Annotated in this window: 40 protein-coding genes and 1 pseudogene; 8 read left to right on the top strand and 33 right to left on the bottom strand. The window is 33.4% G+C overall.

Going from position 1 to position 45,379, the window contains the following annotated elements:
* Window positions 1-789 (top strand): ATP-dependent Clp protease ATP-binding subunit ClpX (gene clpX, locus B2989_RS00665; RefSeq protein WP_292942598.1); only part of this gene is annotated, 789 nt, incomplete at its 5' end.
* A 220-nt stretch (window positions 790-1,009) separates the two neighbouring features.
* Here clpX and B2989_RS00660 read toward each other — a convergent pair.
* The gene (locus tag B2989_RS00660) at window positions 1,010-1,405 is read right to left on the bottom strand and encodes a hypothetical protein (RefSeq protein WP_292942595.1); all 396 of its coding nucleotides are present in this window, start codon (window positions 1,403-1,405) and stop codon (window positions 1,010-1,012) included.
* 291 nt (window positions 1,406-1,696) lie between these two features.
* A complete protein-coding gene (locus B2989_RS00655) occupies window positions 1,697-3,211 on the bottom strand; it encodes a GH3 auxin-responsive promoter family protein (protein WP_292942592.1) in 1,515 nt (504 codons plus the stop codon).
* Between the two features lie 42 nt (window positions 3,212-3,253).
* Here B2989_RS00655 and B2989_RS00650 point away from each other — a divergent pair, with 42 nt between their 5' ends.
* From B2989_RS00650 to B2989_RS00640, 3 genes are all read left to right on the top strand, one after another.
* Window positions 3,254-4,048 (top strand): DUF2797 domain-containing protein, encoded by a 795-nt coding sequence (locus B2989_RS00650; protein WP_292942590.1) that lies wholly within the window; start codon window positions 3,254-3,256, stop codon window positions 4,046-4,048.
* 71 nt (window positions 4,049-4,119) lie between these two features.
* Window positions 4,120-4,344 (top strand): hypothetical protein, encoded by a 225-nt coding sequence (locus B2989_RS00645; protein ID WP_145003533.1) that lies wholly within the window; start codon window positions 4,120-4,122, stop codon window positions 4,342-4,344.
* A gap of 30 nt (window positions 4,345-4,374) precedes the next feature.
* On the top strand, window positions 4,375-4,740 hold the full coding sequence (locus tag B2989_RS00640; protein ID WP_292942586.1) for a GTPase: 366 nt from the start codon (window positions 4,375-4,377) through the stop codon (window positions 4,738-4,740).
* Between the two features lie 87 nt (window positions 4,741-4,827).
* Here B2989_RS00640 and B2989_RS00635 read toward each other — a convergent pair whose 3' ends face one another.
* From B2989_RS00635 to B2989_RS00625, 3 genes are all read right to left on the bottom strand, one after another.
* Window positions 4,828-5,343: a gamma carbonic anhydrase family protein gene (locus B2989_RS00635; RefSeq protein ID WP_292942584.1), complete on the bottom strand. Its 516-nt coding sequence runs from the start codon at window positions 5,341-5,343 to the stop codon at window positions 4,828-4,830.
* A 62-nt stretch (window positions 5,344-5,405) separates the two neighbouring features.
* A complete protein-coding gene (locus B2989_RS00630) occupies window positions 5,406-6,140 on the bottom strand; it encodes a LytR/AlgR family response regulator transcription factor (protein ID WP_145003543.1) in 735 nt (244 codons plus the stop codon).
* A 2-nt stretch (window positions 6,141-6,142) separates the two neighbouring features.
* On the bottom strand, window positions 6,143-8,305 hold the full coding sequence (locus B2989_RS00625; RefSeq protein WP_292942581.1) for a tetratricopeptide repeat-containing sensor histidine kinase: 2,163 nt from the start codon (window positions 8,303-8,305) through the stop codon (window positions 6,143-6,145).
* A 207-nt stretch (window positions 8,306-8,512) separates the two neighbouring features.
* On the opposite strand from B2989_RS00625, the gene B2989_RS00620 reads away from it, so the two are divergent.
* Complete coding sequence (locus B2989_RS00620; RefSeq protein ID WP_292942579.1) at window positions 8,513-9,526, top strand: SIMPL domain-containing protein; 1,014 nt, start codon at window positions 8,513-8,515, stop codon at window positions 9,524-9,526.
* Window positions 9,527-9,588: 62 nt separating this feature from the next.
* Here the strand turns inward: B2989_RS00620 and B2989_RS00615 are convergent, their stop codons facing one another.
* Entirely contained in the window at window positions 9,589-10,599 is a 1,011-nt protein-coding gene (locus tag B2989_RS00615) for a PorP/SprF family type IX secretion system membrane protein (protein ID WP_292942577.1), read from the bottom strand.
* Between the two features lie 252 nt (window positions 10,600-10,851).
* Here B2989_RS00615 and B2989_RS00610 point away from each other — a divergent pair, with 252 nt between their 5' ends.
* The 3 genes from B2989_RS00610 to B2989_RS00600 all read left to right on the top strand — a co-directional run bounded on the left by B2989_RS00610 (window position 10,852) and on the right by B2989_RS00600 (window position 12,958).
* Window positions 10,852-11,754 carry a NifU family protein gene (locus tag B2989_RS00610; protein ID WP_145003560.1) on the top strand — a complete coding sequence of 301 codons (903 nt, stop codon included), beginning with the start codon at window positions 10,852-10,854 and terminating at the stop codon, window positions 11,752-11,754.
* A gap of 121 nt (window positions 11,755-11,875) precedes the next feature.
* Window positions 11,876-12,076: a dodecin family protein gene (locus B2989_RS00605; RefSeq protein WP_138432236.1), complete on the top strand. Its 201-nt coding sequence runs from the start codon at window positions 11,876-11,878 to the stop codon at window positions 12,074-12,076.
* A 69-nt stretch (window positions 12,077-12,145) separates the two neighbouring features.
* Window positions 12,146-12,958: a mechanosensitive ion channel family protein gene (locus tag B2989_RS00600; RefSeq protein ID WP_243473095.1), complete on the top strand. Its 813-nt coding sequence runs from the start codon at window positions 12,146-12,148 to the stop codon at window positions 12,956-12,958.
* On the opposite strand, the gene tsaB is transcribed toward B2989_RS00600, so the two are convergent.
* From tsaB to B2989_RS00465, 27 genes and pseudogenes are all read right to left on the bottom strand, one after another.
* Window positions 12,955-13,626, bottom strand: a complete 672-nt coding sequence (tsaB, locus tag B2989_RS00595) for a tRNA (adenosine(37)-N6)-threonylcarbamoyltransferase complex dimerization subunit type 1 TsaB (protein ID WP_292942561.1) — start codon at window positions 13,624-13,626, stop codon at window positions 12,955-12,957. The genes B2989_RS00600 and tsaB overlap by 4 nt on opposite strands.
* A 17-nt stretch (window positions 13,627-13,643) precedes the next feature.
* Entirely contained in the window at window positions 13,644-14,951 is a 1,308-nt protein-coding gene (locus tag B2989_RS00590) for an efflux RND transporter periplasmic adaptor subunit (RefSeq protein ID WP_292942558.1), read from the bottom strand.
* Between the two features lie 2 nt (window positions 14,952-14,953).
* Window positions 14,954-16,396, bottom strand: a complete 1,443-nt coding sequence (locus tag B2989_RS00585; RefSeq protein ID WP_292942556.1) for a TolC family protein — start codon at window positions 16,394-16,396, stop codon at window positions 14,954-14,956.
* 137 nt (window positions 16,397-16,533) lie between these two features.
* A complete protein-coding gene (locus B2989_RS00580) occupies window positions 16,534-17,694 on the bottom strand; it encodes an efflux RND transporter periplasmic adaptor subunit (RefSeq protein ID WP_243473099.1) in 1,161 nt (386 codons plus the stop codon).
* A gap of 45 nt (window positions 17,695-17,739) precedes the next feature.
* The gene (locus tag B2989_RS00575) at window positions 17,740-18,999 is read right to left on the bottom strand and encodes an ABC transporter permease (RefSeq protein ID WP_243473100.1); all 1,260 of its coding nucleotides are present in this window, start codon (window positions 18,997-18,999) and stop codon (window positions 17,740-17,742) included.
* A 1-nt stretch (window position 19,000) separates the two neighbouring features.
* Window positions 19,001-20,245 (bottom strand): ABC transporter permease, encoded by a 1,245-nt coding sequence (locus tag B2989_RS00570; protein WP_243473101.1) that lies wholly within the window; start codon window positions 20,243-20,245, stop codon window positions 19,001-19,003.
* On the bottom strand, window positions 20,238-20,939 hold the full coding sequence (locus tag B2989_RS00565; protein ID WP_243473102.1) for an ABC transporter ATP-binding protein: 702 nt from the start codon (window positions 20,937-20,939) through the stop codon (window positions 20,238-20,240). Before B2989_RS00565 ends, B2989_RS00570 begins: the two co-directional genes overlap by 8 nt.
* Before the next feature lie 121 nt (window positions 20,940-21,060).
* Window positions 21,061-21,294, bottom strand: a complete 234-nt coding sequence (locus B2989_RS00560) for a hypothetical protein (protein WP_292942552.1) — start codon at window positions 21,292-21,294, stop codon at window positions 21,061-21,063.
* A gap of 2 nt (window positions 21,295-21,296) precedes the next feature.
* Window positions 21,297-21,842, bottom strand: a complete 546-nt coding sequence (locus B2989_RS00555) for a DUF420 domain-containing protein (protein WP_292942550.1) — start codon at window positions 21,840-21,842, stop codon at window positions 21,297-21,299.
* Window position 21,843: 1 nt separating this feature from the next.
* Entirely contained in the window at window positions 21,844-22,593 is a 750-nt protein-coding gene (locus B2989_RS00550; RefSeq protein ID WP_243473105.1) for an SCO family protein, read from the bottom strand.
* Entirely contained in the window at window positions 22,586-23,296 is a 711-nt protein-coding gene (locus B2989_RS00545; protein WP_292942547.1) for a hypothetical protein, read from the bottom strand. The genes B2989_RS00550 and B2989_RS00545 overlap by 8 nt, the downstream gene beginning before the upstream one ends.
* A 68-nt stretch (window positions 23,297-23,364) precedes the next feature.
* Window positions 23,365-23,811, bottom strand: a complete 447-nt coding sequence (locus tag B2989_RS00540; protein WP_243473107.1) for a cytochrome C oxidase subunit IV family protein — start codon at window positions 23,809-23,811, stop codon at window positions 23,365-23,367.
* A 21-nt stretch (window positions 23,812-23,832) separates the two neighbouring features.
* A complete protein-coding gene (locus B2989_RS00535; RefSeq protein ID WP_292942544.1) occupies window positions 23,833-24,834 on the bottom strand; it encodes a cytochrome c oxidase subunit 3 in 1,002 nt (333 codons plus the stop codon).
* A 36-nt stretch (window positions 24,835-24,870) separates the two neighbouring features.
* The gene (locus B2989_RS00530) at window positions 24,871-25,470 is read right to left on the bottom strand and encodes a cytochrome c oxidase subunit 3 (RefSeq protein WP_292942542.1); all 600 of its coding nucleotides are present in this window, start codon (window positions 25,468-25,470) and stop codon (window positions 24,871-24,873) included.
* The gene (gene cyoE, locus B2989_RS00525; protein ID WP_292942540.1) at window positions 25,471-26,367 is read right to left on the bottom strand and encodes a heme o synthase; all 897 of its coding nucleotides are present in this window, start codon (window positions 26,365-26,367) and stop codon (window positions 25,471-25,473) included.
* 97 nt (window positions 26,368-26,464) lie between these two features.
* Window positions 26,465-28,582, bottom strand: a complete 2,118-nt coding sequence (locus tag B2989_RS00520) for a gliding motility protein RemB (protein ID WP_292942538.1) — start codon at window positions 28,580-28,582, stop codon at window positions 26,465-26,467.
* A gap of 113 nt (window positions 28,583-28,695) precedes the next feature.
* A complete protein-coding gene (locus B2989_RS00515) occupies window positions 28,696-29,331 on the bottom strand; it encodes an energy transducer TonB (RefSeq protein ID WP_292942535.1) in 636 nt (211 codons plus the stop codon).
* A gap of 276 nt (window positions 29,332-29,607) precedes the next feature.
* Window positions 29,608-30,336 carry an energy transducer TonB gene (locus tag B2989_RS00510; protein ID WP_243473112.1) on the bottom strand — a complete coding sequence of 243 codons (729 nt, stop codon included), beginning with the start codon at window positions 30,334-30,336 and terminating at the stop codon, window positions 29,608-29,610.
* A 65-nt stretch (window positions 30,337-30,401) separates the two neighbouring features.
* Complete coding sequence (locus B2989_RS00505) at window positions 30,402-30,764, bottom strand: VanZ family protein (protein WP_292942531.1); 363 nt, start codon at window positions 30,762-30,764, stop codon at window positions 30,402-30,404.
* Window positions 30,757-31,137, bottom strand: coding sequence for a glycine cleavage system protein GcvH (gcvH, locus tag B2989_RS00500; RefSeq protein ID WP_243473114.1), 381 nt, complete (start codon window positions 31,135-31,137; stop codon window positions 30,757-30,759). The genes B2989_RS00505 and gcvH overlap by 8 nt, the downstream gene beginning before the upstream one ends.
* A gap of 73 nt (window positions 31,138-31,210) precedes the next feature.
* Window positions 31,211-38,503, bottom strand: a complete 7,293-nt coding sequence (sprA, locus tag B2989_RS00495; RefSeq protein WP_292942527.1) for a cell surface protein SprA — start codon at window positions 38,501-38,503, stop codon at window positions 31,211-31,213.
* A 5-nt stretch (window positions 38,504-38,508) separates the two neighbouring features.
* Window positions 38,509-39,090, bottom strand: coding sequence for a Holliday junction branch migration protein RuvA (gene ruvA / locus B2989_RS00490; RefSeq protein ID WP_243473116.1), 582 nt, complete (start codon window positions 39,088-39,090; stop codon window positions 38,509-38,511).
* Window positions 39,091-39,161: 71 nt separating this feature from the next.
* Window positions 39,162-41,450 carry an NADP-dependent malic enzyme gene (locus B2989_RS00485; protein ID WP_292942522.1) on the bottom strand — a complete coding sequence of 763 codons (2,289 nt, stop codon included), beginning with the start codon at window positions 41,448-41,450 and terminating at the stop codon, window positions 39,162-39,164.
* A gap of 73 nt (window positions 41,451-41,523) precedes the next feature.
* Window positions 41,524-42,447 (bottom strand): tRNA epoxyqueuosine(34) reductase QueG, encoded by a 924-nt coding sequence (gene queG / locus B2989_RS00480; protein WP_292942519.1) that lies wholly within the window; start codon window positions 42,445-42,447, stop codon window positions 41,524-41,526.
* Window positions 42,447-43,781, bottom strand: coding sequence for a cytochrome P450 (locus tag B2989_RS00475; RefSeq protein WP_292942516.1), 1,335 nt, complete (start codon window positions 43,779-43,781; stop codon window positions 42,447-42,449). Before B2989_RS00475 ends, queG begins: the two co-directional genes overlap by 1 nt.
* Window positions 43,782-43,784: 3 nt before the next feature.
* A complete protein-coding gene (gene ruvB / locus B2989_RS00470; protein ID WP_292942514.1) occupies window positions 43,785-44,807 on the bottom strand; it encodes a Holliday junction branch migration DNA helicase RuvB in 1,023 nt (340 codons plus the stop codon).
* A 170-nt stretch (window positions 44,808-44,977) separates the two neighbouring features.
* Window positions 44,978-45,379, bottom strand: a pseudogene (locus B2989_RS00465) (cytochrome c oxidase subunit I); the annotation flags it as partial.

Raw genomic sequence — 45,379 nt, 5'->3', positions numbered from 1 at the left:
GTTGGTGAAGATGTAGAAAGTATTTTAACACGATTATTACAAGCTGCAGATTACAATTTAGATAAAGCACAAAAAGGCATTGTGTTTATAGACGAAATTGATAAAATAGCACGTAAAAGCGATAATCCATCAATAACCAGAGATGTCTCTGGTGAAGGTGTACAACAAGCTTTACTAAAACTTTTAGAAGGTACTGTAGTTAACGTTCCGCCAAAAGGTGGTCGTAAACATCCTGACCAAAAGTTTATTGAAGTAGATACCGAAAATATTTTATTTATTGCTGGTGGTGCTTTTGATGGTATTGAGCGTGTAATCTCAAAACGATTAAACATGCAAGCTGTAGGTTATAGTGCATCTATTAAAGAAGATGTTGTAGACCACAATAATTTATTACAATATATTATCCCTAAGGATTTAAAAGACTTTGGTTTAATACCAGAAATTATTGGACGTTTACCTGTTTTAACTTACATGGATCCACTTGACGGTAAAACGTTAAGAGCTATTTTAACAGAGCCTAAAAACGCCATTATCAAACAATATAAAAAGCTGTTTGAAATGGACGAAATAGAGCTAAGTTTAACCGATGGTGCTTTAGACTTTATTGTTGACAAAGCTATAGAGTATAAACTTGGTGCTCGTGGATTAAGAAGCTTATGCGAAGAAATCCTTACGGACGCCATGTTTGAACTTCCTGGAAGTGATACTAAAAAACTAAATGTAACAAAAGCTTACGCTGAACAAAAACTAAGTAAGACTACTATTAAAAAATTAAAAGCAGTCTCATAAATTATAGTTTACGCAATTTAAAAAAGCCACTTTAATCTAATGATTAAAGTGGCTTTTTATTTATTATTCTACCTGCTGTATTACATCTTCTTCAATAATAACAGTAACTGCTTTTGTCCAATTATTAGTAATTTCACAAATTGTAAGATTGTATTTAATATTTGACTTTATTGGGTTACGACCTATGAAACAGCCCAAACTATTAAATGTTTATGTATTCCTATTTTGTTGAATTACCTATTTTATAAAAAACACCATCTTTTTCTGCCACCTCAATTGCAGTCTTTAAGGTTTGGTCAACACTAGTTAATATTAATAAATAACTATTAAAAGCAGTAATGGACTTATCTCCTTCAACAAGTTTAAATTGATTGCTATATTCTGGATTATAGCCTTGAGATTTTGATTTTAACTTAAACTCAGCTTTTAATTGATTAGGATTAAAAATTTTTAAAGTCCCTTCTTCCATTCTAGCCACTTCTTCTCCAAAAACAACAGTATCTACTGCCTTATTTACATTAGAATTTTCTAGATTTTGATCGGCTTCAGTTTCTGATGAACAAGAAATAAACAAACTAATAAAAAATAAATAGCTGATTTTTTTAAATAATTTCATAATACTTTTAATTTATAATTAATTATATAAACTTAAACTTAAACAAATTTTTTATAATTTTATTTAACACCATGATATTAAAACAAATAAAAAAACCACTTTAGACATATGTTTAAAGTGGTTTTTTCTTGATTAAATTCAATATGACTTCCCTTAAAGCCAGATTAATAGCAAGACTAATATATGTTTTATTTGTTTGATAACCAAATAAATAGACTGTTTTATTTAAACTATGGTAATTATAAAAATAGACATTAGCTAAAAAGAACAGCACATAACGCCAACTATTACCTATGTATTTAAAAGTATTAGCTCGTCCATATATTGACGCGTATTAGATAGTCTTGGGACTTTGTGTTGGCCTCCAAGCTTATTATTTTGCTTTAACCAATCATAAAACAACTGCTCTCTAGCTATGTGTATTTTTGGTTTATTTAATGTCATATTATTATAACGTTTAGCTTCATAGTCTGAGTTTAGACTTTTAAGTGCATTATCAAACAGCTCATTAAAATAATTAATATCCTTTGGAGGCGTTTTAAACTCGATCAACCACTCATGCGCACCTTTTTCTTTACCTTCCATAAATATTGGAGCTGCTGTGTAATCTACAATTTCTGACTTCGTCTTTTTACATACTTTTTTTAAAGCATCTTCAGCGTTTTCAATAATCAACTCTTCGCCAAAAACATTAATATGGTGTTTTGTGCGTCCTGACACTTTTATACGATATGGACTGATAGACACAAACCTTACGGTATCACCTATCATATAACGCCAAAGCCCAGCATTAGTAGTAATTACAACTGCATAGTTTTTATTAAGTTGCACCTCACTTAATGGTATTACTTTTTGGTCTTTAGTCCCAAATGTATCCATTGGGATAAACTCGTAAAAAATACCATAGTCTAACATTAACAATAAATCGCCAGAGTAATTTTGATCTTGGATTGCAAAAAACCCTTCCGATGCATTATAAATTTCGTAATATTTAAAATCTTTTTTAGGTAATATATTTCGGTACTGTTCGATATACGGATTAAAGCTTACACCTCCATGAAAATACACTTCTAGGTTAGGCCAAACGTCAAATAAGCTTGTTTTATCGGTTTTATCTAAAACGTTATTAAGTAAAACTAACATCCAACTTGGTACACCAGCAAGACTGGTCACGTTTTCGTTTATAGTCTCGTTAACTATAGCAGCCATTTTGGTTTCCCAATCACTCATTAAACTAACCTTACTACTTGGCGTGCTACTAAACTCTGCCCAAAAAGGCATATTATCTATTAAAATAGCGCTTAAATCTCCAAATGCAGTTCCGTTTTCTTTGTATAGCTCTTTACTACCTCCTAATCTTAAGCTTTTACCAGTAAATAATTGCGAGTTTTCATTATTATTAAGGTACATGCATAATAGGTCTTTACTTGCTGCATAATGACAATCTTCTAGACTGTCAAAACTAACAGGAATAAACTTACTTTTAGCACTGGTTGTACCGCTAGATTTTGCAAACCATTTAATTGGCTTTGGCCAAAAAATATTATTTACACCTTGTCTTGAGCGTTCAATACTATCCTGTAAATCCTCGTAAGTAGATATAGGTACGCGATCTGCAAATGTTGCATAGTTTTTTATTGAAGCAAATCCGTGTGTTTTACCAACCTCAGTGTCTTTAGCTATGTCTAATAAATTAAACAACAGCTCTTGCTGCACCTCGTTTGGATACTTTAAAAACAACTCTATTTGATGAAAACGCTTCTTTAAAAACCATGAAGCAATAGAATTAACAAGAGGAATTGGCATAGTTATTTGTATCTTTAAGTTTTAAAAATAATACTTTTTTTTATGACCTACCAAGGTGTGTTGACAAAAATGCAAACCGAGTTTTCTAAACCTATAAATTACTATATGGTTTTTAAAAATGACTTTATTAATATTAACCAATTATTAGACAAAACCTTAACGTTTAGTTTTGTAAAATACGAGTGTCTAAATTGCCATTTAGATAAGCCTATTTACCGCCAAGGTTTTTGTAAAAGTTGCTTTTTTGAGATTCCGCAAGCAGCAGATTGGATCATGAAACCCGAGTTAAGTCAAGCCCATTTGGATATTGAAGAGCGCGATTTAGCCTATGAAAAACAAGTACAATTACAACCACACATTGTCTATTTGGCCAATTCTAGCAATGTAAAAGTTGGTGTTACCAGAAAAGGTCAAGTCCCAACACGTTGGATTGATCAAGGTGCACATGAAGCTATTGAGATTGTTGAAGTCCCTAACAGATATCTTGCTGGAATTACAGAGGTTGCTTTAAAGGATTATGTTGGTGATAAAACTAATTGGCGTACCATGCTTAAAAACGATATTAAGGATGAAAATTTAATTGAATGGCGTGATAAGCTAAAACAGTATATACCTGATGAAGCAAAACAATATTTTATTGAAGACAATCAGGAAACTAATATTGAATTTCCGGTATTACAATATCCAACAAAACCTAAGTCTTTAAATTTTACAAAGACACCACATTACACAGGTGTTTTAAAAGGTATCAAAGGACAATATTTAATTTTTGAAGATAATACCGTTTGTAACATTAGAAGTAATGAAGGTTTGGTTGTAAACATTAGTATTACTTAATTTTATAAATAAATTAACGAGTCACACAAAACATATCTCTCTAGTTTTTAGTAAATTGTAAATAAAAAACTATGAAAACGCCTGCAATGTTTTGGGTGGCTATTACCACCTTGTTATTAATTACTGTTACCATTATGGTAGCAATGAATATGTCTTTTAGTTGGGTCTTTTACCTAACTGTTATTGGTCAAGTATTTGTTGCTATTATGGTTTATAAGGTATTAAAAGATCATTATTTTACAGATAAAACATTTGAACATTTTTACGAAGACAAACCTTTTAATTACAGAAAGTAATTATTTTAATTGTTTTACGACTTAGTCTATATGACTACACTAGTATTTGTTTATAATGCCAAATCAGGTTTTAAAAACCTAGCACTTGACATTGCACATAAATTATTTAGCCCTAAAACTTATGCTTGTAATTTATGTGCTTTAACGTTTAATACTTTTACAGAAAATACAATTTGGAAAGATTTTAGAAACAGAACTCCTTTAGAAATTGAATTTTTACATAGTGATGCGTTTGAAGCAAAATTTAAAGCTAAAAATTTTAGTTATCCAATTATATTATCCAAAACCAACAACACGTTACAACCCTTTTTGTCAAGCAAAGCTATTGCGTCCTTAACATCTGTGGAAGAACTAATTCTTACTATTGAGTCCAAGTCTTGCGATAGGTTGCGTTAGCGGTAGTAATGACATCCTTTTTTTGCTGCCATATATGGCAAAAAAAGATATAATGGATGACGCGACCCTTGTGGTAACGCCCAAAAATTACTCTTTAAACCAGCCTGAGTATTTGACGTAATTATCGGCAATACGATTTATTTCGCCATGTATTAACTCTTTGCTAATGTCTTTCACTTTTTTTGCTGGCACACCTGCGTAAATGCTTCCTGATTGGACAATTGTATTTTGGGTTAGGACAGCTCCTGCTGCTACAATGCTGTTACTTTCTACTACGCAATTATCCATTACGATGCTTCCCATACCTATTAACACGTTGTCGTGGATTGTACATCCATGGACTATAGCATTGTGACCAATGGATACATTATTACCTATTATGGTTGGGTATTTTTGATAGGTACAATGCACGACTGCTCCATCTTGGACATTGACTTTGTCTCCTAATTTTATATAATTTACGTCACCACGTAGCACTGCATTAAACCAAATGCTGCATTGTTTGCCTATTTGGACATCGCCTACTATGGTAGCGTTTTCGGCTATGTAACAGTCTGCTGTAATTTGTGGTGCTTTACCGTTTACTGGTTTTATTATTGGCATGTGTTGATTGTTTTTTATATTTTTTGTTAGTTTCTCTAAAACATCCGAACAGAGGTATTGGATTATTTAAAGTAAGATAATAAATCTGATTTTTTTGAAGCAGACACCATAATTTCTTGACCGTTACTAAGTATAACACTTCCTCCTTTTCCTTTAACGTATTTAACGACTTCGCTTACATTAATTAGGTAGCTTTTGTGTACACGAGCAAATCCTGATGGTGTTAATGCGTCTTCAAAATATTTTAGTGTCTTACTGACTACTTTCTTTTTATTGTTGTTTAAATAGATCTCTGTATAATTATCATCTGCTTTACAATACAAAATATCTTTAGTATTTAACACCTCAAAACCGTCTTGCTGTGGTATGGTTATTTTACCTGCTACATTATTAGTTTTAGGTATTAATACTTGGTCTTGTAATGCGTCTTCTTTTAACTTAATTTCGGACACATAGTCAACTGCTTTAATCAGCTCGTCAATATCTATTGGTTTCATTAAATAATAAGATGCGTGTGCATTTAGGGCATCCATTGCGTAGTTATTATATGCGGTTACGAAAATGGTTTCGAAATCACGATCACCAACTTTGTCTAATAAATCAAATGCGTTACCATATGGCATCTCTACATCTAAAAACACTAAGTCTAAATCTAAGGTACGGATTAACTCTAAGGCTTCGTTTATGTTTTCTGCCTCGCCAATTATATTAACTTTTGGACAGTATTTAGTTAAGTAGTTTTTTAATATGGCTCTACTTTGCGCTTCGTCTTCTACTAATATTGCGTTTAGTTTCATTTTTAATCTTTTTTTATTGTCACTACTACTTTTGTCCCTACATCTCCTTCTGTTCCATTATCGTCTATAAACACATCAACTTTGTCTTTATACATTTGGTTTAAAATAGTAACACGTTTTTTAATATTTCCTAATCCTTTAGAGTTATGTTTTTGTTGATTTTGGGTCTTTAAACTTTTAGATTTTTTGCGTCCAATACCATTATCTGCAATTGTTATTGCTATCACTCCTTTTTGTTTTTTGGTTATTGAAATTTCTAACAATCCCATGTCATTTTTATAACGTAGTCCATGCCATACTGCATTTTCTATGTAAGGCTGTAGTAACATAGGCGGAATCTGATAGGCTTCGATATCTATAGTTTTGTCTATATTAATAGTGTATTCAAACTTATCTTTAAACCTAAAATGCTCTAATTTTGTGTATAATTCTATAAGTTCAATTTCTTTTTGAAGCGGAATAAAATCTTCTTCAGAGTTTTCCAAAACTGCACGCATTAATTTAGAAAAATCGGATAGGTATTTGTTTGCAGTCCTCTCGTCATTAGTCGCAATAAAACTGTTGACCGAGTTTAGTGCATTGAAAATAAAATGCGGATTCATTTGGCTACGTAAAGACTTTAAAGCTAATAAATTGTTTGCTAATTTTTGCTGTTTTATATATTTAAACATCAAATAAGCTGTTACTGCCAACAGGAATAAACCACCTATTAATGAGTATATTATTAGCTGTTGACTTTTATTTTTTTCTTCAGATAATTCAACTTGACTTAGCGTTAACTTTCGGTCTGTTTCTAGAGTTGTGATTCGGTTTTGCTTTTCGGCTATACTTTTATTAAATCGTGCTGCTTGCGATATTTCTTGCTCTTTTTTAATGTATAGCTGATCAACGGTTTTTACATACTCGTCAAACATTAATTTAGCTTCGCTAAAATTACCAGACTCGACATACACATCTGTTAGCTTTTTAGTCGCATCTTTTTTTACTATTAAATCTTCTTTTTTATCTGCTTCTTCAATACTTTTTTCTAAGTATGGAATGGCTTCTTTATATTCCTTTTGAAGGAAATACGCATTACCAATTTTATAGTTTTGTTTTTGCTTAGTTATGTTACTCTCGTTAGCTATTATGGAGTCTTTTTCAATAACAGCTATATCTTTAATAATCTCTTTTCTGGTTTTAATTTCTTGATCGTAAGATTGATTAACATTTTGAAAATCTGCAAACTTAATTTTTTGTTCTACCTCTCTTGTTTTATTTTCTTGAGCAGCAAGCGCTACAGAGTTTTCTAGTAAAACTTCGGCTTTAGCCTTTTTACCTTCTGAATTGTAAACCTCTCCTAGTTTAGAATTTAAGTCTGTAACTTTAGGCAAAATTTGATTAGTAGTCGCTACTTTTAATCCTTCTGTATAAGCTTGCGTTGCTTTACTGTTTTGATTGATTTGAGCATACACATCACCTAATCCTTCGTAACGTATTACGTTTTGCCAATTAGACAAATCGCTAGTTTTTAAACTATTATAAACAGCTAAACTCTCCTGGTGGTTTTTGTTTTTAAAATAGGCTTTAGCTAATTTTAAATTAACGTCTGTTGCATTTACATTATTTAAACTTATACGATAGTTTGTTACCGCTAAATCGTATTGTTTCCAATACATATAGACGTCTGCTAAGACCTCAAAAGCTTCGGCATTTTGCTTAACAGATGTGCTTTTTGGAATACTTTCAGTTATAAACTGTATACTTTTTTCTGCTGAAATTTTCTTATAAAAAACAGCTGAATCAATGGTGCTTTTAAATGTATTAGATTTGGTTTTTATCTTTTTAACATAGGCATCCTCGATTAAAGCATGGACTTCTACGGTTATATCGTCATCGGATTTTACGGTGTAATAAATAGTCTCAAAATCCTTGTGACTAATCATAATCTCATCTCCTATTTTTACATTAATTCTAAATTCGCCACTTAGACTAGTACTAGTGTAAGACCCTCCATTAACTTGGATGTTAACATCAACTATTGGATTATAAGTATCCACCTCTCTAACTAACCCTTTTACAGTAAAAGTAGCCTCTTCAGATTTATTTAACTGATGTTGCGCTTGCATGATTTGCTGTGCTGTTAGACACAACAAAATAGTTAGTAGTATGCGTAGGTTTTTCATTTATTAAATTATAGAATATAAACTTACGCACTTTAGCCCATTAAATAAAATGTACTTTTTTCAATTTGATAAGTAAAACAACTAAAATTATAGTCTTAACTCATTTATATACCAAACTGACTCATTTATATTGTTAGTTTACTCAATCTGGCTTTTGTTTTAAATATGTTGCTTATAGGTTTACCAAAAGTAAAACTTAAAGCAATCATGAAATATTCTAAACTATTTGCCCTATTCACTTTACTATCTATTAACATCCAAGCACAACACATGGGAAACCTTAATCAAGGCATTTCCAGACAAAATATTACTAGCGGAAATGCTATTACTTATGGCAACTCACCTAGACAACTTACACCTAATTTAAATCCTAACAGTACTATTATAATTGACGTTAGAGCGTTGCAAAATGTAAAAGCAACTACCTACACTGCTATTTTTAATGTTACTCAAATTGGCGAAACTGCTGAAATTACTAACACCCTTTTAAATGATCGTATTGCAAATATCAAAACAGAGTTATCGTCAATTGGAATTTTAGAAAAGGATATTGCTATTGACGTGATTTCGTTTGTTCCTGTTTATGAGGTAGAGGTCACTAAAAAGCTATTTAGCAAAACGTATACTGAAGTCCCTAAAGGATTTGAACTGCAACAAAACATACACATCCAATTTACTAAGACACAACAATTTGAAAAAATTCTTACTGCTTGTGCTAAAAACGAAATTTATAACTTGGTAAAAGTGGATTATTATATTGAAAACATTGCTGATGTGTACAAAAATCTACAAACTAAACTTTTAAATTTAATTACCGAAAAAAAAGAATATTACAATCTACTAGGTTTTAAATTAGAAAACTATAATGCTGTCATGGCTGATCAAAAATATTGTTACTTCCCTAAAGATTTTTATCAAAATTATCAGGCTTATAACAGCATATCTTTCCAAGCTTTAAAACAGGATAAAGGTGTTACTGAAGTAAAAAAACAAACCTCATATTATTACCAACCTTTGTCTTACGAGAACTACGATATTGTAATTAATCCTTCAATATTAGAGCCTGTTGTACAAATTGGCATGGAAATAAAATTACATTTTACACCTAAACCAGCTGAGCAAAAACAAGACCCTATTGTTAAAACAGAAATCAAACATAAATACTTTGTTATATCACCTGACGGAACCATTGACGTTAAAGAGTTAAATACTAACCATTAATTAAAACCATAAAAAAAAGCCTCATTAAAATGAGGCTTTTTTTATAAATTATATATTGACAATTAGTTAATTGCAGGACAATTACAACTGTATCTTTCTTTACCACAGTTAAAGTTAAACCCTAATGTTAATTGGTGGAATCCACCATTATTAAACACTACAGAGTTTGCTTGGTAGCTATAGTTGTAAGCAAACACAAAGTTGTTTACTTCCACACCTAATATTGGTGTAATATATTGTAATTTTTGGCTGCTAACTCCAGATCCATCTCTAAATTCTGCACCATCTAAAGATCGTCTGTAAGATAATCCTCCCCAAACCTTACCAAAGTCTACGGATTTGTATGCTTTAAGGTTAAGGTCAAAAGATGCTTCCTCAGTAGCATCTCTATACATAAACATAGCAGAAGGCTCAAAACTCCATTCGCTCCCATAGCTTCCAAAGGTATTTCCTACAGATACTAAGTAGGTTCTTAAATTGTCATAGCTTATACCTTGCTCATTAAAATTAATACCATCATTTTTTAATAAGTTTTTTACGGTTGCGTGTGCATAAAAATCATATAAGAAGTAAGAAAAACCAAAGTCTACATTAAAATTAGTAGCAGACTGCTCGATTCCAGCAATAATAGGATCAAATCCATCAGCTAAAAAGCTAGTTTCATCTAACTTATATTGTATAGCTCCAACACTTAAACCAAAAGATAATTGGTTTAGGTCAGTAGTACTTCTAGAAAACATTAAATGGTGTGCGTAAGTAAAATAAGCACCAGTTTGAGAGTGGTATCCATTTTTATCACTATATACAATAGCTCCAATACCAGATTGCGAGTCTCCAATTCTACCATTAACACTAGCAGTAATTAACTTTGGAGCGTCATCATCTCCAAACCACTGCTGTCTTCCTGTAACCCTAAGCTTAGCGCAATTTGCTGCACCAGCCATAGATGGGTGAATCAAGTAGTAATTATCCGTTAAGTAATCTGAGTAGATTGGTAATCCCTCTTGGGCTTTTGAAAATTGAGTGCCAAATAAAGCAACAATTGCTATTAAAAATATGTTTTTTAATCTCATAATCTCTTATTTCGAGGTAGACAGGTCTATAAAAATAGCTACGCTATTGGGTTTATAACTAACTTTTAACTTAAAATCAAAAGTGAGTCTCAAATATATAAATTTACTCTTTATAATTTCAATCCTAAAAGTTAAAGGTTCAAGATAAAAATGTTTTATTAAATAAACTTCAAAAATCGTTAAATTTTATAAAAATCAAATATAATAGATATCTATACTTTTCTTTAGTATTTTTGCAAAAAAAAAGTAACAATGAGTGATTTTAAAGTTTCAATACAAGAAACCTCTAACCCTACCATAATTAAATTCGAATTAAACCAATTTATAACCAAGCACCAAAGCTTTGAATTTAACAACATTGACGAGGCTAAAGACTCTCCTTTAGCACAACAATTATTTTATCTTCCTTTTGTAAAAAAAGTTTACATATCTAGCAATTTTATAGCTATTGAAAGATATAATATTGTAGAATGGAACGATGTTAAGACTGAAGTAGCAGAACAGATTGAATCCTATCTAAATGATGGTGGAATAGCTGTATCAGAAACTGCTGTAACAAAAAAGGTTGCTGTAACCGTTTACACGGAAAGCACGCCAAACCCATCGGTACTAAAATTTGTTTCTAACAAAAAACTAGTAACCTCTTCCTACGAGTTTACCTCAATCGAAACAGCTAAGCCATCACCTATGGCTACAGCGTTATTTCATTTTCCATTTGTTAAAAGCGTCTTTTTTGACGAAAACTATGTGTCAATCACAAAATATGATATCGCAGAATGGAATGACATTTCTTTTGAATTAAGAGAGTTTATAAAAAATTACATAGAGGATGCTAAAGAAATAGTATCACCTAATGCACCAGAAGTTGTAGAAAAATCTGTAGAAAAAGTAGAAGCACACTTTGAAACATTAGATGACACCTCTAAGCAAATTGTAAACATTCTAGAAGAATATATTAAGCCTGCTGTTGCAAGTGATGGAGGGAACATCCAATTTGAATCCTATGATGAAACTACTAAAACCGTAAAAGTAATTTTACAAGGTGCATGTAGTGGTTGTCCATCTTCAACATTTACATTAAAAAACGGAATTGAAAATATGCTTAAAGAGATGTTAGCAGGAAAAGTAGAATCTGTTGTAGCGCTAAATGGTTAATTTCAACCTATAAAACACGCTGTTTAACCCGACTACTATATTGTTAGAAGATTTAAATCATCAATTATTGTATTAAAATTTGTAATTTTAAGAAACAAACAATAATTAAAATTTAAATATTATGGCAGTATTAAAAGTAATCGAAGTATTATCAAACTCTGATAAAAGTTGGGAAGATGCAACTAAAAAAGCAGTAAAAGAAGCATCTAAAACTGTAAAGAACATTCGTTCTGTATATGTACAAGACCAAAGCGCTATTGTAAAAGGTGACGACGTTACAGAATTTAGAGTTAACTTAAAGTTGACATTCGAAGTTAAATAATTGTAAAACAATATTTTAAATTTACTCGGTTTTACTACCGAGTTTTTTTATTCAATAAAATTAATCAACATGGAGACACAAAAATGGATAGATAAAGGTTATGACTTAATTGTTGAGTTTGCACCAAAAATTTTAGCCGCTATTTTAATATGGATTATTGGTAGCTGGATTATTAAAATGCTGATGAAAGGCATTAAAAAAGCTATGACCAAAGCAAATTATGATGATAGCTTAAAAAAGTTCTTACTTAACCTACTCAGCTGGATTTTTAAAATTGTATTAATTCTTGTTGTTCTTGGCACTGTTGGCGTAGAAACCACGTCATTTGCTGCAATTTTAGCTGCTGCTGGTTTGGCTGTTGGTATGGCTTTACAAGGATCTCTCGGGAATTTTGCAGGAGGTGTTTTAATCATGACTTTTAAACCTTTTAAAATTGGAGACCTCATTGAAGCTCAAGGTGAAATTGGAGTTGTAAAAGAGATTGAAATTTTCACTACCAAATTAACAGGACTTTCTAATAGAGAGATTATCATTCCTAATGGTGCACTTTCTAATGGTAATATTATTAATTTCACTACAGAAGGAACAAGACGTGTAGATTTAGTTTTTGGAGTAAGCTATGATGCTGACATAAAGCAAACCAAAGAGGTTTTGATGAATGTGCTAACATCAAATCCTAAAGTATTAAATGAACCTGCACCAACAGTTACCGTATTAGAGTTGGCAGACAGTTCTGTTAATTTTGCTGTAAGACCATGGTGTAAAGCAGAACATTACTGGGATGTTTACTTTGAAGTTACAGAAAACACAAAAGAAGCGTTAGACGCAGCAGGTATAGAAATACCATACCCTCACTCTGTAGAAATACAAAAACAAGGCTAAGCTTTCTTTTTTATAGCAACAAAATCCTTTAAATAATAGGGTTCAAAATAGGCGACATCTTCGATGTCGCTTTTTTTATACTTCAACTCAGACAGCAAACTCATTTCGTTTGCAGAGGGTAATTTACCATCAATAAAAATGGCATTTGGATGATTGATTAGCTGCTTCGTTTTAGCAACACCGTTCCCTACAAAATAGACTTTGTTTTCTTTTAGCAAGTCAGCATAACTATCTTCAGTTAATATTTCTGCTTTAATTTCTCTAATCAACTCATGATTGTGATTAAAAATAGCCGAATACACTTCCATACGACGTGCATCTAGCATTGGTATAATTATACCTTCTTCAACTTTTACTTGGTGTGATAGACTTTCTAAAGTAGAAACCGAAATTAGCGGTTTGTTTAAGGCATAACACAACCCTTTAGCCGAAGACACACCAATACGCAAACCTGTATACGAACCAGGTCCTTTACTCACTGCTACAGCATCAATGTCTAAGGTGTTAATATTTGCAGCTTCAAAGACATCTTTAATAAACACATGCAAGGTTTCTGCATGAGAATACCCAGCACTATTATCTTCCTTTAAAACTAAAGTCTCTCCATCTTTAGACAGAGAGACTGAACAATTTGTTGTGGCTGTTTCTATATTTAGCACTAAGGCCATTAAATACGTTTTAAGTTTTATTCCTCTTTTTTATCTTCAGAGGTTTCTTCTTTTTTGTTCTTTTGCTCAATAAGGTCTCCTGGTTTTAATGTTTTTGAAACCATATTATAAGGACCTGTTATTATCTTATCATCTTTTGACAATCCTGATGTAATTTCGATATTAGAATCATCTTGAATACCTGTTTTTACAACTCTTAGTTTGGCTTTACCGTTATCATCTACAAACACACATTCAAACTTCTCTTCCTCCTTTTGTGTTTCTTCATCTTCAAAATCTTCTTTTATTTCATAAGGTTTTTTGGTAGACGTTGTATCGGTCTTAATAACAATAGCACTAATTGGCACAGCAACAACATCTTTTCTTGTTTTAGTAATAATATCTACTGTAGCTGTCATACCTGGTCTAAACGGCGAATAAGTTTCAGGTTTACCTTCTGTTAAATCTTTATACGATTCTTCTAAGATTCTAACCTTTACTTTAAAATTAGTTACTTGATCAGCTGTTAAGTTTCCTTCTGCAGAATTAGCAATTTCGGTAACAACACCTTTAAACTCTTTCTTTAAATAAGCATCTACCTCAACAATTGTAGAATCTCCAATACTTACCTTAACAATGTCATTTTCGTTAACATCTACCTCAACTTCCATATTATTAAGGTTTGCAACACGCAAAATTTCTGTACCTGCCATTTGTTGCGTCCCAACAACACGCTCACCTTCTTCTACATTTAACATAGAGATTGTACCGCTCATTGGCGCATAGATTGTTGTTCTGTTTAGGTTGTCTTTTGCTTCATTTACTGTTGCTGCTGCACTTTGCACATTATAATATGCAGAATTCTTTCCGGCTACTGCGGTTTCATATGCAGCAATAGATTTGTCCCAATCTGCTTTTGAAATTACACCTTTATCAAAAAGTGCCTTGCTTCTTTCGTAATCTGCTTTGGCTTGTTTAAGATTTGCCTCAGCTTGTTCTAAGCCAGCTCTTACATTTTGGTAGGATGCTTGTGAACGGTTTACAGCAGATTGAATTAAATCTGGATTAACCCTTACTAATAAATCTCCTTTTTTAACTTCTTGACCTTCCTTAAAAGGTAACTCTAAAATTTCGCCAGACACTTCGGATGAAATTTTCACTTCTACTTCTGGTTGAATTTTACCAGTTGCAGAAACGGTCTCTACGATATCTTTTAGAGTAGCTTCTTTTACTATAACTTCCTTGAAGTTTCCTTTTTTACCAAACCATCCCATTGATTTTCCTGCTACAAGGAGTACAAGTAACAAAACAACTACACCAATGATGATTTTTACAGTTTTATTCATAATTAAAATTTTAACTCTATTGCTGGAATACCAAAATATAATTCAAGAACTTTTAATTTGAAAATATAATCGTATTTAGCTCTATTTAATTCTATTCTTGAATTATCATATCGTAATTTTGATTGACTAAAATCAAAAGCATTGGTTAAACCTACATCATATCTTTCTTTCGCATAATTGTAAGCTAATTCTTGAGATTCTAAAGCCAACTGAGCTGCTTCATAAGATTTTAAAGCACCTTTTGCATCAACATATGCTTGGTAAACAGTCGACTCTAAATCTAACTCAGCCTGTTCTAATTGAAATTTTGAGCGTTCTAAACTCACTCTACTTCTTTGAACGCTGCCTTTTGTATTAAAACCATTTAAAATGGGAATGTTTAATTGCAACCCATAACCAATTCCATCATTTTGATATAACTGGTCAACTAATGGATCTGCAGCTACTTCTACAGGGAATGTATTTGGAAATGTTCCCACAACTGATTGTCCAGTAGCTTCAACCGTACCAATTTGCTGAGTTACAGTAGGATTGTTTGGATCTATTTGCTGAGTAAAGGATGTTGTATTTGCATATCTGGTGTTATAGCCAAAAAAAGCTGATAAGGTTGGCCAGTTAACTCCTTTTGCTATTTTCAAATCTATTTCTGCTAATTCAACGTTTTGTTCTGCAATTTTAATTTCAGACCTATTTTCCTTGGCAGCTGCAATTATTTCTGAAACATCTTTACCTGCAACACCATCATCAACAATGTTATAACCTTCATCTTCAATATCAAAAGTCTCATAATCTTTAATTAAGAGCAATTGAGCTAGACTTATTAAGGATATTTGCACATTATTTTCTGCATTGATAATTTGCTGTTGTTCACTTGCGTCTGTTGCCTTAATTTCCAATAAATCTCCTCTAGGTAGTGATCCTGCATCTACCAATTCTTGTGTTCTTTCAATTTGTTCTTTAGTAACCTCATTTTGAGATTTTAAAACTTCTAAATTGGCTTTATTTAAGATAACAGTTAAGTATCCGTTTGCAACGAAAAGCGAAATATCATCTTTCATCTTATCCAATCTATACTGACTAGCAAGTCTAGATATGTCAGCTCGCTGAAGCTGTCTAAAATTTCTTAAACCGTCAAATAGAGTATAGCCTACATTAATATTTCCTGAAGCTGATAAAAATGTCGTAGTTTGGGCGTTATTAGTAATTGGGTTAAAACTCAAACCTGTATTTTCCGAAATTCCTACTCCTGCATTTAAACTTGGAATAAAATTACCTTTAGCCGTAAGCTTTTCGACTTCAGAAAGTTCTACATCTAACTCACTTTGTTTAATGGAAATGTTATTTTCTAAGGCATACTGAACACATTCTTTAAGTGTCCACTTTTTATCCTGTGCCTGACCTAGAGCTACAAAAAGAAGTAGTATTACTATGATTGATTTTTTCATCTGTTGTTTATTGATTTTTTGATAGACAGATGGAATTTGCCATTAAATCTTCTAAAATATATTGAAATTTATCTTGACTCATTTCACAATGCCTATATGTCTGTATAAATTATAAAGTGTTACACAAAATGTTAAAATTATTGTTGTGCATACTTTGGAACACCTTGTACTTGATTCCAAACTTTTATCTTATCACTTTTAGTTATTCCGCTTTTCACCTCAACAAAAATACCGTCACTTATACCTAACTCAACCTCTTTTCTTTCGAATTTTTGGTCTCCTACTTCAACCTCTACAAAAGGTGCTTTAGTCTTTTCATCATATTGCACTAAAGCCTCTTTAATAGCTAATACATTTTCGGCTTTGTCTAAAATAATAGAAGCGTTAGCACTTAAACCTGCTCTTATAAATGTAGAATCTACAGTCTTAAGACTACCTTTAATTTCAAATTGAATGGCACCATTTTCTTCTACACCTTTAGGTGCGATGTAATCTAAAACCGCATCAAATTTATCGTCTTCAATAGCACCAACAGTAATTTCTAAAGGTAATCCTTCTTTAATTTTTCCCACTTCGCTTTCATCTACTTTACCTTCAAAAATCATTTTGGTAACATCTGCTAACGAGGCTATTGATGTTCCTTCATTAAAATTATTAGCTTCAATAACTTGATTTCCAGCTTTTACAGGAACATCTAAAACCATTCCTGAAACCGTTGCTCTAACTTGTGTTTGTGCTATATTACCCAAACCAGATGTGGTTCCTGTTTTTATAATATCGTAATTTTGGCGCGCCTGAGTTACATTTATCCTCGCCTGCTCTACTTGTTGTTTAGCTTGCAAATATGTGTTATTTACCTGATCAAAATCATTAGCAGAAATAACACCTTTATCAAATAATGCTTTTTGGCGATCGTAAATTGCTTTTTGCGTTTTAAAATTTATTTCAGCGGTTTGTAAAGATGTTTGATTAGACGAAATACTATTTTTAGCACTTGTTAAATTTGACACGTTAGGTATTACTCTTATCTGAGCTATTAAATCTCCTTGCTTTACGTATTCTCCAGCTTCAACAAAAACCTCATCTACTACACCAGATATATTTGGTTTTATTAATACTTCTTCTTTTGGGACTATACTACCTGTAGCTACAGTTTTAACCACAATGGTTTGTTCAACCGGACTTTCTGAAGTATACGTTATTGGATCTTCTTGATTTTTTTGCCACAAATAAAAAAGTGAAGCTCCAAATACTACTACTATTAAAATTAATACGATGACTGTTGTTGTTCTTTTCATCTCTGATTGATATATAATTTATTTATCGATAAACATCTTTTTATTTTATTCTATTCTAAGGGCATCAACTGGCTTCATTTTAGTTGCTCTATTAGCGGGAATTAACCCTGCCAAAAGACCAGAAACCACCAATATAAATAGTGCCGTAAACACCACCTGCATACCAACACTTGGATTTGCAAAATTTTCTACATCTCCTGCTTGATCTAATATGTAATTTAACACCCATATGACCAGGGCTGCAAAGGATACTCCTAACATTCCAGATAAAATTGTGAGTACTAAACTTTCTTGAAGAATCTGTCCTTTAATCATCCATGGTGTTGCACCTAAAGCACGCCTTACTCCAATCTCTTTTGTTCGCTCTTTAACAACAATAAGCATGATATTATTAATACCAATGATACCAGACATTAAAACTAATGCTCCAACAAAATATCCTACTATTGTTAATATTGAAAATAGACCGCTTATTCTTCCGAATTGCTCGGATAAATCAAAATGACCAATAGCCCTTTCGTCTGTAGGATCTACTTTGTGTCTAAATTTCATTAAATCAAAAACCTGCTGCTTAATTGAAGTTATAGGCACATCATCTACCGCAGTTATAGCCATCCAACCAACATTCTCACCTCTATTAAAAGCCTGAGCAAATGTTGTAAATGGAATATAAATAGTACTGGCATCTTGCTCATCATCTCCTTGGCTATTGCTCATTTTAAATGTACCAACAACCTTAAAATTAACACCGTTTATTTTAATGTATGTACCAAGAACATCTTCATCCTTGTCATACAACCCTTTAACAACACCTGTACCTATGACACAAATTTTTCGCTTTGTTTGAATATCTGAGTAACTTATAAAACGACCTTGAAGAATATCCATAGGTTGTTGTTTTATATACTCAGGATAGTCTCCATAAATTTCAAAAGCACCTGTTTTTGTACCTCTAATGACATTATTTGCACCTCTAAATCCTCCCAATTGGTTTCTAGGTGAGACATATTTAAGATTAGGGATTTCTGATTTTATAGCTTCAACGTCGTCTAACTTGTAATTAAAATAGCGCCCTTTAGGAAGTCCTTTGTAAGGTTTAGAAGTCCCTTGAGTCCACATAAACATAGAGTTTGTTGCGAAATTACCAAAATCAGCAGTTACACCATTTTTTAACCCATTAGTTAAGGCCAAAAGCAATACCAATATTGTAATTCCCCAAAAGACTCCAAATGCAGTTAAAATAGTTCTAAACTTATTTGCATTTAGTGCTTCTAATATTTCGTTCCAACGATCTCTGTTAAACATATTATTCGTCTCTTAATGCAATAATTGGTTTAATTTTTGCAGCTCTATAAGCTGGTATAAAACCAGCAAAAGCTCCTGCAATTACTAATATAAACACGGTTGTTAATGCTATATTGAAATCTACCTGCGGATATTTAATAAAATCGCTATCTATTTGTGGGCCTACCAATTCTAATAAGCCCAACCCAAAAATCAATCCGAATAAGCCAGCGAAAATAGTAACAAAAACCGCCTCTTGTAGAATCATACTTACAATAGACATCGGCAAAGCACCTAAAGCCTTTCTTATACCAATCTCTTTTGTTCGCTCTTTTACAATTATAAGCATGATGTTTCCTACACCAACTATACCTGCTATGATAGTTCCTATACCAACAAACCAAAATACAGCTTGTATGGTTGCTATTAGAGAATATATCTTTTGAGCTTCTTCTAAGGTATTATTTACACGTACCGCACTCTGATCATCAGGTGCAACGGTGTGAAGTTCTTTTATTTGAGCTTCAATACCCTGAGCAATTGCATTTGACTGTGCTACAGCCTCATCAAAATTATTTGCCATTTTTACAGTAAATGACATATTTCTGATATTATCACCAGCATTAAAAACTTGTTGGGCAGTTGTTACTGGTATATAAACCTGACTTTCTTCTCTATCACCACCTGGATCATAAAAAACACCGACAACTTTAAAATTAACTCCAAAAATTTGAATGTTTTTATCAATAGGATCTTCTTCTTTAAATAAATCCTTTTTCATTTTATTTCCGATAACAGCTACTTTCTTTTTATCATCTAAGTCTAATTGACTAACGAAGCGTCCATAACCTATATCTGCATTTTCAATGAACTGATTATCGGGTAAAGTACCTCTAACTCTATAATTTCCAGATTCATTTTTATAGGTAACCGTACCACCCCAAATCATGTAATCCTTACTTCTATATTCAAAATAGTCGTCGTATTTTCTTTCTACAGATTCGAAGCTTGAATTCTTAAGCTGTACATATCTACCAGGATTAAGCCCTTTGTATCCTTTAGTCGTTACCCCTGTCCAAACAGAAATCCTATTAGTTGCATCTTGTTCAAATTGCGATTTTACTCCATTTTCAATTCCTTTACTAAAGCCCAAAAGAATGACCAAAATGAATATTCCTGATGCTACTGAGAGCCCGGTTAAGAATGTACGAAGTTTGTTTTTTCGTAGCGTTTCGAATATTTCTTGCCAACGTTCTAAATCAAACATTTGCTGATGCTCTTACTTGTTCCACTATACTATCGTCTATAATTACACCATCCCTAAGATTAACGATACGTTTTGTCATGTGGGCTATATCATCTTCGTGAGTAACAATGAGGATTGTTTTGCCTTCATCATTAATACCTTGAATAAGCTCCATAACCTCATAAGAGGTTTTTGTATCTAAAGCTCCTGTAGGCTCATCTGCTAGTAACACTTTAGGGTCACTTGCTAACGCTCTAGCTATTGCAACTCTCTGTTTTTGTCCACCAGACAACTCACTCGGCAAATGGTGAGACCATTCTGCTAAACCCACCTTTTCAAGATAGTGCATTGCTTTATCTGTGCGTTCTTTTCGCTTTATACCTTTGTAATAAAGTGGCATAGAAACGTTATCTAAAGCACTCTTATAGTTAATAAGATTAAAGGATTGAAAAATAAATCCTAAAAACTCATTTCTATATTTTGCTGCTATTTTTTCGTTGAGATTTTTGATAGGAACACCGTCTAGAATGTATTGGCCAGAATCTGCTTCGTCTAACATGCCCAAAATATTCAGTAAAGTGGACTTGCCTGACCCTGAAGAACCCATAATTGAGACAAGTTCTCCTTCTTTTACATTAAAATTAATTCCTTTTAAAACATGAAGCGAATTGCTTCCCATGTGGTAAGACTTATGTAAATCTTTAATCTGAATCATAGCTGCTGGTTAACTCGTACAAGTTTAAGAAAATCTAGAAGGTTTTTGTGCCAACAAATTGTTAAGACTTAACTATATACCTTATGGTTTAGACTATAAAAACAAAGAATTGTTACAACTCTTAATCTGTTTTTTTAGACTTTTTAGAATTATTAAACGTCTTATACACAAAAAAGCCTATAACAGCCACTAGAATGTAGGGCACAGCCATTAAAAACATAATACCATCATTAATCCCTTCTGCAGCAGATTGATCATCACCACTTTCTAATACTGCCCTACACATAGCACATTGCGCATTTGTCTTTATAAAAAAGAACAACGAAAACATTAAAAAGACGGCTTTTTGTTTCATTTTTAAATATAATAAGGAGAAATCATAAAATATACCACAACACCTGTTACAGCAACATAAAGCCATAATGGAAACGTAATTTTAGCTATTTTCTTATGACGTTCTATATTATTTGTTATTGCTCTTACATACGTTATCAATACAAACGGAATAATAACAACAGATAGTAAAATGTGCGTTATGAGAATGAAGTAGTAGATGTATTTTATAGCGCCTTCACCTCCAAATTCTGTTGAATCGCTGGTCATATGATATGCTACATACATTACTAAAAACATAACAGATAATGCAATGGCAAATTTCATTAGGTTTTCGTGTAATTTTCTGTTTTTGTTTTTGATTGCAATTACCGCTACAATCAGGACTAATGCTGTTAAACCATTGATACCTGCATAAATGGGAGGAAGCATTGTTAATGGCTCTACATCAAAACCTAGCTCTCGAAGATTAATACCAAAGAGTGCTGCTACAGCAACAGGAATTACTACTGATAATACAACAATCCATTTGTTATATTTCTTTTCTTTTTCTAAATCAACAGTACTCATATTATTCTTTCAATAGTTTAGCAATATCTTCTTTTAAAATTGTTATCTCCTGAGGAATTCCATCATCATCAACTCCCTCAGATTCAGAAATTAAACCGTTATAAAATATCAACGGATTTCCGAAATTATCTCTTCTAGAGCGTATATAACCTTCTTTATCTATTAAAGCAAAATTACCAGAGTGCTCAAAACCTCCTTCAACAGTTTCGTCTTTTGCTGTATATAAATTAAAGCCTTCGTTAGCCAATTTATAAATAGCTTCTTCATTGCCTGTCATTAAATGCCAATTGGGATTTGTTATTCCGTAAGTTTCTGAGTAAGCTTTTAATACTTCAGGAGTATCAACTTCTGGATTTATAGTAAATGAAGCTACACCAAAATCTTTAAAATCTTTAAAGTGGTCTTGTACATTTACCAAGTTACGATTCATTATTGGACAAATTGTTGGGCATGTTGTAAAGAAAAATTCTATAACATACACTTTACCTAAATAATCTTCGTTGGTGATGGTATTTCCATTTTGGTCTGTAAAACTAAACGCTGGAATCTTTTTTGGCTCGTCACCTATTGTTAGATAAGCTAAATCACTTTTTGTTCCTTTTGTATTATTAGAAACATTTTCGCTTCGGCTTTCGTCTCTTGTAATATCGCCATTGGTTATTCTATTTATAATCTTTGGTATAAAAATGATACCAAAAACTAAAATGATAAATGCAATGCCTACGTATGAATAATTGGCTTTTTTACTCATTGTTTTGTTTTAAATCTTTACTTCTTCTTTGGCTAGAATCGTCAAAATTACCCTTACGTTTATCTCGGTATTCTTTAAACAGCACACGCATATCTTCTGCTGCCATTTTGTTTTTTAACTCTGCTACTTCTACACAGTCATAGCTGTATAGGCTATAAATGGGTTTATTCGATTCAATCTCCTTTTCTGTTCTGTCGTCTAGTCTACCTCGTTGGTTTAAATCTCTATCAATTATAAAAACCATACTTGTAGCAAGGTTATCATCTAACTTTACCTCAGGTTTTAAACTATTATATATTCTTTCAATATCGGACTCATCCATATATACCAAGTGCCAAAATCGTAAATCTTCATAAGATCTAATTTCCTTCAGCAGTGCTTCTGCCTCAGGTTTTGCACTATGCGGTAACAACACTGCTACTTGAAACGTTTTGAATCCCTTACTCTTATCATACACCAGCTCTTTAAGGTTGAAAGCCGTTGTGGAATTTTCCATAGGCTTCTTACCTAAAAACGAAAGAATTGTGATATGATCTTTTAGCTGAATGTTATCTTTATTAGCAGGTAACTCTAAAACACCTTCTTTAACTATATCTAAAGGATTATAATTATCCTTAGAAAGCAACATTACAAGTATAAATGCCACAGGCAAAAAGAATAAAATACTTAAAACTATGTTGCGTTTTCTACTGCTTAAATTCATAATGCAAAAATAAAAAAGGCGGTTTAGAAAAACCACCTTTTAATATCATTTAACTCAATATTTTGAGTTTAAAAATCTCTTGTAATTAAAGCATCATCTGCATTATATACACCAAACACATAACCACCTTCTTGAAGTAAGATGAATATTAAATAGCAGATTAAGAAAACAGCAGTCCACACTACCATACGTCTTAGTGCTTTTACTTCATCTCTCATGTGCATGAAGTCCCATGTAATATAATAAGCTTTTACAATGGTTAGAAGGATAAATATTAAGTTTAAAGGCTTAATAAAAACAAGTGGTGATAAAATAATATTACCAATAGTAGCAAAAAAACCACCTTCTAATGGACTAATCCAAGTATGCATTAAAAATTCTGGTTTGTATATACCAAGAATAACTTCTATAGCAGTTACAAATGTTAAGAATGCTAATACACCCCAAATTTTTTGTGTGTTAGATTTAAATTTCCAACGTCCTCTAAATATCTCTAATTTATGTTCGTGTGCCATAATTTATTATCTAATTCTGTTTTAAACTAAGTAGAAGAATGTGAATACAAATACCCAAACTAAATCGACAAAGTGCCAATAAAGACCTACTTTTTCTACCATTTCGTAGCTTCCTCTTCTTTCGTAAGTTCCTAAAACCACATTAAAGAAAATAATGATATTGATTACCACACCTGAAAAAACGTGGAATCCGTGAAAACCTGTAATGAAGAAGAAAAAGTCTGCGAAAAGCGACGTACCATATTCATTTACTTTTAGGTTTGCACCTTTTACTACTAATTTTCCGTTTTCTTTAATTTGCTTAAGAGACTCTTCTCTAGAAAGCACTGTTTTTTCTCCTTTATCATTTATCAACTGCGTTCTTACTAAAATATTTTCATTTGCAGCAAGACCGTTATAAATTTCATTTACCGAGTATGGAGGTAGTGATTCTTCAGTAACAAACCACAAGCCATTTTTACGCTCGTGTTGTGCTCTTGCTCCTGCTTCTACAGCAGCAAACTCATCAATAGAAATTCTTTTGAATTTTTCTTTTCCATCTACAGTTACATACTCACCAAATTGTAGAATATTACCACCATTAGTTTGTACTGCACCATAATCTCCTTGAATGAATGTTGCCCATTCCCAAGCTTGAGACCCAACGAATATTAAACCACCTATTATGGTTAGGAACATGTATAATGTTACCTTGGCTTTATTCATATGATGACCTGCATCTACGGCTAATACCATAGTTACAGAAGACATAATAAGGATGAACGTCATAAAGGCAACGTAAATCATTGGTAATTCTTGTCCGTGTAAGAAAGGAACGTGTGTGAACACCTCATCTGCAATTGGCCATTCTTTGATAAACTTAAATCTAGAAAAGCCATAAGCTGCTAAGAAACCTGAAAATGTTAATGCATCAGAAACGATAAAAAACCACATCATCATCTTACCATAACTTGCTTTTAGAGGTTTATTTCCTCCTTCCCAAGTTTTTCCTTCTGTGCCAGTACTTGCTACTGTAGAATCCATAGAAATTAATTAAATTTTAAGATTGGACAAAAATAATCAAATTATGTCTCTAAAAAAATATAAAAACAAAAACAGCACAAGCCAAAGCAGGTCTATGAAATGCCAGAAATTAGCCGCCAGTTCTAATCCCAACATATTGTTGGCATTGTACTTTTGTTTAAAATGATTATAAATAACAACAACTATACAAATTAAGCCAGCTATAACGTGCAATATATGCACCACAGCAATCAAATAGATATATGACATAGTGATATTACTCGTTGGCCCTGTAAAGTTATATCCTGTTTGTATAATTTGGTTAAATCCTTCTAGCTGACTAAAAATAAAAGCAATTCCTAAAGCCAATGTTACAAACAACCAAACGCTAGTCATCTGTCTGTTTTTTTGTTTTAAAGCCTTTTTTGCTAAAACAAAGGTTAAACTGCTCAACAATATAATGGCAACACTTATGTAAAATGCATTTGGCAAATCATAACTGTTTAACCAATCTTTATCTCTTCGCTGTTTAGAACTTACAATAAAAGCACTTATTAATGCCGAAAATGACATTATTAAAGAACCTATACCAAACCAAAGCATCATTTTTTTTGATCTGGCTGTTTTTTCCTGTAGTGTTCCTTCTGTTAAATCCATCTATCTTAAAAATTTATCTGCTACATATATAATTTGCAACATAGTGATATAAAAAACGCTAGACAGCATTAACTGTTTAGCAGCCTTCACGGTTCGTTGTTTAAAAAGTCTTAGTGCAAAAACCAGCATTACCATTCCTAATAAAAATACCAATACAGCACCAACGATTGATAATTTTAAATCTCCTGTAAATCCAAACACAGGGATTATAGACACCAAAACTGTCCAAACACTATACATAATAATCTGCACTGCTGTACCTTTATCTCTTTTTCCTGTTGGCAACATAAAGAAGCCACCTTTTTCGTAATCATCATACAAAAACCAACCGATAGACCAAAAATGAGGAAATTGCCAAAAGAACTGAATAGCGAATAACGTTCCTGGCTCAATACCAAACTCACCACGAGCCGCTACCCAACCCAACATAAAAGGGATGGCTCCAGGCAACGCACCTACAAAAACAGACAACGGTGTTTTGGTTTTTAAAGGAGTATAGACACTTGTATATAAAAAAATGGAGATTGCTCCCCACATTGCTGTTTTTGGATTGATATTATATAGCGTTATTATACCTAGAATGGTAAAAGTAGTCGCTATTATAAATGCTGTATTAACAGACATACGCCCAGCAGGAATAGGTCTGTTTTTTGTCCTATCCATTAAAGCATCTAGATCGCGCTCAATAATTTGGTTATATGCATTTGATGCACCTACCATAAAGTATCCTCCTAATGCCAAAAGAATAAGCGATGTATAATTTATAGTCTCAGCGCCCAATAAGTAACCCGCAAGCGCAGAAAACACCACACTTATGGATAATCCCATTTTTGTGATTTCCTTAAAATCTGTGATAGCAGAAGTTTTTGATACCGAAGATTTTGTACTACTACTCAATTCTTGATGATTGTCCTATTCTTAGTGAGCGCAAAGATACTTTGAAAAAAGGTTTCCACCAACGCAATAGAAAACTTTAATAAAAGCTAGGTTTTTTTTAAAAATCGTTATACCAATTAAAAAGATCTGTTCGTATCCCTAAGCTAAACCAAAGTGTATTTGAATCTGCGGTTGATGAAGTAATCGCTTCAGGATTAAAATCTCGATAAATAATATTTGCAAATACTTTTAAGTTGGTTTCAGGATTAAGCAGGTAACCCATTTGATGTTCCCACATAAAACTATTGGTTTTATTCCCTTGTCCAATAGTTATACCAGTATCCGAATTACGATCGTTGTAATCTCTATAAATATCGCCACCATATGAAAAGCTATCTTCTTCAATATTAAAATCAAAACCTCTTTGCCCAATGATTAACTTAGTGTCTGCAAACCAACGCTTATAATTATAACGACCTATTAGCACCAACTCTCTAAAATTAGCTCCCCAAAGATGTGCCATGGGTTGATTAAAATGTCCGTAATTTAAAATCTGAGTATTGTGAGAATAGGTATAAGGGCGCACCTGATTATATTCTGCTTGCAATAGTAAATTATCGACCTTAAACGCATTAAAATATTTAGCACCTAACTGAAAGCCGAACTTATTTTTCCAGCTTTTATTTCCACCTGTGACATCACTTAAAGAAAATTCATCTAGAATGAATTGCCCATAGAGATTCACCTTATTATTCCATTTGTATTTTGCACTAAGTCCCAAAATGGCATTTCCTGCACCTTGTCCTGTTTGAAATTCAATAGCTCTAAAGAAAATTATAGGATTTAGATAATTCACATCAAAACCTCTGCCATTTGTATCTGCCCACATTACAGACTCAAACAAACCTATATTAAGTCTCTTTGACACATTCCAACTCAAATAATGATTTGCCATATACTTGGTTAAAAAAGCATCATCAACTACTACTTCTGGTCTTACATCCTTAAGCCACATCCATGTACTTGTGTATTTTATCTTCCAAAAGCTGGTATTCAATTTTAAAAAAGGATAAGGGCTTGCCACATCACTTTGAAATAACGAACGGTAACCATCACCTATAAAATTTTTACCATGACCGAATTGAATGTTTAAAAAATCGGCAGGAGTGTAGGATAAATATGCTTCTGCCACAGGATAATCATACGAATTCTCTTTAAAACGTTTAGCGATACCACGACCAGGAATTACTGCTGGGTCTGGACCAAAGGCTTTTAAACTTTCTGCATAGGTGTTAAAATAGTCTGCAAATCTTCCCTGACTTTCGTATACCGAAGTTGATAAATTTAAACGCTTACCTAATCCTGCTTGAATATAGACACCTCTGGTATTATTCCAAGTGCCATCATCTCCTTCGGTTTCACCTCCTAGCTGTAAATCTACAATTGGGTCTACCGTAAACCAGTAATCTTTACCTTGAACTTGCACCAAATGCTCATTGTATAGCTTTCTACCAAACCAGCTATCTGTTTCTTTTGCTAAACTTTCCTTTTCAGCTTTAATATCATAATATTTTGCAACATCAGCTTGAATAAAGGGCTTTGCTGCGGTATGACTATTAGTACCTATGGCATTCATCTCATCATCAAAACGTGAGTAATAAGAATGTGTGAATGGTATGTTTAACTGGCTACTATATTCTAATCCTTCGTAAGGTTTTAGGCTTTTATTTATGTTATCAAACTCATCTGACAAGGTTGCGTTTAAGCTATCTCTATTTTTTAGATTGACAGTGTTTGAAAGTTCGTCTTCATCTTTTATTATTTCTTCTACAGGCTTTACTAATGGAATAGCAATATTTAAGCTATATTGAACAAAAGTCGCCTTGCCGTTATATGTTGCTGGCTTTATTTGTGGTAAAGCATCAAAAACACGTCTACTTTCTTCCTTTAGCTCATCATAGATGGCATCTACATAAATAACCTTGAATCCTCCTTCTTTATCAACTTCAAACAACACCTGAATATCGCCATTGTAATCTTCTTCAGAAACAATTTCTGGCGTTTTAAAATTATCGTAGATAAAGCTATTTAATGTAAAATTGAAACACGATTTTAATTGATTTACAGCAAGCGAATCACACTCACTAAACACAGGTGGTTTTTCGTAGGTAGAAAGCGTTTGAGCATTACCAAAAAAAGAAACTAACAAAACAGTAACAAGCCAAATATGCTTCATAAAAACAAACCTAATTATTTAGTGCTCGAAAGATACTTATTTTTTTTAGTAACCATAAAACAAAAACCGCTACCAAATAGTAACGGTTATGTTTAATTTATAATTACTTAATATTAATTTTTTACCATAAACTTAATTGGTAAATTATAAATTACACCAACTGGCTTATTTTGCTGATAACCTGGTGTCATACTCGGTATCTTATCAATAACTCGCTTTGCTTCTTTTTCTAAAACTGGGTGAGGTGTTCTAATTTTTACATCTGTAATGTTACCGTTTTTGTCTACAGTAAATTGGGTTTGTATTCTTTGTAAACCAGATATGCCATAATCACTAGCAACATCGGTATTAAACCTTTTACTAACTAACTTGGTTATTTTATCAGACATACATTTTTTTCTATCCTCGTTGGTTTTCTTTTTTTCGCAGCCAGGATAAACAGGCACTACTTCAACTTTTACAAAATCAACAGGTGGAAGATCTATTGGCTCTTCAACAACGTTAATATCACTCGGCTTAACAGGCTCTGTTGTTGGTTTAGGATCATCTGGTGTAAAAATTTCCTGTTCTAAATCTGGTGTGTGGTTCTCTACCTCTTTGTAAGTATCTCTCAGCTCACTGCTTCGCTCTACCTTAGGCTCATTTTTCTCTACAGGTTGCTCTAACCGATAATCTGGTGCTACATCTATAGTCGCAACATCGTTTATTTCTACAGAGTCAATCGTTACCTTTTTTTCTTGAAACTGCATTTCAAACAGTCCATACGTTGCCAACAAACAAAGAATCAACCCTATTTGGAAATATAGGGTTGAGTTTTTTTGTAAATTTGCATCATGCTTGTGTGATTTCTTTGCCTCAGTAGTGCTCTGACCAGCAGTATTGAGATTCTTTTTAGAATTTTTCATAATACGTATTATTTAAAATGTTAATATTATGATAAAGTCACAATAAGCATACCAAAAAGAAAATCCCGTCCAATTAATTTTGAACGGGATTTTTATATTAACAGTTAAGTGTTTATCTACTTAATCATTTACTTGGAATACAATTGGAATTGAGAATGGCATTACAACCGCTTTACCTCTTTGTTTCCCTGGTTTCATTTTAGGTAATTGTGAAAGCACCTTTTGCGCTTCTTTTTCTAAAGAAGGGTGAGGTCCACGTGTTTGAATAGCCGTAATATTTCCATTCTTATCAACCTTAAATCTACAGAAGATTCTTTTCTTACCTGGAGATAAACCTAAGTCTTGGGCTAAATCTGTATTAAATTTTCTCTGAATGAATTTATTTACTTTATCATTCATACATTCTTTCTTAGCTGCATTTCCTTTTTCGTTTTCACATCCTGGAAAAACCGCAACATTTTCAATAACGTGGAAAGGCACCTCAATATCTTCCTCTACTTCTTCTACTACAACTTCTTCTACCTCAGCAACCTCAGTTTCCATTTCGGTTTCAGTAGATTCAATTACTGTTTCTTCTACTTCAACTTCATCTTCTACAACCTCAATAACTTCAGGCGCAGCTGGTGGTGGAGGTGGTGGAGGTGGTGGTGTGACAACTTGCTCCGTTACAATTGCTTCTTCTTCAAACTCATCATCAAGATTAAGTGTATCAGCAACTATATCTTCCTTGTCGTAAGTTTTGTAATTTATTGCCATGTAAGTAACACCAAGCATTAACGCTAATCCAACAGCAAAATACAATGAGCTGTTTCTACTTACATCTGATTTTGGATTCTTTTTAGGTTCCATATTGAAATTTCTTTTATAGAGTTGCTAATTTAATTAAATAATAAGAAAAAAAGCAAAACTTCTTTTTATTTTAACTTTATTATATCTACTCTAGCAGCAATTAACGTGCCAATTATAACCCCAAAACAATTTGCTAGCAAATCGTATGTGTCATAAGTTCTGTTTTCATTAAGTTGATGTTGCAAAACTTCTAACAAAACTCCAAACAAAATAATAATGACAAATACAACCCACAGTTTATGTTCTTTTTGAATTGATTTAGAATACGTTATCCATAAACCTGCTAAACCAGCGTAAGCTATAAAATGATAAATTTTATCATCAAATGATGATCCTAAACTAGGTACACCATTCAAATTTATAAAAGTTACTACAACCAGTGCCAAAGTATAGATAACAGTAGCTGGCAATAGCAATTTTCTAAGCACTTATAAGGGCTTTATAATCTTCAGCAGATAGCAAGTCGTCCACTTGAGACGCATCAGAAAATTTTAATTTAATCATCCAACCTTCACCATAAGGATCTGTATTAACCTTTTCTGGCTCATCTTCTAAGTTTTCGTTGAACTCAATGATTTCACCAGATAATGGTAAAAATAAGTCTGAAACGGTTTTTACAGCCTCAACTGTACCAAACACCTCTTCTGCATCTAGAGTTTCGTCTACAGTTTCAACCTCTACATAAACAATATCACCTAATTCTCCCTGAGCAAAATCTGTAATGCCTACAGTTGCAACATCACCTTCTATTTTTATCCACTCGTGGTCTTTTGTGTATTTTAATTCTGATGGTATATTCATCTTAATTTGTATAATATATTAGTGAAGCAAAAGTAATTTTTTAATTGCTTGTTTTCAAACCAAAATCTCAAAATTAATTTCCGAAGTTATAACGCAGTGTAATACCAGACCTTAACGAGGTTTGTGGGAACGATGTCGATATAGCAAAATCTGAGAATGTATAATCGAAATAAAAGATAGCTGTAAGATTTTTACTAAAGGCATAGTCTGCAGAAAACTTACCGCTCCATATAGTCTGACCTGCTGTTATTTGGTTATTCTCTAAATCTAAATATCTAATAATGGTTTTATTATCTCTTACCGAAATATCTGCTCGCATGTTTAAATCGCTCTTAACAATTTGTTTTGCACCTGCTAAAGCCGATCTAATTCTTAAATCTTTTATACGATAACCCAAGCCTAACGTATATTCTTGCCCTTGAACTTCTGTCAGTAGATTATTATCAAAACTCAATGACAGCAATCTATCTTTTTGAATTTCTGCCAGTACTTTAATAGAGTTTTTCATTTCAAACTCTAAACGAATTAGAGGACTAAATTGCTCTTCTAAGTTGATATTACTGTAGAGCGTTCCATTTTTATAATCACCAGATTGATTTAAAGCATCAGCGGATTGGTCACCATATTCTACACCTCGTTCAGCAGCAACATAATCTAAGTTAGTTCTAAATTGATTGATGGTGTATCTAGACCTATATCCATGTTGTATAGAAAAACGTCTAAAGTTCTTTTTGAACCATGGAATTTTCATTAAGCCCGTATACTTCAATGTCCAATTTGGTATCGGCACATCTCTAAATGCTCTCGTACTTACTTTTTCTGGATCACTGCCTTGGTATGCTGAAAGAAAAGCTGGCAACAATACACGCTGACTATTTTTACCAAAACCTAATGGGTAACCTTCAGCGTCTGTAGCAAAGTTAGTGGTACCATAAAACTCTCTTGCAAGTCGATTAGCAATAATTAATCTATTGGTTCTAAAATCATCAAAAGCATCAGACTGGTTCTCGTCGCTATTACTAAACGCCGTTTTTATTAAGGCTGTAGATATATTAAAATTTCCAAAGGTATTAGGTGTTAAAGATCTATAATCTAAAATACCATCACCTGTACCTACAGGAACTTCGTTTCCGTTAGCATCTAAATAATCTTCTACTCTAAAGTTTTCTGTAAAGTTCTCTGCGTAAGTTCTGTTACCTATTAAATCAATTTTTAAATCGCGCATTGGCTCTACGTTAACCGAGTAATCTAGAGTGGTATTTTTTAAAGATGTAAACTGTTCGTTAAAGTTATCGTAAGTGGTTAACCAACCATTGTTTGCTACCAAACTTCTAATATCATTTTGGCTACCAAAGGTGTAACCCCAAGTTGGCCTTAATGTTCCTATAAATCCTGGTGTTGGTAAATAGCCTGGCAAGTATGTACCATTGTTTTCACTATATCCAAATTGAATACGCTTTACCATCGTAACAATATCTATAAGAGTATTATAAGCTTTCTTACCTGCGCTTAACTTATTAGGATCTCGTTGTTGATTCCCATCATCTAATTTGTTTGCTGTTGCAGTTGGTGTCGCAGTTCTCGATTTTACCTGTGAGTTTCTATTTCTACCTCTCCTATTATTTTTTCTCACTAAACCTATAGACTTGTAAAAAGTCTCCATATTTAGGGTAGAATTGATATTATGAGTATTAGAGTTTTGTATAGAATGCCCTAGGTTATATGTTTGTCCGTCTATTTCTAAACCTTCATTTAAATCCGAACCTTTCTGCCATTGAAACGCACCATTATATGTATAAGTTGCTCTTAAGAAGCTTAAAGCAGGAATCTTATACAAAGGCAACTCATAGTTAACCTGAAGCTGTTGTGTTTGGAAGTTTGGATCTCCAAAATCAAAGAAACCATCCCAAACATCAAGCGTTGGGTCTTGTCTGCCATTAAGCTGGTCATCAACAAAATAATTTCTAACAATATTTGTATTGGCTGCTGTAAAATTAAAACTTAAGGCATCGGTTAAATTATAATTTATAGCATACTGAAAATCGAATGTATAGTTTCTTCTGAATAATTCTTCGATACCAATATTATCACCGCCAAGCTCTACTTCTCTAAACTTTTGTCTACTAAATTGCCTGTTTATATCTGTATTTACCGAAATATTAGATGGTAATAAATTAAGATTAAAATCCTTGAGAATCTTCCAGTATTTTCCTGTAAACAACGAATCATTCTTTTTAAAAGGCTCAACCTTTACAGGATTAAAAGCATAGTTGTAATTAACACCTGCTCTTACATTTTGGTCTAAAGAATTTTCAATTTCAAAATCGCGATGCTCAACCTTATTGTATGAATAATTGAATGTGAAATTCTCTACATCATAAAACCTTTGCTTCTTTTCGCCTGTTCGTTGCTTTCTAACACCAATAAAGTTAATACTCTTTCGCTTGGTATAATTTTCATTTACTTTGAGTATAGAATCTTGATTAGTGGTATTATCTAGTTGCGTCTGTAACTCAATATCTCTGTAATACTCGTCAAACTGTGGTGTAATAATTTCCTCGCTTTGAGAATAGTTAAACGGAATTTGAATTCCCCATTCCTTAGGTAATAATTGCCCAAGCTGAACATTTGTAACTACATCGTATTGCTTTACATCTTCTCTACTTCGCTCGTTTGGAGATTGCTCTATGCCACCAAAGCCTATTGTACTGCGTCTTCCTGTAGCACTGATATCTGCAAAGTCTGCAATATTAGAATCCATGCTTACTACTGCAGCCCAACCACCTTCGTTTTCTAAATCGGACATACGCAACTCGTTAAACCAAACCTCTCCACATGCATTAGTACCAGTAAGGCCTGAGTTTTTAACACCTACCATTAAAACTCTAATATCTCCAAAATTTGGATTACCCTTAATGGCAACACGCTGCTGACCTGTTGTTAATGGTGAAAATTCAGCCACTGGCGTTTCATTTAATACACCATCAATAACATCATAAAAAGTAGGGTCTTCATTAGATAACGTCTGATCGAAAATTCCCTGAGATTTAATATCCTGAAGAATATCTAATGAAATATTGATTTCATTAACTGCTGGCCAAATACGCTCTTCTACTGACAAGTTTCCTTCGACCAAATCTGTTGGTAATAATGGCACTTCTATTTGATAAAAGTTCTGCGTAAAGTCATTACCCATTCTTATAAAAGCGGTAAGTTCTCCTTCTTGAAGCATTTGCCCATCTTGAGCTTCGGCATGTAAAAACATACGTAGCTTTTTATACTGGCGCATATCAACATTAATATTCTTAAACACTCCTCTAGAATCTTCTGGTTCTAACTCACATGTTTGAAGCACTAAAGATTGCTCATTTTGTCTAATAATATTATTGTTGTTATTTAATTCCTCACGTCTAACTCCTGGTGGAATAACATAATTTCCATCATTCTCTTGCACACCAATAATACCCACATTAAACTCAGCGTTTGCACTGTTGTTTGTAGGATCATTATCTAAATCTAAAGTATAACGTCTCCAATCACTTCTTACTAAATCTAAAGTTGCAAAACGTAATACTGTACTTTCAACAAAATCTCTTAAATATAGACGCGCAAAACGAACAGATCTAATATCTGATATACCTCCTATAGCATTAGTTGGCTCATTGATTGGAAGTCTAAACTGGTACCATGTTACCTCACGTTGTTCTCCATTAGGTAATGTTACCTGTCTTACTTTTATATCGTTAATTTGAGGGTTATTAGCATTAAGTATTGATGGATTGATATCTACTTCATATTCGTAATAACTATCAATGGTGTTCATTGTGTTATCACGGTTTATATCCTCTACATCTGGTTGGGTTGTAGAGCCTCTGTTGGTATCTGTAAACACATCTGGAGTGTTACCTTGTAAACCATTGTATTGCTTATAACGTTCAAAGATGTTACCATCTGTATTAAGATAGTAAGTGTAGTTATCATTTGCTGGATCTTCACCAAATTGAGTACCATAAACTGAAATTTCTTCAGCATCATCATAACCATCTAAACCAACATCTTGGTTTGCTCGTTCTTGGCCAGTCGTAGCAAACGTATAGATTAAAGATTGATTTTGAGGCACTACAGAATTATAATCGGTTGGCTCTAAGATTGAAATATCACCATTTTCAGGAAGTCCGTTTTCATACTGTTTTTTACCATCTTTTAAAACATCCTCCGAAATATTTCCAAGGTTTATAAAAAGTTTACCTCCTTGACCTGATGGATTATCTAAAAACGGGTCTTGGACCCAAAATTCAATATACTCAACATTAGCCTGTTCAAAATCTGTAGATGTTATTTGTCTAGAAATACCTGCCCAACGCTGATTTGGCATCACTGTTCCTTGTGCTTCAAATGGATCAAAATTATAAGGTCCTCTTTCCTCTGGGTAATATGCTAAATCTAATGTATTAATTACAGACGTTTGACCTTGAACTACATCAACTTCTGGAAATATTTCTTCAATAAAAACACGCCTTGTGTATAAATTTGAAACATCATCATCTGTAATGCCTCCTGGTCTTTGACTACTATAAAAAATAGGATCTACAGTATACCAGTTTAAGAATCCTCTACCGTATCCATTTTCAAGTCCATTGTTATCATTTCCTCTAATGGTATTTGGCAGCTCTTTTGGTCTACTAGACAAGTGCCATGACAACGGACTTAATAAATCTATAGAACCTTGAGTACCTTCAAAATCATCGATATAGGCTGTAGCTTCACCATCAAAATCGGTTCCTTTTGGAGCTCCTGGCAACAAGTATGCAAACTCACCTCTTACCGAAAGGTTAGACGGTACATCTGTATCTACGTTAGGAAGTTTGTTTACCAACCTAGTTAAAAACGGAACTTCTGTGGAATAATTTCCGTTAAAACCAAATATGGTATTATTGATTGGCTCTGAATTAAAATTGGCTTTTTGGGTAATTGGTCTTTCGTTAAGATTTAAAAGCGTTGCACCAAGAACGAAATTTTCATTAAACTGGTGCTCAACATTTACACCTGTAAAACGTCTTGTTTGCTGACCAAACACAGCATTATTTTCTACCGAAACATTAATTGGTGTATTAGAAGCTTTTAGGGCTTCATCTAAAATTTCAACACGTCCTAACTGATAGTTTACTGTATAGTCTATACCTTCTACCAATACTCTACCTCCTGCAGTTACTCTTACAGAACCACGAGGCACATTAAATGCACCTATAGGAATACCACCATCTCCTCCGCTACTCTTAAAACGTCCTTTAATCTGAAACTTGTTTTTCTCTGCTTCATCTAACGCCTGAGTTTTAGTAGATTTATACAGCAAGTCATAAACATATTTTTCTTGGTTTTCGTTGGTATATATGTCTTGTTCGTAATCCGTAGCGTTATTATTTGGGTTACCATCATTATCTAAAACATCAAATAAATAGCGACCGAAAGGTTCAACCTTGGTAAAAATAATTTTACCGTTTTGAGGAATTATGGTTATTTGTGGATTTGTCACATAATCAAAGAAACCGTCACCACCTTCTTGAGGGTCATTATTACTATTTAATCGATCTAGATGAAACAGCCTAATTAATGGTGTTTCTTGTATTTCGGTATCGTCATTAGGGTCTAATGGAGTGTTGTTATTATATAACGGAAATGTTGTGCCTTCAACTGGTCTTATGTAGTTAACAGGCGATGCTTCGGTATAAAAAATGTTTAATCTAAAATCTTCTTGACTCAATTGAAAAGCACCTGTATCGTAAATGTTTTTCATCATTAAGTCCCAAATTGGCTGATCTACTGATGTCACAGCACTCTTTAACATTTTTAAGACTAAGCTTTGGTTATTTACAACCTGATTACCTGTTGTACCTTCACTAACCTGTGTGGCATCTACTCCATCATTGGCAAATTCACCTACTTGATATACTTCTCCACCTCTTGTATATTGAAACGCTACGGCTAAAACCTCATCGTTTAATAAGCGTTGGTTTAAAGAGATATATCCTAACTCCGTGTTTAAGACATAATCTTGTCCTTCTTGAAGCTTACGTGCAGCCTCAAGTTTTCCATAATCAAAGCCTTCGTTAACACCCACTAAAACACCTGCCTCGACATTGGTAATGTCTCTTACTGCTTCCGTTAAAAGTGAACCCGCTCCACCAATATTTGTTGGGTCGAAGTCGTTGTTTCCGTTATCTGGAAGTCCACTCATACTATTTATAAAGCTTGCTGGTAAAGGATCTAAACCTATATTATCAGGATCTGATTCACCTAAATCCTGAAAAGCTACGATGTTTCTAACGTTATTGGTTTGGTTGTTTCTATTAGTTACCCAAACTTCAACTCTTGTAATTTGTAAACCTTGATTATCTATAAATGGATATTGTAGTAAAGCCTTATCGTAGTTATCTCTAAAATAATGTGATAAAAAGTAGTGTCGGTTTTCGTCATAGTCTCTTGCAAAGAATTCAAACTCTTCTAAAGTACCGCCTCCTTGTGCTACAACAGATTTAGACTGCGATTGTTGCTCTGAGAAAACCGCTGTAACTCTTGTTTTACCAAATTGTAATTCTGTTTTTACACCAAACAGACTCTGTGCTCCTCTAATTAAAGAGCTGTTTAAAGGCATGTTTACATTACCGACTTCAATTTTTCTGATGATGTCATCCTCCGTTGGCGTGTATTCTAATTTTACAAGTTGTTGAAAATCGAAAGTTGCCTCGGTATCGTAATTGGCAGTTACCTGAAGTCTAGTACCAACTTTACCCAACAAGCTCAATCCTATTCTTTGATCGAAATCGAAGGTGAAATTCGTTCGGTTTCTAGGTGAAAATGAGGGGTTATCTTGCTTTGAGAATAATACTCCTAAATCTACTTCTGCATAACCGCTTGGTATTACATTGATTGTATTTCCACCAAAAATGGTTTCAAACAATCCTGAATTGACATAAAACTCAGGCAGTAAATTTTTCTGATCTTCTTCGCTACCTTCCTTTTGCCCAGCAGCAGCATCTGCCATACGCTTATAATACTCCTTTAGCTTTTCTTCTAACACTAAACGCTGAAATTCTTCAGGTGTGAGGATTAAAGGATAATTAATATTAAAATCACCTATTTTCTCGGTATATACATATCTATCTAAAATAGGATCGTAAGTATATTTAGAAACGATGCTATTAGGATTTGGCATTTTAAGCTTACCTAACGCAAATGTTGTTTTTGTAGAATCTTGCTCTTCTGTTTCAGGCTCTTGTGCAAAAGCAGGTGCACTCATTAGTATCATAAATACTAATGACACATAAAAACTGATTGATTTTAATTGATTGTAGTTAGTTCTATTCAATTGTATTATAAGTTTTTAAGAGCTTCTTTTATTATTTGCTCTACAAGGGCATCTGGTTGGGCTTGTAATATTTTATCAACTACTTTTTCGGATTGTTTTTTGTTAAATCCTAAAACATCTAAAGCAGATAACGCTTCATCTTTGTTCGTATTGTTTGGTATTAGAGAAAGTTCGTCTATACCATACACTTTTAACACTTTATCCTTTAAATCTATGATGACACGTTGTGCTGTTTTGGCTCCAATACCTTTTACACTCTGAATCAAAGCTACATCTCCACCTGCTATACCTTCTTTAACTTGTTCTGGAGTTAGTGACGACAGCATAGTACGCGCTGTATTTGTACCTATACCACTAACCGAAATCAAAAGCTTAAAGATTTCGCGCTCAGCTTTAGAAGAAAAACCATAAAGACTATGAGCATCTTCCCTAACCTGCAAATAGGTATACAACTTAAGATTTTCTCTATCTGGTATTTGAGAAAAGGTATGAAGCGATATATTAACAAAATATCCTACTCCGTTGCAATCTATCACAACGTCTGTAGGATTTTTTTCCACTAGTTTTCCCTCTAAGTGTGTAATCATTTATTACCAAAGGTTAAAGTCCCAAATGTAATAAAATTATTTACAATAAAAGGGTTGTAACCTATGTAAGACTACTTTGACTTTTGTTGGCGTTTTTCTCGCTCTTGAGCATCTATAACAGCAATAGCTGCCATGTTAACAATTTCGTCTACACTTGCGCCTAATTGAAGAATGTGTACAGGCTTTGCCATACCCATCATAATTGGTCCTATAGATTCTGATTTATTAAGCTCTTTAAGTAATTTATAAGTAATGTTTGCGGCATCAAGATTTGGAAAAACAAGCGTATTTACCTTTCTTCCTGCTAATTTAGAAAACGGAAAAATATCTTGAAGCAATTTAGCATTTAAGGCAAAGTCTGTTTGCAGTTCACCATCAACCAACATATCAGGATAGGTTTTATGTAAAATTGCTACGGCATCCTGTACCTTTTTTGCTCTAGGATTTTCAGATGAGCCAAAATTAGAATACGAAATCATAGCTGTTACTGGCTCTATCCCAAACATCCTTGCAACTCTTGATGTCATTCTTGCAATTCTGGCTAAACATTTTGCATCTGGATCTATATTAATAGCCGTATCACTTAAAAACATTGGCCCACGTTGCGTCATCATAACATTAGTTGTAGCAATTCTATTTACGCCTTCTGCCATACCAACTAACTCTAACATTGGTTTTACGACTGAAGGATAATTACGAGAATAACCTGTAACAAGGGCATCTGCATCTCCAACATTTACCATCATGGCGGCATAGAAATTACGCTCACGCATTTTCTTTTGAGCCGAATATAAGGTTACACCTTGTCGATGTCGTTTTTCCCAATAGACTTTTGCATATTGATTTTTACGTTCGGTTTCATCATCAGATTTTGGGTCTATAATCTCGATATCAGCATCAAAATCTATTTCAGACATTAATTCTATGATTGCATCTTTTCTACCTAAAAGCACTGGCTCTGCCACGCCTTCTTCATACACAATCTGAGCAGCTTTTAAAACATCTAACTGATCTGCCTCAGCAAATACAACACGCTTAGGATTAGTGCGCGCTCTGCCCAATAACTGACGTACCAATTTATTGTCTGAACCTAATCGCTCTAACAACGCATTTTTATAACGATCCCAGTCTTCAATAGGCTCTTGAGCAACACCACTTTCCATAGCTGCTTTTGCCACAGCAGGTGGTACTTCTGCAATTAATCGAGGATCGAAAGGTTTTGGAATAATGTAGTCTCTTCCAAACGTTAATCTGGTTTCGTTATAAGCCAGGTTTACTTGCTCTGGTACTGGTTCTTTAGCTAATGTAGACAGTGCCTTAACGGCTGCCATTTTCATTTCTTCATTAATCTTGGTAGCTCTAACATCTAAAGCTCCTCTGAAAATAAATGGAAAACCAAGCACATTATTTACCTGATTAGGATGGTCACTGCGCCCAGTAGCCATAATTATATCGTCCCTTGTTGCAATCGCCAAATCGTAATTTATTTCGGGATTTGGATTTGCCATTGCAAACACAATTGGGTTTGCAGCCATAGATTTTAGCATCTCTGGAGATACAACATCTGCCATTGATAAACCGATGAAAACATCGGCATCTTTCATGGCTTCATCTAAAGTATCTATCTTTCTATCTGTTGCAAATTCTGCCTTCTGAGCAGTAAGGTTATCTCTGTCTTTTCTTATGACACCTTTACTATCAAGCATTACAATATTCTGACTCTTAGCTCCAAAAGCTTTGTAGAGTCTTGTACAAGAAACAGCTGCTGCACCTGCACCACTGACTACAATCTTTACATCATCAATATTTTTTTCGGCAAGTTCTAAAGCATTCAACAATGCCGCTGCAGAAATAATTGCAGTACCATGCTGATCATCGTGCATTACAGGAATGTCCAATTCCTCTTTTAATCGACGCTCAATTTCAAAGGCTTCTGGTGCTTTTATATCTTCAAGGTTAATTCCACCAAAAGTTGGAGCAATATTTTTTACCGTTTCTATAAACTCATCAACATTTTCGGTATTAACTTCAATATCAAACACATCGATATCAGCGAAGATTTTAAACAGCAAGCCTTTTCCTTCCATCACAGGTTTTGAAGCTTCGGGACCAATATTACCTAATCCTAAAACTGCTGTTCCGTTAGATATTACAGCTACAAGGTTTCCCTTTGCTGTGTATTTATAGACGTTATTGACATCCTTTTCTATTTCTAAGCAAGGTTCAGCAACACCTGGAGAATATGCTAAGGATAAATCGCGTTGTGAAGCGTATTTTTTGGTAGGCACAACTTTTATTTTTCCTGGAGTTGGCTTGGCATGATACACCAAGGCTTCAATTCGCTTGCTTTGTTTGCTCATAATCAATTTTAATTAAGCCACAAAGATACGTAAATGCATAATCGTCTGAAAAAATCTATGCTTTTATAAAAGTTTAATCCTTTAAAAATTGAATATTTCGCTTTAATCCTGAAAGTTTAGTCCGTTTTACGGCTGACTTTTTAAATACTTTTTTAAATGTGTCTTCAGTTATTTCTTCCCAATCTTTTTTTGTCATTGATAACAATTCAGGATGTGGATTAAATAAGGGTTCGTTATGAGATTTACTGAACCTATTCCAAGGGCAAACATCTTGGCATACATCGCAGCCAAACATCCAATCGTCAAATTTACCTTTCATGCTAGTTGGTAAATTGTCTTTTAATTCTATCGTAAAATAAGAAATACACTTACTACCATCTACAACATAGGGTTCTGTAATGGCATCCGTTGGGCAAGCATCTATACAAGCCGTACAGGTACCACAATGATCTGTAACTGGTGTGTCGTAATCTAACTCTAGATCTATTATGAGTTCAGCAATAAAGTAGAACGAACCAACTTTTTGAGATAGTAGATTAGAGTGCTTTCCAATCCATCCTAAACCAGATTTTGCAGCCCAAGCTTTATCCAAAACTGGTGCAGAATCTACAAATGCGCGTCCATTTAATTCACCTATTTCCTCTTGAATAAAAGCCAGCAACAACTTAAGTTTATCCTTTATTACAAAATGATAATCTGTACCATAAGCATACTTAGACAGCTTGTAAGACTCGTTAGTTTGAACTTCTGAAGGGTAATAATTCAACAATAAAGACACCACACTTTTTGATCCTTCAACAAGTAATGTTGGGTCTAAGCGTTTATCGAAATGGTTTTCCATATAACGCATTTCGCCATGCATATTTTTATTTAACCAAGATTCTAACCTTGGAGCTTCTTCTTCTAAAAACCCAGCCTTACTTATACCGCAAGACAGAAAGCCAAGTCTCTTAGCCTCTGCTTTGATAAGTTGTGTGTATTTAGAATTGTTTGTCATTAAGATCGTGGTTCAAATCTTAAAAATGCATTTTTTGGCTTTAAGGTTATAAGTGGTGTAATGTCTATGGTTTCAAATTCTGGTATAATTTTATATTTTGAAACTAATTGACTTACTGCTATTATCATTTCAAACATAGCAAAATTATTACCAATGCATTTTCTTGGCCCAGCACCAAAAGGAAAATATTGAGATGAAAACTTTCGACCACCTTCAGAAAAACGCTCTGGCAAAAATGCATCTGGCTGTTCCCACAATTCTAGATGACGATGAATTTCGAAAATGGAAAACAACAAACTAGAACCTGCTTTAAAATGCATGCCGTTAAAACTGTCTTCTGCAATATTAACACGGTCTATAAAATATACTGGTGGATACAATCGCATAGACTCTTCTATAACTTGCTGACACACTTTTGCAGATGTTACTAATGCCATGGTATCTTTAGTTTCTTTTTCGATACTTGAAATTTCTTCAACAATTTTATCCTGCCACTTAGGATGTTGTGCCAATAATTGAAATGTAAAGGTTAAAGCATTAGATGTGGTTTCGTGGCCAGCAACGAATAATATTAATATTTCATCAATTAATTGTTCTTCACTCATTGGTTCACCATCATCATATTTAGCATCAAGCAACATATCCAATAAATCGTTTTGTCTTAAGCCAGAAACTCTCCGTTCATTAACAATACGTTTTAAAATCTGCCTTGCCTCTTCAGTAAGATCTAGATGCTTTTTTAAACTTCCGCTAGCTGTAAACCACCAAACTAAATATGGTTGTCTTAGTTCTTTAACTAGCATTTTTTGAGTAGCCTCCGTTATGTGTTGCAGTCTATGTATATCTTTTTGATTTACTGCATTACTAAACAATGATTTAACTACGGTTTGGAATGCTAAATCGTTTAAGATTGGAAAGATATCTACCTTTGTATTTGGCTGAACTTTTTGATATTCGGTTTTTATAGTATCATTAATATTATCCAATAACAAATTGAGTTGCTTTTTATGAAAAGCAGGTTGAATGAGTTTTCGCTGTTTGCGCCAATGCTCCCCTTCCGAAGTTAATAATCCTTTACCAATATATTTTGAAAGGTCTTCTGTTTGAATTTTACTTTTTGTGTAATTCCTTTGATTTTTTTGAAGCACATATTCAGCAAATTGAGCATCTCGGGAAAAGTATATTTTTTTATTTAAGCCAATAGTAAGGCTAAATGTATTTCCTCTTTCAATGAAATTATTTTGATGAAACGGTAATGGGTTTTTTAGAATATTTAGCGAATGTCTTAAAAACTTAGATAAAGGTACGTTGGGTATATCTTTTTTATTTTGCATATATCAAAATAAACCTCCTTGAATTGGACCTTTAATCTTACCTAAATGTTTATAGGCTTGCTCAGTTACTTCACGACCACGTGGTGTGCGCATTATAAAGCCTTGTTGTATTAAAAAAGGTTCATAGACTTCTTCGATGGTTTCTGCACTTTCACTCACAGCGGTTGCTAAAGTTGTAATACCTACAGGTCCACCTTTGAACTTATCTATGATTGTGGTTAAGATTTTGTTATCCATTTCATCCAAACCATGAGCATCTACATTTAATGCTTCTAATGCAAACTTGGCAATTTCTATATCTATTTTGCCATTCCCTTTTATCTGTGCAAAATCTCTAACACGTCGTAATAAAGCATTAGCAATACGTGGCGTACCACGACTACGTCCTGCTATTTCTATTGCAGCTTCCATAGAGATTGGTACATTGAGTATTGAAGAACTTCGTTGCACAATAGTGGTAAGCAAATCGGTTTTGTAATACTGTAAACGACTGCTTATACCAAAACGAGCTCTCATAGGTGCTGTTAACAGTCCTGAACGCGTTGTTGCACCAACTAATGTAAATGGATTTAAATTTATCTGAACCGTTCTTGCATTTGGTCCAGATTCTATCATGATATCTATCTTGTAATCTTCCATTGCAGAATATAAATACTCTTCTACAATTGGGCTTAAACGGTGTATTTCATCAATAAACAATACGTCTCTATCATCGAGGTTTGTTAGTAAACCTGCTAGGTCACCAGGTTTATCTAAAACCGGCCCAGACGTCACTTTAATATTTACATCTAGTTCGTTTGCTAATATGTGAGCTAATGTGGTTTTACCTAATCCTGGAGGGCCATGAAAAAGCGTATGGTCTAATGCTTCTCCTCTTAAATTTGCCGCTTGAACAAAAACCAATAAGTTTTCCAATACCTGATCTTGTCCTGTGAAATCGTTAAAGGACAAGGGTCTTAACTTTTTTTCTAGGTCAAGCTCTTCTGGACTATAATTGTCGTTAGATGGATTTAGGTTTTCGTTCATAGTATTTCCCGTGAAAACGGAAATCTTTATAAGTTACATATTAAAGATTCTGAAGCAAGTTCAGAATGACAAAGAAGTCAAAACAAATATAATGAAAAAGACCTTTGAAGATTTAATCACTCCAAAGGTCTTTTCTTATTTATTCTGAGATTCCCTCTTTCATGGGAATTTTAGTGATGTAATTCTTCTTCACCTTCTTTCATCGGTACAGTCTGTGGCACAAAATCTTCATCGTGTCCAGGCTTACTGTAATCGTAAGGCCAACGGTGTACATGAGGAATTTCCCCAGGCCAGTTACCATGGATATGCTCTACAGGTGTTGTCCACTCTAATGTATTAGATCTCCAAGGGTTTTGAGTTGCTTTCTTACCGTAGAAAATACTACTAAAGAAATTATACAAGAATATTAATTGAGCTAAACCAGCAATTAATGCAAACACAGTAATTACAACTTGTGTATCTGCTGTATCGTCAAATAATGGGAAATTAGAATTGGTGTAATAACGTCTTGGTAAACCAGCCATTCCAATAAAGTGCATTGGGAAGAATACACCATAAGCACAAACTGCTGT

It is taken from the genome of Olleya sp. UBA1516 (genome assembly GCF_002323495.1).
Lineage (GTDB): Bacteria > Bacteroidota > Bacteroidia > Flavobacteriales > Flavobacteriaceae > Olleya.
The sequence above is the reverse complement of the archived record's forward strand: the minus strand, read 5'-3'. Positions and strand labels throughout refer to the sequence as shown.

Coding starts and splice junctions, on each gene's coding strand:
- B2989_RS00660 (WP_292942595.1), bottom strand. CDS start 1,405: ATGAAATTATTTAAAAAAATCAGCTATTTATTTTTTATTAGTTTGTTT.
- B2989_RS00555 (WP_292942550.1), bottom strand. CDS start 21,842: ATGAGTACTGTTGATTTAGAAAAAGAAAAGAAATATAACAAATGGATT.
- B2989_RS00570 (WP_243473101.1), bottom strand. CDS start 20,245: ATGTTTGATTTAGAACGTTGGCAAGAAATATTCGAAACGCTACGAAAA.
- B2989_RS00610 (WP_145003560.1), top strand. CDS start 10,852: ATGAGTGATTTTAAAGTTTCAATACAAGAAACCTCTAACCCTACCATA.
- B2989_RS00515 (WP_292942535.1), bottom strand. CDS start 29,331: ATGCAGTTTCAAGAAAAAAAGGTAACGATTGACTCTGTAGAAATAAAC.
- B2989_RS00615 (WP_292942577.1), bottom strand. CDS start 10,599: ATGAGATTAAAAAACATATTTTTAATAGCAATTGTTGCTTTATTTGGC.
- B2989_RS00600 (WP_243473095.1), top strand. CDS start 12,146: ATGGAGACACAAAAATGGATAGATAAAGGTTATGACTTAATTGTTGAG.
- B2989_RS00635 (WP_292942584.1), bottom strand. CDS start 5,343: ATGCCAATAATAAAACCAGTAAACGGTAAAGCACCACAAATTACAGCA.
- B2989_RS00605 (WP_138432236.1), top strand. CDS start 11,876: ATGGCAGTATTAAAAGTAATCGAAGTATTATCAAACTCTGATAAAAGT.
- B2989_RS00580 (WP_243473099.1), bottom strand. CDS start 17,694: ATGAAAAGAACAACAACAGTCATCGTATTAATTTTAATAGTAGTAGTA.
- queG (WP_292942519.1), bottom strand. CDS start 42,447: ATGACAAACAATTCTAAATACACACAACTTATCAAAGCAGAGGCTAAG.
- B2989_RS00550 (WP_243473105.1), bottom strand. CDS start 22,593: ATGAGTAAAAAAGCCAATTATTCATACGTAGGCATTGCATTTATCATT.
- B2989_RS00640 (WP_292942586.1), top strand. CDS start 4,375: ATGACTACACTAGTATTTGTTTATAATGCCAAATCAGGTTTTAAAAAC.
- B2989_RS00625 (WP_292942581.1), bottom strand. CDS start 8,305: ATGAAAAACCTACGCATACTACTAACTATTTTGTTGTGTCTAACAGCA.
- B2989_RS00535 (WP_292942544.1), bottom strand. CDS start 24,834: ATGGATTCTACAGTAGCAAGTACTGGCACAGAAGGAAAAACTTGGGAA.
- B2989_RS00475 (WP_292942516.1), bottom strand. CDS start 43,781: ATGCAAAATAAAAAAGATATACCCAACGTACCTTTATCTAAGTTTTTA.
- B2989_RS00510 (WP_243473112.1), bottom strand. CDS start 30,336: ATGGAACCTAAAAAGAATCCAAAATCAGATGTAAGTAGAAACAGCTCA.
- B2989_RS00645 (WP_145003533.1), top strand. CDS start 4,120: ATGAAAACGCCTGCAATGTTTTGGGTGGCTATTACCACCTTGTTATTA.
- B2989_RS00560 (WP_292942552.1), bottom strand. CDS start 21,294: ATGAAACAAAAAGCCGTCTTTTTAATGTTTTCGTTGTTCTTTTTTATA.
- B2989_RS00585 (WP_292942556.1), bottom strand. CDS start 16,396: ATGAAAAAATCAATCATAGTAATACTACTTCTTTTTGTAGCTCTAGGT.
- ruvB (WP_292942514.1), bottom strand. CDS start 44,807: ATGAACGAAAACCTAAATCCATCTAACGACAATTATAGTCCAGAAGAG.
- B2989_RS00520 (WP_292942538.1), bottom strand. CDS start 28,582: ATGAAGCATATTTGGCTTGTTACTGTTTTGTTAGTTTCTTTTTTTGGT.
- B2989_RS00485 (WP_292942522.1), bottom strand. CDS start 41,450: ATGAGCAAACAAAGCAAGCGAATTGAAGCCTTGGTGTATCATGCCAAG.
- B2989_RS00565 (WP_243473102.1), bottom strand. CDS start 20,939: ATGATTCAGATTAAAGATTTACATAAGTCTTACCACATGGGAAGCAAT.
- ruvA (WP_243473116.1), bottom strand. CDS start 39,090: ATGATTACACACTTAGAGGGAAAACTAGTGGAAAAAAATCCTACAGAC.
- tsaB (WP_292942561.1), bottom strand. CDS start 13,626: ATGGCCTTAGTGCTAAATATAGAAACAGCCACAACAAATTGTTCAGTC.
- B2989_RS00575 (WP_243473100.1), bottom strand. CDS start 18,999: ATGTTTAACAGAGATCGTTGGAACGAAATATTAGAAGCACTAAATGCA.
- B2989_RS00630 (WP_145003543.1), bottom strand. CDS start 6,140: ATGAAACTAAACGCAATATTAGTAGAAGACGAAGCGCAAAGTAGAGCC.
- B2989_RS00590 (WP_292942558.1), bottom strand. CDS start 14,951: ATGAATAAAACTGTAAAAATCATCATTGGTGTAGTTGTTTTGTTACTT.
- B2989_RS00530 (WP_292942542.1), bottom strand. CDS start 25,470: ATGGATTTAACAGAAGGAACACTACAGGAAAAAACAGCCAGATCAAAA.
- B2989_RS00545 (WP_292942547.1), bottom strand. CDS start 23,296: ATGAATTTAAGCAGTAGAAAACGCAACATAGTTTTAAGTATTTTATTC.
- B2989_RS00620 (WP_292942579.1), top strand. CDS start 8,513: ATGAAATATTCTAAACTATTTGCCCTATTCACTTTACTATCTATTAAC.
- B2989_RS00650 (WP_292942590.1), top strand. CDS start 3,254: ATGACCTACCAAGGTGTGTTGACAAAAATGCAAACCGAGTTTTCTAAA.
- B2989_RS00655 (WP_292942592.1), bottom strand. CDS start 3,211: ATGCCAATTCCTCTTGTTAATTCTATTGCTTCATGGTTTTTAAAGAAG.
- B2989_RS00540 (WP_243473107.1), bottom strand. CDS start 23,811: ATGGCACACGAACATAAATTAGAGATATTTAGAGGACGTTGGAAATTT.
- gcvH (WP_243473114.1), bottom strand. CDS start 31,137: ATGAATATACCATCAGAATTAAAATACACAAAAGACCACGAGTGGATA.